The sequence below is a fragment of the Exilibacterium tricleocarpae genome, assembly GCF_007004655.1.
Lineage (GTDB): Bacteria > Pseudomonadota > Gammaproteobacteria > Pseudomonadales > Cellvibrionaceae > Exilibacterium > Exilibacterium tricleocarpae.
The window spans coordinates 72,987-130,657 of record NZ_ML660087.1 but is presented as its reverse complement, the minus strand read 5'-3'; the positions used below and the strand labels follow the sequence as shown (position 1 = coordinate 130,657).

General features: G+C 57.4%; 42 protein-coding genes (1 of these 42 only partly in view). 25 read left to right on the top strand and 17 right to left on the bottom strand.

Annotation, left to right across the window (positions count from 1 at the left end):
• Positions 1-677: the final stretch of an alpha-amylase family protein gene (locus FKG94_RS00500; protein ID WP_218943378.1), read on the top strand. Its footprint begins 721 nt before the window's first position; only the last 677 of its 1,398 coding nucleotides appear in the window; its start codon lies beyond the left edge, outside the window; the stop codon is at positions 675-677.
• Positions 678-900: 223 nt separating this feature from the next.
• On the opposite strand, the gene FKG94_RS00495 is transcribed toward FKG94_RS00500, so the two are convergent.
• From FKG94_RS00495 to FKG94_RS00485, 3 genes are all read right to left on the bottom strand, one after another.
• Positions 901-1,341: a hypothetical protein gene (locus tag FKG94_RS00495; protein WP_142902226.1), complete on the bottom strand. Its 441-nt coding sequence runs from the start codon at positions 1,339-1,341 to the stop codon at positions 901-903.
• Positions 1,342-1,426: 85 nt separating this feature from the next.
• The gene (locus tag FKG94_RS00490) at positions 1,427-3,637 is read right to left on the bottom strand and encodes a tetratricopeptide repeat protein (RefSeq protein ID WP_142902225.1); all 2,211 of its coding nucleotides are present in this window, start codon (positions 3,635-3,637) and stop codon (positions 1,427-1,429) included.
• Positions 3,638-3,813: 176 nt separating this feature from the next.
• Positions 3,814-5,121, bottom strand: coding sequence for a lytic murein transglycosylase (locus tag FKG94_RS00485; protein WP_142902224.1), 1,308 nt, complete (start codon positions 5,119-5,121; stop codon positions 3,814-3,816).
• 370 nt (positions 5,122-5,491) lie between these two features.
• Here FKG94_RS00485 and FKG94_RS00480 point away from each other — a divergent pair, with 370 nt between their 5' ends.
• The 4 genes from FKG94_RS00480 to FKG94_RS00465 all read left to right on the top strand — a co-directional run bounded on the left by FKG94_RS00480 (position 5,492) and on the right by FKG94_RS00465 (position 9,675).
• Positions 5,492-6,778: a multidrug effflux MFS transporter gene (locus FKG94_RS00480; RefSeq protein WP_142902223.1), complete on the top strand. Its 1,287-nt coding sequence runs from the start codon at positions 5,492-5,494 to the stop codon at positions 6,776-6,778.
• A 649-nt stretch (positions 6,779-7,427) separates the two neighbouring features.
• Positions 7,428-7,811, top strand: a complete 384-nt coding sequence (locus FKG94_RS00475) for a hypothetical protein (RefSeq protein WP_142902222.1) — start codon at positions 7,428-7,430, stop codon at positions 7,809-7,811.
• A 562-nt stretch (positions 7,812-8,373) separates the two neighbouring features.
• Positions 8,374-9,009 carry a transglutaminase-like cysteine peptidase gene (locus tag FKG94_RS00470; protein WP_142902221.1) on the top strand — a complete coding sequence of 212 codons (636 nt, stop codon included), beginning with the start codon at positions 8,374-8,376 and terminating at the stop codon, positions 9,007-9,009.
• A 381-nt stretch (positions 9,010-9,390) separates the two neighbouring features.
• The gene (locus FKG94_RS00465) at positions 9,391-9,675 is read left to right on the top strand and encodes a hypothetical protein (RefSeq protein ID WP_142902220.1); all 285 of its coding nucleotides are present in this window, start codon (positions 9,391-9,393) and stop codon (positions 9,673-9,675) included.
• Between the two features lie 121 nt (positions 9,676-9,796).
• Here FKG94_RS00465 and FKG94_RS00460 read toward each other — a convergent pair whose 3' ends face one another.
• From FKG94_RS00460 to FKG94_RS00450, 3 genes are all read right to left on the bottom strand, one after another.
• Positions 9,797-15,535 carry a two-partner secretion domain-containing protein gene (locus tag FKG94_RS00460; RefSeq protein WP_142902219.1) on the bottom strand — a complete coding sequence of 1,913 codons (5,739 nt, stop codon included), beginning with the start codon at positions 15,533-15,535 and terminating at the stop codon, positions 9,797-9,799.
• A 179-nt stretch (positions 15,536-15,714) separates the two neighbouring features.
• Positions 15,715-17,415 carry a ShlB/FhaC/HecB family hemolysin secretion/activation protein gene (locus FKG94_RS00455; RefSeq protein WP_179957416.1) on the bottom strand — a complete coding sequence of 567 codons (1,701 nt, stop codon included), beginning with the start codon at positions 17,413-17,415 and terminating at the stop codon, positions 15,715-15,717.
• A gap of 168 nt (positions 17,416-17,583) precedes the next feature.
• A complete protein-coding gene (locus FKG94_RS00450; protein WP_179957415.1) occupies positions 17,584-19,050 on the bottom strand; it encodes an ATP-binding protein in 1,467 nt (488 codons plus the stop codon).
• Between the two features lie 1,004 nt (positions 19,051-20,054).
• Here FKG94_RS00450 and FKG94_RS00445 point away from each other — a divergent pair.
• The 5 genes from FKG94_RS00445 (at position 20,055) to FKG94_RS00425 (ending at position 23,990) form a co-directional block, all read left to right on the top strand.
• On the top strand, positions 20,055-20,996 hold the full coding sequence (locus FKG94_RS00445) for an HD-GYP domain-containing protein (RefSeq protein ID WP_179957414.1): 942 nt from the start codon (positions 20,055-20,057) through the stop codon (positions 20,994-20,996).
• Positions 20,997-21,021: 25 nt separating this feature from the next.
• The gene (locus FKG94_RS00440; RefSeq protein WP_142902215.1) at positions 21,022-21,720 is read left to right on the top strand and encodes a response regulator transcription factor; all 699 of its coding nucleotides are present in this window, start codon (positions 21,022-21,024) and stop codon (positions 21,718-21,720) included.
• A gap of 328 nt (positions 21,721-22,048) precedes the next feature.
• Positions 22,049-22,369: a hypothetical protein gene (locus tag FKG94_RS00435; protein WP_142902214.1), complete on the top strand. Its 321-nt coding sequence runs from the start codon at positions 22,049-22,051 to the stop codon at positions 22,367-22,369.
• A gap of 113 nt (positions 22,370-22,482) precedes the next feature.
• Positions 22,483-23,382, top strand: coding sequence for an IS256 family transposase (locus FKG94_RS00430; RefSeq protein WP_142902213.1), 900 nt, complete (start codon positions 22,483-22,485; stop codon positions 23,380-23,382).
• Between the two features lie 230 nt (positions 23,383-23,612).
• Positions 23,613-23,990 carry a hypothetical protein gene (locus FKG94_RS00425; protein ID WP_142902212.1) on the top strand — a complete coding sequence of 126 codons (378 nt, stop codon included), beginning with the start codon at positions 23,613-23,615 and terminating at the stop codon, positions 23,988-23,990.
• Positions 23,991-24,268: 278 nt separating this feature from the next.
• On the opposite strand, the gene glcF is transcribed toward FKG94_RS00425, so the two are convergent.
• The 6 genes from glcF to FKG94_RS00395 all read right to left on the bottom strand — a co-directional run bounded on the left by glcF (position 24,269) and on the right by FKG94_RS00395 (position 33,159).
• Positions 24,269-25,489: a glycolate oxidase subunit GlcF gene (gene glcF, locus FKG94_RS00420; RefSeq protein WP_142902211.1), complete on the bottom strand. Its 1,221-nt coding sequence runs from the start codon at positions 25,487-25,489 to the stop codon at positions 24,269-24,271.
• Between the two features lie 91 nt (positions 25,490-25,580).
• A complete protein-coding gene (gene glcE / locus FKG94_RS00415; RefSeq protein WP_142902210.1) occupies positions 25,581-26,657 on the bottom strand; it encodes a glycolate oxidase subunit GlcE in 1,077 nt (358 codons plus the stop codon).
• Entirely contained in the window at positions 26,654-28,102 is a 1,449-nt protein-coding gene (locus FKG94_RS00410; protein WP_142902209.1) for an FAD-linked oxidase C-terminal domain-containing protein, read from the bottom strand. The genes glcE and FKG94_RS00410 overlap by 4 nt, the downstream gene beginning before the upstream one ends.
• An 18-nt stretch (positions 28,103-28,120) precedes the next feature.
• Positions 28,121-28,561: a hypothetical protein gene (locus FKG94_RS00405; protein ID WP_142902208.1), complete on the bottom strand. Its 441-nt coding sequence runs from the start codon at positions 28,559-28,561 to the stop codon at positions 28,121-28,123.
• Positions 28,562-28,650: 89 nt separating this feature from the next.
• Complete coding sequence (locus FKG94_RS00400; RefSeq protein ID WP_142902207.1) at positions 28,651-31,809, bottom strand: efflux RND transporter permease subunit; 3,159 nt, start codon at positions 31,807-31,809, stop codon at positions 28,651-28,653.
• A gap of 36 nt (positions 31,810-31,845) precedes the next feature.
• Positions 31,846-33,159, bottom strand: a complete 1,314-nt coding sequence (locus FKG94_RS00395) for an efflux RND transporter periplasmic adaptor subunit (protein ID WP_142902206.1) — start codon at positions 33,157-33,159, stop codon at positions 31,846-31,848.
• Between the two features lie 956 nt (positions 33,160-34,115).
• Here FKG94_RS00395 and FKG94_RS00390 point away from each other — a divergent pair.
• The gene (locus FKG94_RS00390) at positions 34,116-35,657 is read left to right on the top strand and encodes an AMP-binding protein (protein WP_142902205.1); all 1,542 of its coding nucleotides are present in this window, start codon (positions 34,116-34,118) and stop codon (positions 35,655-35,657) included.
• 82 nt (positions 35,658-35,739) lie between these two features.
• Here FKG94_RS00390 and FKG94_RS00385 read toward each other — a convergent pair whose 3' ends face one another.
• From FKG94_RS00385 to FKG94_RS00370, 4 genes are all read right to left on the bottom strand, one after another.
• Entirely contained in the window at positions 35,740-36,870 is a 1,131-nt protein-coding gene (locus tag FKG94_RS00385) for an SGNH/GDSL hydrolase family protein (RefSeq protein WP_142902204.1), read from the bottom strand.
• A 429-nt stretch (positions 36,871-37,299) separates the two neighbouring features.
• A complete protein-coding gene (locus tag FKG94_RS00380) occupies positions 37,300-37,914 on the bottom strand; it encodes a LysE family translocator (RefSeq protein WP_142902203.1) in 615 nt (204 codons plus the stop codon).
• Between the two features lie 89 nt (positions 37,915-38,003).
• Complete coding sequence (locus FKG94_RS00375; RefSeq protein WP_142902202.1) at positions 38,004-39,419, bottom strand: GTPase/DUF3482 domain-containing protein; 1,416 nt, start codon at positions 39,417-39,419, stop codon at positions 38,004-38,006.
• 2 nt (positions 39,420-39,421) lie between these two features.
• Positions 39,422-40,861, bottom strand: a complete 1,440-nt coding sequence (locus FKG94_RS00370; RefSeq protein WP_142902201.1) for a DUF2868 domain-containing protein — start codon at positions 40,859-40,861, stop codon at positions 39,422-39,424.
• Positions 40,862-41,136: 275 nt separating this feature from the next.
• On the opposite strand from FKG94_RS00370, the gene FKG94_RS00365 reads away from it, so the two are divergent.
• From FKG94_RS00365 to FKG94_RS00335, 7 genes are all read left to right on the top strand, one after another.
• Positions 41,137-41,904, top strand: coding sequence for a substrate-binding periplasmic protein (locus tag FKG94_RS00365; RefSeq protein WP_142902200.1), 768 nt, complete (start codon positions 41,137-41,139; stop codon positions 41,902-41,904).
• Between the two features lie 403 nt (positions 41,905-42,307).
• The gene (locus FKG94_RS00360; RefSeq protein ID WP_142902199.1) at positions 42,308-42,952 is read left to right on the top strand and encodes a TetR/AcrR family transcriptional regulator; all 645 of its coding nucleotides are present in this window, start codon (positions 42,308-42,310) and stop codon (positions 42,950-42,952) included.
• Position 42,953: 1 nt separating this feature from the next.
• Positions 42,954-43,283 carry a DMT family transporter gene (locus FKG94_RS00355; protein WP_142902198.1) on the top strand — a complete coding sequence of 110 codons (330 nt, stop codon included), beginning with the start codon at positions 42,954-42,956 and terminating at the stop codon, positions 43,281-43,283.
• Between the two features lie 28 nt (positions 43,284-43,311).
• Entirely contained in the window at positions 43,312-43,650 is a 339-nt protein-coding gene (locus tag FKG94_RS00350; protein WP_142902197.1) for a ClpX C4-type zinc finger protein, read from the top strand.
• 44 nt (positions 43,651-43,694) lie between these two features.
• Complete coding sequence (locus FKG94_RS00345) at positions 43,695-44,933, top strand: M28 family peptidase (RefSeq protein ID WP_142902196.1); 1,239 nt, start codon at positions 43,695-43,697, stop codon at positions 44,931-44,933.
• 218 nt (positions 44,934-45,151) lie between these two features.
• Positions 45,152-46,237: an efflux RND transporter periplasmic adaptor subunit gene (locus FKG94_RS00340; protein ID WP_142902195.1), complete on the top strand. Its 1,086-nt coding sequence runs from the start codon at positions 45,152-45,154 to the stop codon at positions 46,235-46,237.
• A 5-nt stretch (positions 46,238-46,242) separates the two neighbouring features.
• The gene (locus FKG94_RS00335) at positions 46,243-49,341 is read left to right on the top strand and encodes an efflux RND transporter permease subunit (protein WP_142902194.1); all 3,099 of its coding nucleotides are present in this window, start codon (positions 46,243-46,245) and stop codon (positions 49,339-49,341) included.
• Between the two features lie 66 nt (positions 49,342-49,407).
• On the opposite strand, the gene FKG94_RS00330 is transcribed toward FKG94_RS00335, so the two are convergent.
• Positions 49,408-50,304 (bottom strand): LysR family transcriptional regulator, encoded by an 897-nt coding sequence (locus FKG94_RS00330; RefSeq protein WP_142902193.1) that lies wholly within the window; start codon positions 50,302-50,304, stop codon positions 49,408-49,410.
• Between the two features lie 329 nt (positions 50,305-50,633).
• On the opposite strand from FKG94_RS00330, the gene FKG94_RS00325 reads away from it, so the two are divergent.
• From FKG94_RS00325 to FKG94_RS00295, 7 genes are all read left to right on the top strand, one after another.
• Positions 50,634-51,308: a histidine phosphatase family protein gene (locus FKG94_RS00325; protein WP_142902192.1), complete on the top strand. Its 675-nt coding sequence runs from the start codon at positions 50,634-50,636 to the stop codon at positions 51,306-51,308.
• Positions 51,309-51,351: 43 nt separating this feature from the next.
• The gene (locus FKG94_RS00320) at positions 51,352-52,569 is read left to right on the top strand and encodes an acyl-CoA dehydrogenase family protein (protein WP_142902191.1); all 1,218 of its coding nucleotides are present in this window, start codon (positions 51,352-51,354) and stop codon (positions 52,567-52,569) included.
• 38 nt (positions 52,570-52,607) lie between these two features.
• Positions 52,608-53,660: a phosphotransferase family protein gene (locus FKG94_RS00315; RefSeq protein ID WP_142902190.1), complete on the top strand. Its 1,053-nt coding sequence runs from the start codon at positions 52,608-52,610 to the stop codon at positions 53,658-53,660.
• A gap of 41 nt (positions 53,661-53,701) precedes the next feature.
• The gene (locus FKG94_RS00310) at positions 53,702-54,676 is read left to right on the top strand and encodes an NADPH:quinone oxidoreductase family protein (protein WP_142902189.1); all 975 of its coding nucleotides are present in this window, start codon (positions 53,702-53,704) and stop codon (positions 54,674-54,676) included.
• 124 nt (positions 54,677-54,800) lie between these two features.
• Positions 54,801-55,565 (top strand): SDR family oxidoreductase, encoded by a 765-nt coding sequence (locus FKG94_RS00305; protein ID WP_142902188.1) that lies wholly within the window; start codon positions 54,801-54,803, stop codon positions 55,563-55,565.
• A 546-nt stretch (positions 55,566-56,111) separates the two neighbouring features.
• Positions 56,112-56,885 (top strand): SDR family NAD(P)-dependent oxidoreductase, encoded by a 774-nt coding sequence (locus tag FKG94_RS00300; RefSeq protein WP_142902187.1) that lies wholly within the window; start codon positions 56,112-56,114, stop codon positions 56,883-56,885.
• A 287-nt stretch (positions 56,886-57,172) separates the two neighbouring features.
• Entirely contained in the window at positions 57,173-57,532 is a 360-nt protein-coding gene (locus FKG94_RS00295; protein WP_142902186.1) for a hypothetical protein, read from the top strand.
• Positions 57,533-57,671: the final 139 nt, after the last annotated feature.

The following is a 57,671-nucleotide window of genomic DNA, read 5'->3' as shown; positions in this document are numbered from 1 at the left end:
GGATGCATATCTTCGGTGAGGTGATTACCGGCGGCGGCACCGGCAGCAGTGACTATCAAAAGTTTCTGGGCCCCTACCTGCAGTACACTGACCACAGCGCCTACGACTTCCCGCTGTTAAACGCTATGGTCAACGCCTTCAAGCCGGGCGGCAGTCTCAGCGCGCTGGAAAACCCGTTTGCGTTTGGCAATGCCCTGGCCGGTACCCGCGCGGTAACCGTCGCTGTCACTCATGATATTCCACTCAACAACGGCTTTCGTTACCTGATCATGGACCCTACCGACGAACACCTGGCCACCGCCTACCTGACCGGCCGCGACGGTGGTGCACCGATGATTTTCAGCGACAAGACCGGCACGGATAACGGCCGCTGGGTGGATGACTACAAACAGGCTGATATCACCGCGATGATAGCGTTTCACAATCGTGTACAGGGACAGGGACAAGAGACGATCTACTACGACGATTGTGTGCTGGCATTTCGCCGCGGCAAAGAGGGTGTAGTCGGTATCAACAAGTGCGGCAACGAGCGCTGGATAGAACTGTATACTAACGAAAAATATTATTGGTTCCGTACTTATCGGGACGTATTTAGCGGCGATACGTTCAGTATCGACAGCAGCTCCGAATGGGTGCGCATACCGGGACGCTCAGCACGCATGTGGTACGCCGACTGACAGCTCAAGCGGGAGGGGCTCGCCCGCCTGCTTTATGGCAGGCCTGCTCGGCAGCCCCCGGCACAACCAAAACCAACGACACAGTCGGCCACAACCACTAAACCGATAAACCCCCTGCAACAGCGGCCGGACAACCCTCTCCAACTGATCGCAGGGCACTTTTTTTGTCGGCTTACCGGCCTATCGGCGACGGGCCTCCACAAAAGACATCCGTAGCCGAGACCTAGAGTATGACAATCATATGCGGGTCTAACACTTTGTCGCCTACGATCACATCATACTTGAACTTGATTTCTTGAATATTTTGCTGAAATTTTCTCTTAACCCTCTGTGGTATTACCAGATTGATAACAGCATCCCCGGTTTCGAATTTCTGCCGGTCAAAAGGCGTGTCTTCAGGAAAATTAATCGTGAACTCGGTGGGACCGACAAAAACCACACGCTGACCGACCTTTACGACCACCGTCTCAATATCGACTTGCGGCATCCCCTCTTTATCGAGCGATATTCTCACCGGTGCGGTGTCGGTACCCGCCAAGGTACCGCCAACCGGTGCATTGTTAGTACCTGACGAAGTGCCTTTCACTGTCGCGCAACCGGTCATCAACGTCAGTACCGACACACAGGCTAATAGTCCTATTCTCATTGTTTTACTCCTTATCATGGTTGGTAGATCCTGAGCGGATTGTATCAATTCAGTTAACAGTGGCAAGTCAATTGCCCCGTATCAATACCCTTTTGGTAATAAATCACAGGCCCTGCTCAGCCAGCAAAACTTCTTCGTAGCGCGGATGACCGCGCAACTCCTCGAGGTCGGGGTCCGCCTCCACCAGAGACTGCGAATAGCCGGCCCCCATCAGTTCTGCAAACGCCTCCAGCGCTTTGTCAAGATGATTCAAGGTAGACCAGAACTTTACTCGCGTATAAAGAATATCGACATCTTTTGGGCTCAGGGCCAACGCATTGTTCAAAAATTCTTCGGCCTTTTCCCGCTGGTCCATAAAAAGATAGCTGATGGCTAAATGTTGGTGCAGCTCGGCATCTTTTGCATTTACTGCCAGGCCGGACTGTGCCAGATCAATAGTCTTGGCATAATAACGCCTGGCTTCACTCTCGTAGCGCGGCATCTGGCGCAAGGTATCTCCCATATTGAGATACAACCGAAAGTCCTCCGGTGCGAGACGAATGGCTTCCCTAAACATCGCGGCCGCCTTTTCGTAGTCTCCGGCAAAATAGTACATGGTGCCGGTGTTGGAGTAGCCCCAGCTACTCGGCGACAAAGCCACGGAATGATCCAGGGCATCGGCAGCCGACTCATACTCACCCAAATAAAAATAGGCAACACCCAGGTTACTGTAGGCTACCGTGTTCTCGGGTGTAATTTGCAGGACCTTCCGGTAAGTGTCCACCGCCTCTCTCAACCTGCCCACATACATGTAAAAAGATGCCAGGTTCCGATAGGCCACCCAATAATCGGGATGCTCGGCGACAACCCGCTGCAGGAGTGCTTCCGCCAGCTCCGGGCGGTTCTGAACCCGATACACCTGCGCCAATGCGATAACCGCATCCGGGTTAGCCGAATCTATTTTGATAGCCTGCTCCAAAATCCCGACAGCTTCTTCTTCGCGACCGGTGTCTCTGTAGATAACGCCCAAAGATTCATAAACCTCAGACAGGGTATTATCCTGCCGCAACGCCAGTTGGCAGTATTCTTCAGCCTTGCCGGCCCAGTCGATGGTACGGGTCAGGAGATATTTACCCCAATAAGCCCGGCACAGCCCGGTATTGGCCAACGCGAAGTTGGCGTCGTGCACCAGTGCCGTAGACAACTGTTTTATAGCCGCATCAAAATTCTCATGTGATTCGGGCTCGCGCAAATACGCCAGGCCCTGCAGATAGTAATCATAAGCCGTCACATCTGCGGTCAGGTGTCGCGCGGCGGGCCGCAATGCCTCAAGTTTGAATTCTTCAGCCAGATAGCCGGCTATTTCCGCAACCACCCGGTCCTGTAGAATAAAAATATCTTTGTAGGCGCCGTCAAGCTTACCGCCCGCTATCTGCACATTGCCCTTGCGCCGAAACAACTGATAGGCGATGCGCAGGCGATCTCCGATTTTTTGTACGCTCCCCTCCAGGCGAATCGGGCCACGCACGCCTTTACCCGCCGCCAGGATATACACACTGCGGATATCCGCCAGTTGCGAGCGCAGCGCCTCGGTAACACCGGCGCTGAAGTAGTCGGCACCGCCCTCCTCTGCCATCAGATTGCGGAAGTCTGCGATTTCAACATAATTGGCGTTGTAACCAGGTACCAGCATACGGGGAGTAAAATAGACACCCACCGCCACCAGCGCCAGCACTGCAGCCGCCAGCGGATAGCGGTAAGCGGCAGCACGCTGGCGCAAAGTCCGCAGTAAATAATGAAGGTGCGTCGCCAGGGTAATACCTGCGGGTCGCACCAGATAGGCGTGAATTTTGCCATCGATATTTTTCAGCGACTGCGCCCCGAGAGACAGCACCGGCTCGGTAAGTGCGGCACTGACCGCGCGGTACACACTGGCGGAAATACACAGGCCATCGGCCACAGCAATGGGCTCCAGTCGGGCGGCAATGTTCACATCGTCACCAAACAGCGCACCGTCTTTCAGCGTCACCGCCCCCATATGAATGCCGATGCGCGACTGCAGGCGCGGCAGTCCGGCATCGGCCCTGCGATTGAAAGCAGCGAGGTCTTTCTGAATATCGATGCCGGCCTGCACGGCAGCGGCCGGTGTGTCGAAGCGAGCAAATACCGCATCGCCGACATACTCTATCACTATGCCCTGTTGACGCTCGATCTGGGCCAACAGTATGCGCCGATATTCACCCAACAAACCGATCGTCTGCGCCTCATTCTGGCCCATCAGGCGCGAATAGCCGACGATATCGGTGAACATTAATGTCAGTTGACGGCGTTCCATTTCCTTTAGTCACCCTCAATCAAAATGCAATGGGAGGCCTTACGCTTCTTTATTTTAACTAGTGTTTTGAGTGCAACTTTTTACAGGCAATGATCGACTTTAATTATCAACTTCGAATCTAACACGTTTGTGTATCATGCACGGAAAAAAGCACCCAAACAACATTTTATGGCGTTCTAATCCACAGCTTTCCTGTTCGCCGCTTCGCCATCGGCAGCCTCAACATCCATGTCCTCCGCGCCCGCGTCTTCTAAACCCTTATTCTCTAACCCCTTATTCTCTATATCCTTATTCTCTAAGCCCAAGGCCCGCAACACCTCGGGGTGCGGATAACCGTCGGCTAACATCCCGCGGTCGTGTTGGAACGCACGAATGGCAGCACGGGTAGCCGGGCCCAAAATACCGTCCGCTTTCCCGGGTTCAAGCCCCCGCTGCACCAGTTCGGTTTGCAAGCTCTGCACCGCCTGCCGGGGTAGTTGTGGAACATCAGCGGGAGGCGCGCGCCACAGACCGCCGGCGCCGGCGATGCGATCAGCCAGACGTCCTACAGCCAGCGCATAAAACTCTGACCGATTCCACCCCATAATCGTGTGGAAGTTGTCATACACCAGGAAGGCCGGTCCTCGACTGCCGGCGGGCAGCAGCAAAGCCGCCTGCATATCCACCGTCGCCAGCGGCTTGTTCAGCGCAGTGCGCACGCCCAAACGCCGCCAGTTTGCCAGCGGCTGCGGTTTATCGATACCGCTCATATGGTAAGGAAAATCTTCCGGCAAACGCACTTCCCGCCCCCAGCGCTCTTCCCGCTGCCAACCCAAATTGGCCAGATAGTTGCCCGCCGACGCCATAGCGTCCGGTATGCTGCCCCACAGGTCCCGTCTGCCATCATTATCACCATCGATCGCATAGCGCAAAAAAACTGACGGCATAAATTGCACATGGCCAAAAGCGCCAGCCCAGGAGCCGCGCATCTGCTGCGGTGTCACCTCATCGCGGTCGACGATCTCCAGCGCCGCCAGCAGTTCACCGGTAAAATAGCTGCTGCGACGCAGATCGCACGCCAGTGTGGCCAGTGAGTCCAGTACCGGCATGGACCCCAGAAAACTGCCGAAATTGGTCTCCAGTCCCCAAAAAGCGACCAGATAATGGGCCGGCACACCGGTATCGACGGCGATGCGGTTCAGTAGAGACCGGTGGCGCCGCAACTGCGCCCGCCCGCGCTGCACCCGGTCGGCGGTGACCCGTCGTGTCAGATAATCGGCGAAACTCTGGTTGAATTCAGGCTGGCGGCGATCCAGTTCGATGACTCGTTCAACCGGGCTTACCTGAGCCAACAGTTCCACCGTCCGCACCGACAGTCCCTGTGCCCGGGCCTGTTGCTGGAGGGACGATATACAAACTTCAAATGGCGTGCTGGCAGCAAACAGGGAAACAGGAAACAGCGCGCAAAACAGGACGCCGAAATACTTTCCACAACGGATACGCATGAATTTACCTTAGCCCCTCAAGTTAGCGTTAAAGATAATAACAGACAGTGACACCGCGGCTGAAGCTATACGCCGGCGCCGGACATCAACCGTATAGTGCAACCTTTAACAAAACGGGGCAATTGCCTGGGCCCCGCCGCAGGCATATTGGCAGGCAGTTCTGCCGGTTGACTCCGGAGACAGTTTTCGGCGTGGTTTTGGTCCGTTATCCGGCTTACACACCCCCTGGCGGCCGCGGCGGTGGTCGCGCGGGGCGATAAAACAGTAGCCGCCACTGCCGATGTCATGGAAAATACAGGTCCGCTCAGGCGAGTGCGGGCTTTGCTAGGGGCCGGTTCGACGCCCATTGATATCCGGTGGATTACTCTGCATGAAAACCAGGCCTGATCACAGTGAAGCACGCTGTCTGACCGAAACCAGCGACGGGCTTGAAGCCGCCGGCAGTTCTCATTCAAACACGGTTGCCGCCTGCAGTAAGGTGCGTGACTCCTGGTCATTTCTGCTGGTACTGGTACTGGTTACGGCACTGGGACCACTGGCGATGACGTCGTTTATCCCCGCAATTCCGGCGATACAGCGCGGTTTTGACGTGCCCCCGGCGGTGGCGCAATTGACGCTGTCGGTATCCATCTGGGCGATGGCAGTGTGTTCACTGTTTTACGGTACCCTCGCCGACAGTATCGGCCGCCGCTTCGTGTTGCTGTGGGGCGTTGCCATCGCTGTTATCGGCAGCGGCCTGTGTGCGCTGGCACCGAGTATCGAGTGGGTGATTGCCGGTAGGGCTCTGCAGGCGGCCGGCGCCACCTCAGGGTTTGTGCTGGCTCGGGTCATTGTGCGGGATGTCTATGGGGACGGTCGCGCTGCCAGCGTGCTCGGCTATATCACAGCCGCGATGACCCTGGCACCGATGTTTGGACCCCTCCTGGGCGGCTTTCTGATTGAGACCACCGGCTGGCGCAGTGTTTTTGCCTCTGTCGGCGGGATCGCCGCGCTGCTGTGGCTACTATTGGCGGTACAGTTGCCGGAAACGCGCCCGGCCTCGTTGCCACCGACATCGGCAGCACTGGATTTTCCGGTATTCCGCCAGTTGCTGGCCCTGAACCGCTATCGCCGCTACCTGCTGTTCGGCACTATGTCCCAGTGCACGTTTATGGCATTCCTGGCCGGCGCGCCCTATATCATCACCCATCACTTCGGCCTGCCGGCCACCGCTTATGGGTTCTATTTTATCGGCATCCCCATCGGCTTTGCCCTCGGCAGTTTTATGGCCGGTCGCTACGGTGATCGTATCGGCCGCGAACGCCTGTTGACACTGGGTGCCGCGGTATCGCTGCTGGCGTGCAGTGTGGCTGCCGCGATCAGTCATTCGACGCTGTTCACACCCTGGGGCCTGTTTCTGCCGGCAGCAGCGGTGGCAGTGGCTCAGGGCGCGGCCTTGCCCGGTGCCCAGATAGGCGTCCTGGCCGCCGCAGGCCAGCGCTCCGGTGCGGCATCGGGGCTGTTCAGCTTTTCCCAGTTGGCGGTCAGCGGCCTGGTCGCTCAACTGGTTGGACTGCTGATCGGCTTCGGTCCGATAACGGTAACGGCGGTGATGACCGCCACATCGGCGCTGGCCTGGGCGTCCCTGTTCATTCGCACCGGCGCAACCCGGACTTAGGTGATGAAAACTGCACCGCAGCAAAATCCCGGCCGTCACTTGGCGAACTGCAAATAAAGACAGCTAATTGCCACTCGAAAAAACAGCGGACAACTGGAAACCCTGGCAAGCCTGTACGGTTGTGCAAACGGCGTCGCTATACCTCCGACCTTTTCGCGTGCCGGCCACTGCCGTAACATCGCGGCCGCGGTGAAATCTGCAGCACTTCGTCGCCTGGGGGAAGCACTGTCATCACGAAGCGACTGTGATCCGGCGTTAGCGATGCCGGCGCCACCTTGTCACAACCAAAAGCGTTGGGCCACAACCTCTGTTTAGGCGACCTCAACACAGGGATATCCTCTCTTAGCCTTTTGGAAATTGCCGCTGAGACCAACTCGTTTTGTCCGTGCTATTGCCTCTGACGAAGCCGGCCTCGTGCTTAATGCTTGGGCTATCGATACTGTCAAACAGCAACCACAAAAGTGCCTGCAAACAGCTTGGAACCAACAAGCCAATACACGAGACCGCTCAAGCAGTACGCAAAGTACAAAGCCTTACATTATTCAGTGCATAAGCTTTGAATGTGGCGTCGACAGCCGTTACACTAAGCGCCAAATACTGTCCCCCAATCTTCATCATGATGTTACCAATCAGCAAGTCTCTCCTCGTTATGTTTGTCGCGTACAGCACTACACTAGGTGCCGAAGAAATTTACAAATGCAAGGTCCAATCGGCACAAAGCCTTCAAAACGATGGCCACCTGGATGCAGGTAACTTTGCCCGTCTGCATATCGGCAAGCTTTTCGCAGTCGAGACGCTAACGGGTAAAATGGATGGCGCACTGTCTAATCACAATACCGAGGGTCAACCGACCGTCGTGGATGCCGGCTCGAAAACACAATCCTACAAGGTCATTACAGTTTACGAACCGACAACTGCCGTGGACTATCTTTATATAGAAGTCTTTAATAGAAACCAACCAAAACCTTTTATGTTTCTCAAAGGAACGGACCTATTCGGCGGCACCTGCAAACTGGCTGCCGCGGTTGATTAATCCACCATCTTTAACAGACTGCAGTCAGCGGAAAAAGCGATGCAGGCTATCTGAAAAAAGCTATCTAAAAAGTTCCGCAGGCCTCGCAAGTCTTTGCAGCTCAAGGGCTACTGCTACCAAGCCCGGTTAGCCTCCCCCGAAGACCTCATAAGTCTCCCGCATACGACCGCGGACTCGATACCCTGATCCGGCGCAGGTCTCGATTCGAGTGTTGGTGCCTGTTCCAGAACACGGGCCTTGAAACAGATCATCTGTGTCGCTGCGCCCGCCGCGATAAACCCGCTTCCCGGTAACCAAAAACCACGGCGCCCCCTACCGGCCAACTCGATGGCATCAGTCACTGCTACCAGGTACTTCTTTTCCGCCCGCAGCCCGGGGGTTACAAACCTAGACATTGTAAGTGTTTCGTTCAAAGCACGCCTCATTAAGCTGGCAAGGAGTTAGAGAGGGTCACGACACTAAGTGGCTTTATTCATTGCCCAACAACCCTGGGACACACTGACGTTTCTTAGGGATATGGGCCGTAGGGGTATAAAGGGTGAGGGAAATACTGCATCGGTCAATGATTGCACTGCTGGTGGCCTGGACCCTGAGCGCGCCGGGTTGGACCCAGAGCATGGGTGCCAACCCCTGCGGTGACAACAACGCCAATCACCTGGCAGCCTGGCAGCACCTGCTCGCCGATCTGCAGAGCAACGCCGCCCTGTCAGAGCTGCAAAAAGTCACTGCTATTAATGACTTTTTCAATCGGGTCTGCTGGATCAGCGATACCGTCCACTGGGCCAGGGAGGACTACTGGGCTACACCGGTGGAGATGCTCTCCTCCAATGGCGGTGACTGCGAGGATTTCTCTATCGGCAAGTATTTCTCCCTGAAAGCTGCCGGTATCCCCCAAACCAAACTGCGCATCACCTACACCATCACGCCTAACAGTGCCCAAGGTCATATGGTGCTGTTCTACTATCCGCTGCCCGGGGCCGATCCTTTTGTGCTCGACAATATTGATAAGCGATTACTTCGCGCCTCCAACCGGGCCGATCTCACACCGGTATACAGCTTTAATGACACCAGCCTGCGACTCGAAAGCGCGGCAGAATCAACACGAATTTACGGCAATGTAACAGACCTTACACTTTGGACGGCCGTAACTGAGCGAATGGCCAAAGACTTCCCGCCAGCCGTTAACGGCGCCTTTTAGACACTCTTTATCAATACAAATCATACAATGTATTAGTGGTAATAGACGACAGATAGCGTATTGTGTATCCGGTAACCTATATTTTGCTATTTACTAACTTGGCTATTTGTGGTCTGGCGATAATCAGCTCGAAAATGCGGTTATTTGAGGTCCGGTTATCTTACATTTGATAACTTTAGTCGATAAAAAGTGATCTCATTTAGAGCGGTTTATTGAAGCGGTAGCGATAAAGAAGCGGTTAAAGAAGTTAAAGAAACAGCCAAAGCGCCTCGCTGGAAACACTGTAAATCCGTGAGCAATGCGGATTCTGAAAACACTATAGATGGAAATGCCACGGAAGCCATCCATTGACACTATCACTTTTATACTCTGTCTCTGCCTATGAAACCTTTATCAAAATGCATTAACTGCGGCAGTTCAAAGCTCGGCATCGAAGTCAATGAGCGTAAAGACGCGATCGCCATTGTCTGCCTGGGCAAGCTCTGTAACAACAGGGTCTGGATGGAGGAGCGGGATATTCCCAATCTCGATGTCTACCGCTGGTACCTGGGGGATTGTGACTATACGTTACTGCAGCCTCTGTACGAGCTTTGGGATTCACTGTCCCACCCGCACTCTTTCAAGCTGAAAACCAGACCCAAGATACACTTGCGCCGCACCGGGTAAGCGGGTGCGGCGTGCCGCCGTTTACTGACGCCGGCAGACACCGCACTCGAACAACGGCAGCCTTCAAAACGCTTCTATAGCCGGGAGCGGCGACACCGTCACCCCAACGCCCTTCCCACCCCTACTCCACGTCAATCACTATCGCCTTATAACCCTTGGCCATCAGCTCTCCAAGGCTCTCGACACTGCGCACAAAGACCACCTGCGACTGATCACCCGCGGCTGCCGGTGCGACGCGGGCGACGATCGCATCGATGGCGTCCTGCGACAACGTCGTGTTGTCCGCATTGGGTATCATCGGGGGTTGCTGCGGCAGATCGAAACTCTCCACGACTATCTGGTTGAGATTGACCTCACCGCTACCCACCATGACCTGACCATTCACGGCCAGAGTTCCTGTACCGCTGAGATCAATGCGCTGGGGGTTCCCCGTTACCGTACCGGTCGTGGCATCGACGACAAAGCGGCCATCGCTGAGTTCAATATCCACAGTCTGTGCGGTTATAAAACCGGAGTCGCCGGCACTGAGCGCCCCGGTGTAAGCCTGTTCAGCGGTGACTACTGCCGTTTGCCGGGCGGTCACATCGGCGTGCACATTCCCGGCTGCCACCTCCACATCGTCACCGCGGATAGCACCACTGAGAGTAGCCCCGGAGCTGGCCAGTACCTGGCCACCGGCCTCGATCGAACCGGTCATATTGCCATCAGCCGCACTCACAACATTGCCGGTCACAGCGGTAATGGCGACTGCCACATCCCCGGTCGCGCTGCTCTCGACATCCCCCCCGGCAACAATCGAACCGTCGAGATTGCCGCCGACGCTACTGGCCACACCGCCATCGGCGGTAATCACTATCGCGGCATCGCCACCGACCGCGCTCTCAACCTGCCCGCCTGCCAGCATCGAACCGTCAAAATTACCACCGACATTATTCACCACATTACCCGTAGTTGCGGTAATGGCGACCGAGGCGTCACCCTGGGCGGTACTGTCAACGCTGCCGCGTGCGACGATGGAACCTGTCACCGCGCCGCCAACCTCGGTTTTCACATCACCGCCGCTGACGATCTCGAGCAGTGCATCTCCCGCGACCCTGGTGTCTACATCACCCGCCGCCGTCATTGAACCTGAGGCACGACCGCCAATCACCGCCACAATATTACCGCCGCTGACGATCGGGCCCTCGGCATCGCCACCGACAATGCTGTTGACACTGCCGCCGGCGGTGAGTGTCTCATCGGTAAATACCTGGTTACCGGCAAGGAGGGCGTCGTAGGTGGACGCCAGCCTTACCGTGGCCGCGGAAAAGTCATCCGCCTGCACCGCCATCGAACCCAGTCTCACCGCCGCAGTGCCGGCATTCTGCATAAAAACATCGCCGTTCACGCTGCCGTTACCGTCACCGGCAACCAACACTATACTCTGCTCGCCATCGACAGTACCAAATACGTCACCGCTGAACCGGATATCGCCCGCCGCGGTCGCCGATACCCCGGTATCAAACCGGGTTGAAGCCTGAGTCAAGGTCACGGGACCGGCAAAGGTGAGGTCGCCGGCCCGATAGGTATCGCCGGCAAGTACCGTATCCCCCGCCGCAATCGAGACCACACCGAGTCGGCTTGACGCCCCGAGGGCCCCCAGGGTTACCGGTCCGGCTGCATTGACCTCGAAACCCTGTTCGCCCGCACTTGCAGCATCGATAGCGCCCGCGACAATCGTCGCAGCGGCGGTCGCGGTCAGGGCGGTATCTCCGGCGAGCAGCAGGGGTGCGTTGAACCTAAAACCCTCTCCCGCCGACGCCAGGCGCCCGCTCAGCGAGGAACCCGCGCCATTTAACGTCAAACCGCCAACAACCACGTCACCAAAAGAGAAGTTCAACGGCTGCTCGGCGGTCACCGTCTCTCGATAGGTGCCGTCCAACACAATCACCGTATTACCCGCCACCGCCGCGGCGACGGCAGTGGCGATGCTCATAGCATCACCGGTACTGGCGGTGCCCACCGTAAAATTACCGTTGGTCGCCGTCCCGGTCCAACCTTCGATATAACTGGAGTCCGGCGCGGCAAGCCCGGTGGCAAAATCGATAGCATCCTGCTGTGAGGTGCGGAAGAACGTGAAACTGTCACCACCGGGGCGGTGATCGGGATTCCTGACGACGTGGGAAAAGCCGGCCAGTTCAAGCGTCCCAAAATCGAGAGTGTCCGAGCTGTCCTGGCTAAACACACCGACGGCTTCAGCGAAGGTGCTGGTAGCGGCATCGATGCGGATGCCGGCCGTTTGTTGATCAAAAAAGCGGTTCGCCTGATACAGCGCCACACCGCCCCAGGCATTGCCGAGTGTGGTTACCCCTGCCAGACTGATGTCAGCACTGTCGGTAATCTGGATACCGGCGCCCGCCGTTTCGAGACTGCTGTCAGCCAGCGCGCGGCCATCGGCCGTTACCCGGGCAATAGTCGCGCCCTGCACACCATTTAGATCGAGTTCAGCGCGGCCGGAACCGCGAATGGTCACATCCGCGATAGCGAAGTCCGTCAACCGGCTGCCCGCCGCACCGGCATTGGCCGGATTCACCTTGATACCGTAGCGGCCACCGCTGTTGCCGGCCGGGCCATAGAGGGTGAAATCACTGAGGGTGACCGCATCGGCCGTAACGTAAACACCGTAGCCGTTAACCGCCGAGCCGTCGATGACGGTGCCCGCCTGACTCTGGCCCGTCAAAGTCAGGCCGGTGTCGATATTCAGGGTGCTGTCCAGCAGATACGTCCCGTCGCCGAGCAAAACCGTATCGCCGCTGGCGGCGAAACCGAGTCCCGTCTCAATATCATTGCCCGCGGTAATCACCACATAACCATCTCTGAGGTCGGCAAATCCGGCGTAAGCGCCCGCGCTGTCAGTGCCGTCGCCGACCTTGGCAGCCAGCGCAAGCAGTTGGTCGTTGCTCATATCGGCAACGGCAACACCGTCAAACCGATTTTCCTGCAGGGCAACAGTGGTACCTGCACCGGTGTAGAGACCGACGTGGGTGGTGTTAGCATCGAAGTCGTTGTCACTGATAGTGGCAGCAACGGTAGCACTGCCCGGCCCCAAACCGAGGCCTTCAAACAAACTGCCGGTAAAGCGGTTGCCGCTGACCACAGCCGCCTGCGGACCATCGATGGACATGCCGACAAAATTGCCATCGAAGTCATTGGCGAGAACCCGGGCGCCGGCGGCCCCGGGATTCAGATAAACACCCGTCGCCCAGCCGGCAAACCGGTTATTTACAATCGACAGACCACCCTGATCGCCACCGGAAGTGGTTAAGATGCCGCGGTAACCGTCACCATCGGCTGCACCGAAGCGGCTGAAAACCGAGTTTTGAATGGTGATGTCGGTAGCGCCGCTACCGATATAAATACCGGCGTTGGAGCCCTGCACCCGCCCGCCGTCCACCAGTGTCAACCCGTCAACAGTAGAACCGCCGGCGTTACCGGTGATAAAGATACTGCCCGTCAACACCGCTTCCTCGCCGCTGCGATTGCGGCCGTCGACACCGGCCTGGGGTCCGGCCAACAGAACTGTCTTGTCGAGCGTCAAGGTCTCGGCATAGGCTCCCGCCTGTACGTCCACCACACCGCCATTTACCACCGCATCTATACCCGCACCGATAGTTGCCAGGGGTTGGCGCCGATTGCCGAGACCGTTGCCCAAACCAAAATCGTCGCCCGCCGTAGCGGTAGACCCCGCCCACACCGTCACATGGGAGCGGTTGCCGATCGCCGGCGTATCGCCGAGAAAACCGCCGGCACCGTAGCGCCGGTCGAGTATCCACATACCGTCGTTGTCCGCCGACAGCGCCATTATATCCGCGCCGTATTGCGCCGCGTCGACAAACGGCGACGTGGTATAAGCACCATCACTGACAGAAAAGAAGACAATATCCCACTCGCTGCCCCGGTCACCTCTGCGGTTAGCGTCGATCGTCGCCAGATCGGTGCGCACCAGTATCGAGCCCTTGGTGTTCTCAATCAGGTTGCCGGTCACTGTGACGGCGGCGCCGCTGCCCAAATTGATACCGGTGCGAACATCCGAGATCACGTTATCGATGATGCGGATACCGGCCAGGTTAGCAGCGACGTTGATCGCGGTATTGTGATTGAGCGGATCGGACCAATCGACATCGGTGAAAGCATCGCTGAACGGACCGGTCACCGTCATCCCGGTAACGGTCACATCGTTGGCGGAAATAGAAAAACCGGTTTCCCGATCGAGGCCTGTCGTTAACGTGGCACCGGCCGCGCCGGCGACGGTGACGCCCGCCACGTGGACAGAGACATTTTCATCGTAGACACCCGCCGCAACGTTCACCAGCCCGTTGACATTCGCGATATCGACGCCATTTTGAATCAGCCCGGTGGCGGCCACGTTGACGACACTGGCCTCCCCGGCCAGGGTCTGATTGTCCCCCAACAAAATACCGGCATTGAGATTTACAGCCAGCTTGCCATCGCCGTTCTCATCCACCAGCGCCAGGTTGTTGCCGTTTACCTGCGCGGAGCTGTCGATGGTTGCCTCGATTGTGATGGACTCGGCCGCCTCGAGATGCACATTGGTGGTTGCCAGGTTGGCGACGATAGTGTCGGCGCCGAGCGTCGACTCACCGTCGCCGCCACTGGCAATTACCGTCAGGTTATCCGGATCGACGGACCAGGTGCCGGCAGCGCCCTGGGGCGCCAGGGTATCTACCGACAGGCCGGCGGCAATCGCCACACGCTTGCCGGAGGTTTCCACAAAACCACCGTCACCACCACCGGCACCGCCGCGCGCGGAGAAGTTGCCGTCATAGAAGCCGTCGTTGCCGGCGTAAGCCCGGATTGTGCCACCCGCACCGTAACCCAGAGCATCCGCCCTGATGTCTGCACCTGCGGCGGTGGTAATGGTTGTACCCCGAATATCCACAGACCCGCCCCCGGCTGCGCCGCTGGCATCGAGTGTGCCGGCGATCTGTATATCGCCGCCGTCCAGGATGATCTCACCGCCGACAACCTGAGCTGAGTTTGCAAGGGTAACGCCCGTCACATTGATCACGGAATCAAGCAGCCCGCCCGCCGCTTTCGCGCTGAGAGTGACGACGCCGCCCTGCGCCGCCACCTCCCCCAATTGTGCAACGGCCGCCTGTTCAGCGCCCACGCCGATCTCCACCAGTCGATCACCGGCGAGGTCCAGAGTAAAGGTCTCGCCCGCCGCCAAAGTCACGCTGCCGAGGCGGGCGTGAATCACCCCGCTGTTACTCACCGACGGTCCCACCAGGGCCGCCAGACCGCCTTCGCTAATGGTAATGTGCCCGTCGTTCGATACCGTCCCGCCACCACCGCCCTGCAACGCCAGGCGCGTGTCGCCCGCCATAAAGCGCTCTACATCGATATCCGCGGCGGCGGCCACCAGACCTGCAGTATCCACCCGCGCCCCGGCACCGAACATGACACCGTTTGGATTCAGCACCCAGACCTGGCCATTGGCGCTGAGCCCGCCGTTGATCTGGGTCGGATCGGTACTGCCGTTGACCCGGTTGACCGCTATCGCAGCGGCTCCCGGTTGAGAAAAATTGACCTGTGCCGCCGCACCGATATCGAAATTGCGCCAGTCGATCACCGCCCGCCGGGTGGATTGATTGATATCCAGACGCGCGCCGCTGCGGGAAATAGACACAGCGCCGCCCGCAACGCTGGCACCGCTCGGCAGGGTCTCGGGGTCCAGCGCAACAGCTCCGGCACTGAGCACCAGAGCCAGAGCACTGGTGCTCAGTGCCGCTGTGCGGGCAGTCAGGGTCGCCGGCTGTCCGGTAAAAACTGCTTTTTTGGTATGGAATTGGCTGTTCATATCGATTCCTGTGCGGGTCGGCGGCCAGCCCGGCAAAACGTCACTGGCGCCGGCTGTCGACTACAGTGCCCAATGGACAGGACCGCCAGACTACAGAAAAAGACCGGTCCCAAGCCCTCAGTGTATTGTTATGTTGAGCGCTACTGTTTTCGGGCACGCGTTATCAAAATACTTCAGCTTCAAAACGTGGAAGCCATGGAGAAAAACACACGTGGGTTTCGATCGCCTTCGGCCCCCACGTCTCGCGCAAACGGCTTGGCAACGAAGAAGTCGATGTTGAAGCGCTGCAGCAGCGTGGCGCGCGCACCAATACCCAGAGATTCAAATTTCTCCCGGCGTTGCTCGCCAGGCAGTACAGTGACCTGTTCAACCGTGGCGTTTTCATAGGCGCCGTAGAACACGGTGCTTTGCAGAAAAGAAAGCGCCGCGGGTATGCGCCACTGCAGCTCCATTTTCCCCGCCAGCCCCTTTTCTCCGGTAATCTCGGCGGGATCAAACGCCCGACCGTAATACCTGCCCCCAAAACCCAGTTCCTGGGATGCCAGCAGGTCTTCGTTGAAAGACGTCTGGCCGGCAAGCCCTACCAACAGCGCCAGCCCGTTACCGAGAGGCTGATGGCGGGTCACTTCAAAGTTGAGTCGCCGGTAGTCACTGCCGGCGTTGGCGCGGGAGAGGTTGGCATCACCAATTTTTGAACCGCCCAGGGCAGTGACGCCGTGGGTATAGGTCAGCTCAGCGGTGTTGTAACCCCCACCGCCGTCCAACTTGTTGGCAAACAGCCGGACGTTGATATTGCGCACATTGTCTTCAAACACCGGGTCGACCAGGATATTGTCGGAACCTATGTCGCTGCCGTAAAGACCGAGCGTGCCCATCAGATTGAACGCCCGCGAACGGATAAAGGGATAAGACAGCTCCAGCCGCACTGTTTTTGCTTCGCCCTCGGTATCGAGAGCCCCGATAGCCAGCTCCGGGCGCGTGCGCGAATGGCTGTAAGAGGTGAACAGTGAAAGCCCGTTGGCACTCAACGGCTGTTGGAAACTGATCGCACCATAGGCGAGTTCCGGATCGCCATCCGGCGTCATCACGCCGGTCAAACCCAGCCGCCCGGCCGTACCCAAGACATCATTGAGGTAGCCGACGGCCATCAGCTCCTCGCGGCCCAGGTAGCGACTGCCGAAGTTATCCGCCGCGATGTAGCCGTCGAATGCCTTGCGATCCACCACCAGGGTGAGACTGGCGGCGCCGGCGGTGCCTTCCGATGGCGTCAGCACGCTGCGCAGCGACAGGCCGGTTATGTCGCCGGCCAGCAACAGCTCGCGCTCGAGCACCGCGGCGGTGAGGGGCCGCGCCGCTGTCAGGCGTTGCGCGTGGCGCAATAACAGCGACAGGGCGCCGCCCGCATCGCCCTCGACTTCCACCTTGTCGATAAAACCCTCGACAATCTGCAGGCGTAACCGGCCATCACTAATGCGCTGAGCCGGCACCACCGCACGGGTCAGGATATACCCGGCATCGCGATAAGCTGCGGTTACCCGGGCTGCCAGTTCATAGACATCCGCAAGCGTGATATCCCGGTGGGTGTACTGATCCGCAAGCGCCTGTAACCGTCCCTCCGGCAGTGCCAGCTGCCAGTCGAACAACACACCGGTGATCTGAAATTTCTGTTGCCGGGCCCCCTTTGGTGCCGTTTGCGAAGGCGTCGACGGCACCACGACCGGCGTCTCCAGGTCCGGCGTATCGGCCCTGGGGCGCACCCGCTCGTCCACCCGACTGGGGTCGACACCGGCCTGTGCCGCGACGGTGCAAACCCAACCACCGTATAGTAATAAACCGAGTATCCCGCTTTTTATCAGTCTTGTTATTAGCTGCCACGACACTGTGATCTGCCCCGCTGTTACACGGCCGCTACATTAAGCAACCTGTGGATATAAGCGACAATCATAGCGGTTTTGATGACAACAGAACGGGAAGACAATGTCGTATTTTGTCACAGTATGTATAAATGTGACGTAATCGCTGGCGCAACAGGGTTGTCGTTAAAAATATCAGGCGCCGGGCAGCGGCACCACGATCACAGTTTTCAAGCCATGGGGTTCGATATTGCTCATGCCGAGCTTGCCGTTCATTTTGGTCACTATGTCCTGACACAGCGACAAGCCGATACCGGAGCCGATATCAGGGGGTTTGGTGGTAAAAAATGGCTCCATGACTCTCGCCAAGTCAGCTTCCGGAATACCCTGGCCGTTATCCGTAATAATGATCATGTACTGATCACCGACCACCTCCGACAACACGGCAATCTGCCGGTCTGTCTGATCAGGATCGGACGCCAGGGAGTGGATGGAGTTTTGCACAATATTGACGATCACCTGGGAGAAAAGCACGGTATTTCCATCGATGATGGCATTTGGCGATTTGGTCGCGTAGCTGAAGCTTATGTTGTTGCCACTGAGTTCCTGCGCCAAATACTGATGCACCCGGTACATCACCTGATTCGGGTTAAACAGCTCCGTCTGTATCTTCTGGTGCTCGGGTGAATGTAAAAGCCTCAAATTTCGTATTATTTGGTTGGTTCTCTCTATTTGATCGATGATTATTTTAGTATTCGCCAGTATCTCATCGGTGTTCGCCCCCTGCTCCTGCTCCGGAAAGTTGCGACAGAGGTCTTCGATCAGCGAGGCGGAAATCTGCATCACCGACATCGGCTGATTCACCTCATGGAAAATGGCCGACGCCGCTTTACCAATAACGGCGATCCGCTCGAGCCTGAGGTTTTTCTCCCGGATGATCATATTTTCCGTTTCATCTCGGCCGACCAGCAGGAACCGGACAGGGCGGTACTCCTGCATAGGTTGGATTTTCCAGCCCACAAACCTTTTTTTTCCGTCGAAAAACACTGTCGTCGTGCACTCCTGCTTGGCCCCGGTGGTTCTCGCCTCAGCCAAAAACGCCTCGAGGTCCTGCAACAAGTCCGATATCTTTCCGGAAATATCACACAGGCTATCGGCATCTCGCTGGCGGCCAAAGTCATCGAAAAACAACGTAAAGGAAATATTTCGGTAAGAAATAAAGCCGTCTTCACTGATGATAAATATAATTTCCGCCTGCGAATCCAGAATCGACCTGTATTCGTTTTTTTGCCTCTCTATTTCATCGGATAACCGGTATTTCTCCTGCTCCAGACTGTTGATATGAAAAACCACGGCCGGTAAAATTTGATCAATGGACTTGGGCAAAAAAAGCTCGTAATTTTCCGCACCACCGCAATCCCGGATCAATCCGAAAAAATACTTGACTATCTCAGACTTGAGCAGACAGAGAAAAAGATAGCCGGTGGAAAAAACCGCAACAGCAAGCAATAAGGGGTAGAGGTAGACTATATAGCTCTCTGCAGACCGGCCCCAGGAACCGGCCAGAAAAGATACACACAGGATAATGCCGGGAATCAAACTGGCAATCGAAAGCCAGGTGAATACGATTGTCTTTATCCTTGTTTGGTGCGAAATTGCCATAAACTCAAAATCTTGTTTTTTTGCCCAAAGACCCGCGTTCACCAAGAACACACTCCACTCCCACCTCGCCGGCCCCGATCGTCCCCAAAAACGCACCGGGGCAGATCGCCACCCGCTGTCCATGCCTGCTATACAGGCTAGACAGCCTCACACCCTTACCTACCGGCACAAAACGCCCCCCGCCGTGGCCGGCGAATTTTACCGGTTATATTGATCGGGCGGCTATCTATCTCTCGGGAATGCCGACTTATGGACTAATCCCACCAAAGCGGCGGTAGAAAATGTTTCAAAATGTATCAATTTGTAATTTCTGTCGCCAATTTCAACGAATTGCCGATATATATGTTATAAAGCCGAAAATATAGACTTGCAAGGACCACTTCACTATACATTCGCCAATTATGTGTGGCGGGTAATAGTCCGCAAACAGGCGATTAGGCGGCATATAGACCGCTGGAGATCAACTCCTTGTGAGCGCTTTTTGTACAACTCACACCGACGAGTGGTCCGGAATTTACTTACAGGCAGGGATGCTTATCTTAGGCCTAGCCAAACCTAACAGATACTGGGCAACACGGAGTTTTGAGGTAGCAAACGCGTGTTTCCGGTGTCCACAACAGATTCGCTCTACCTCGTCGTACCTGAAAGGCGACAGGATTTAAGGAAAAAACTGTTTCTAAGCGAGAGATGGAAACGCCTGTCGACCCTATACTGTGTCGGGTATCTGCTTATAGGTATTTTCGCTATGAACCAAGTTTTTTGTCCTATACGCAATATTTTTTCTTGTTTTAGTAATCAAACCTCGGATGCTTTCGAAATCTTTACTTAGTTTTTACTTTAATGTTTAATTATGCCAAGTGATCATGCTTTTTAAACTTTTCATAACTAAGGAATCTATACTCTGGCCAGTTCCCGTAGCTACAAAAAAGAAAAAGCGTACCTTGCACGACAGGATAAGAGTAAAGACCCTACACACGTTGCAGCGACTGCGACAATCATGGGCAATGGAAAAATTACGTAACCAAACGCTTGAAGTCGCTTACTCTCTACTGGAGGAGACGCAGTTTGGCAACCCGCTCCCAAGTGACAACACGCCCGTTAGGACCTGCATAGAAAACATATTGACCGACCCGGACACCCTGGACTTACTCGCCCGGATGGAGAAAAAAAGTCCGCATCTGAGACATCATGCACTTTCCTGCCTTGTGCTTTGCACCCGCTTCGGTCAGTATCTCGGCATTACCGGCCAGTCTCTGCACAACCTGGCACTCGGCGCTCTCCTGCACGATGTGGGGATATTGAACACAAGCTCAAATACATACGACAAGACAGCCTGTATAGCAGCGGGTGATAGGCGGCAGTCTGAAACGCACGTCCTGCACGGACCACGGATATTGGCTAACAATCCGAAATTCTGGGCGGCAATTGACGTGGCTAATGCGCACCACGAGAGTGTAAACGGCACCGGGTACCCGAGAAAATTGAAGGGAGAAGCGATTCCCTACAACGCTCGCATCGTCGCTATAGTGGAAGCCTATGACACCATGGTTTCCAGCCTGACCCACAACCGCGACACTGACTCGCCGGCCCAGGCGTTGTCCGTGCTCTATCGATGGATGGGAATCAAATTTGATCAAAGGCTGGTCGAGTCTTTTATCAGGTTTTTGGGCGTCTATCCCGTTGGCTCCGTCGTCGAACTGGATTCAGGGGAAGTGGGAATTGTTATCGAGACAAAAGCCTTTCACCTGATGATGCCGAAAATTGCGCTGGTATTAGATAACAAGGGCCATAAAATCGCGCCTGAAGTGATCGACCTATACCAGGAAAAAGTAGACCTGAAGGAGGGTAAGCACAGAATCATAAAAGCTTTACAAAATAATAAATACAACATAGATATTTCAAATATTATTAAAAAAAACAAATATCGCCGTGACAGACAACCTTAGCGTCTTATTAATGGGGTGAAACATTATGATGGCCAAGAAGTATTTAATCGTCGACGACGATGAGATGATTCTAAATCGATTATCTCTGTTTTTTGAAAAACACGGTATTGAAAGCTCGATAGCATCCAATGCTGCAGAAGCCAAAGATTTAATCGAAAAAAACAGCTTCGATCTTGTCACCGTAGATATCATTCTACCCGGCGAGAGCGGGATAGAATTGACCAAATGGATTAAATCGACCAAAGGCTTACCTGTCGTGCTGCTAACATCGCTGGACGATAGCATCGATGTTGTTTGCGGTCTGGAGATCGGTGCCGATGACTATATCAGCAAACCTTTCGACCCCCGGGTGCTGCTTGCCAGAACCAACGCCGTATTGCGACGTTACCAGGAAATCGGCGGCCAGGATATGCAACAAAAAAATATTTTCGACACCAATAAGAGATTACTTAAGCTGGAGGGCATCGAGTATTCATTGAGCTCGACGGAATTCGATTTTGTCAACATCCTGCTCAGCGAAAAGGGAAAAGCGGTTTCCAGAGAAGCACTCTATAGAAAGATGTTTGATAAAGACTGGCACCCTGAAGACCGGGCGATAGACAATATCGTAACCAGACTGAGAAAACGCATCGAAGAATCCCCTCAAGCACCCAAGTATGTCGTGACTGTGCGAAACAAGGGTTACCTGATTCCGGAAGGCGCGATCAATACCGTCAGGGGGTGACCCACAGCAGTCCTGCAAAAAAGCCCACTAGCACGAGGGCACACCTCGCCAACAAAGATACATATAGAGACAAATACAACCTTGGTAATGAGGTTAGATAACACAACCTACTATTCCGCGGTTTATGTTCGATGGAAAAGTGGTTATTGTGTTGCCATTCAGCCCGACATCTAAATTAATAACGTAAAAAAGGGGGCAGATCATGACTCGCTCGATAAGCTCGGCCGGGGGGTTAACTAACCGAGACAGTTCTACTGGGCAAGACAGATCGACTGGACAAGACAATTCGGCCGGCCAAGTTAGCTCGGCTAACAAAAAAGAAGGGTTAATGAAATATGAATCAGCGCAGAGTGAATTAACAGAAAGCGGATTAACGAGAGTTCCGTTAACGAGAGCTCCGTTAGAGAATACTCAAAGCAAAGACAATCAAAACACGTCATCGACCCGATGCTCTGCCGCGTCGCAAACCAAACAAACTAAAAGTGCAATCAAAGGACTGACGGGCGCTATCGACCATCCAGATACCGCCGCACTGCCAGCGGATACGCCTGTAAACGCCATCAGCTTGATGAACGAGTTAATTGCAGAAACGGCGCCGGATGTAAAATCGCTTATTGAGGAGCTGTTCCGGGAACAGCGCTGCAAATAAGCCAGTACCGATTCACAGGGCCCCCCTATGCCCATACTCGGCGGTGTCCCAATGAACCGCCTTTTTTCTTTTGCAACAGCGCCACCCAGGTCGCGCACATCGGGGGATAGTATATGGCGTTACCACTTGATTTCGACATTGCATTGATTGCTTTGAGTAAAGGCGGCGGCACTTCGAGTGAGGATAACGTCCTTAATACCTTAATACGGGAACTGGCCGAGGCCGCTATGGCCCCGGAAATAGACTGTCAGCCGAGCCCGCAACCAGCGCGAGAGCGTCCAAACGACACCATCACCGCCCCCGCCGCCCGGCAGAGGGCTATCGATCTGCAACAGTGGCAACAAAGGGCTTTACAGAGCCACTATCCCTTTGTCTGGTTCGCCACCACCGACTACCGGGTAAAAACCAACGGCACCTGTACGACCAAGTCGGTATGCATCGTGCTGGGCTTGAACCTCAGCGGTAAAAAAGAGGTCTTGGGCCTATATATAGTCAGCGGCAGCGAAGCGGGTTTCTGGCTTTCCCTGCTGCGAGACCTCAACACCCGTGGCGTTCAGGACATACTGATATCGGTCGTCGCCACCGACGGCAGCAACGGCTTTCTCGACGCCATCAGCCAGACATTTCCGCAGACCGATGTGCAGTTATGCGTAAACCACCAAATCAGGTATTCCCTGAGGCAGGTCGCCGACAAAAACCAACAGGCGGTTATGGCTGCCCTGTCATCAATCCACGATGCAGAAAACCGGGAATCCGCCGATGCCGCTCTAGCCGAACTGGAAGGTCGCTGGGGTCATCAATATCCAACCGTCACCCAGTCGTGGCGCAACAACTGGCAACACCTGTCCGCAAACTTCGACTATCCCGCCGCCATCCGCCGCGTCATCCACACCACCGATCCGATCGAGGTCGTGTGTCGACCTGTTAGAGCAATCACCACCGGTAAGGTCACTTTCGCCGATGAAAACAGCCTTATGAGCCTACTCTACACCGCTATCCAAAAGGGCCGATAGCGCCCCTGTAAAGCCTTTTGCCAGCGCGCCCCGACAGCGTTATCGAATCCCCTGACGAGGGCGAATCGCCCTGGTTTCGCTGTACCTCCGGTATAATTTGGCGAATACATTCAATTACATTTCGATACACACGGAAAACTTATATCTTTAGAATTTTGTGAACTGTGCACTTATACTTGCGGGCAAAATGTGAAGGCACTGCCATGTGCCGATGGTGGTAGGTTAATCATATGCAAGCACAAAAAACGGTGGCAATAACATCTCAGGACCGGTACTGGGAGCTATACCAGGCCATGTCTCCGGACGCTGCCCCGCACGAGATCGAAGATGTACCGTCTGGCGTCGATGATACTTTCGGCACCGGTTTTTCCGCTGTGTCGTACGACGCAAATGATACCGATGATCAAAGCCCAAATCGTGAAAAGGCTATCTACAACGAAGACAAAGCGTTTGACGATGACGACCAGGAAGAACAAGAAGAGCCAGGGGATAAACTTGAGAAAGGCGGGCCCGACGACAGCCTGAGTTCTTCTCTGCAATGGCTCGATGAGTGGGTCGAGGGAAGCCGGCATACAGAACAAGCTCAGAACGAGAAAAACCGGAACTGACACTAACGGCACTGACTGTTAAGTGAAAACAGTGCTGATGGATCGGCCTGTCTCTACTACTCTACCTGCCTCTACAACTAAATAGTGCTTTTAGAAGCGCGGGCTAGGCGTCCCCTCGATAAACCCGTCTATGGGGACTCCTCTAAAGCGCCGACTGTCGCTTAAAGCGCTTACTTTCGCTTAAAGCGCCTACTTTTGGTGGCGGTGGTCATCGCGACAGCATCACTGCTCGATCTGGCGCCGGCGCCGGCTAAATATCCTGGTTGAGACCCGGGCCTTTACGCCCCAAGCATTTCCTCCACCAGTTCGATCCAATGGCGCACAGGCACCGGAGATTGCGATGCCAGGTGCAGTTGACAACCCACATTCGCGGTCGCAATACAATCAGGATCGTCGAGAGTCAGCGCCTGCACTTTATTATCCAACAGGGTGCGACTGAGTGCCGGCTGCAGGATGGAGTAGGTCCCCGCCGAGCCGCAGCACAGATGATTATCCCGAGTGCGGGCCAGGTTTACCCCGATTTTACGCAAGACGGCCCCGATACTGTCGGGCAACTGTTGCCCGTGTTGCAGACTACAAGGGCAGTGCACCGCTACTTTTTTGCTGCCCGGGCGCAAAGCCAAACGGCTCAAGTCCTGAGCGTCCAGCACCTCACTCAGATCTTGGGTGAGCGCGCTGATACGACGGGCTTTCTCGGCATATTCGGGGTCTGTTTCGAGGAAGTGCCCATACTCCTTAATCGTGCTGCCACACCCGGAGGCGGTCATCACAATCGCCTCCGCCCCGGCGGCCACGGCGGGCCACCAGGCGTCGATATTGCGCCGCATAAAATCCAGCCCTTCGACCGGCTTTGACAAGTGATGGCTCAAGGCACCGCAGCAACCCGCCTCGGGTACTTCAATCAACGAAATGCCCAACTGGTCCAGCACACGGGCGGCGGCCCGATTGGTATTGGGAGTCGTCCCCGGTTGCACGCACCCGGCCAGCGCCAGCATAACCCGCTGGTGACGGCGCGCCGGCCAGGCAGTAACGGTGGTTCTGGGCGGCACCTTCTCCCGCAGCGACCGCGGCAGTAACGGCCGCAGCCACTGCCCCAATCGCAACAGCGCGGTAAAGCGATGGCGAAAGGGCAGGACCTGTCGCAAGCCCCAGCGCTGTAGTCGCTCCCAGGGAGGGCGCGCCTGTTGTTGTTCGATAAGCGTGCGACCGATGCCGGCCAGGCGATCGTACTCCACGCCCGAGGGACAGGTGGTCTCACAACTTCTGCATCCCAAACACCGATCCAGGTGCAGGCGTGTCTTATCAGTAGCTTCGCCCTGCTCCAGTAACTGCTTAATCAGATGAATGCGCCCTCTGGGGCCATCGCGCTCATCGCCCAACATCAAATACGTCGGACAGGTGGCCGTACAAAAACCGCAGTGCACGCAGCTTCGCAATAACGCCTGCGCCTCGCGAGCTGCCGCCTTGGATTCCAGTGAGTGATGCAACTTCGCATGCATGGTTGAGCGCCTTTGCTAAAGACTGGTTTTCGAGATCAAGGGTTCACCTTGGGGTTTCAAGGCCAGACATTCTATCGCCAACTAAAAAGACCTATAGCCAACTGTACAGCCGGCCCGGATTAAACAGCCCCCGGGGATCAAAAGCCGCCTTTACCTGTTTGTGAATGGTCTGCAACATCTCTGTTTGGGTATGAAAAACTTCACCGCTGCGATCACCGCCCCGAAACAGACTGACCTGGCCACCACCGGCAACTGCCGCAGCCTCCAACTCGCCGCGATCAAACTCAGGGTCGAGACCGTCCCCGCGTAACCAACGTTGTGCCCCACCCCAGTCGAGCAGCCAACTGGCCTGCGGCAAAAAGTGCGGCGCGCTGGGTTTTAACGAGAAGCGCCACAGCGGTGCCGGACCGGCAAAAAAGCTGAGCTGCTGCTCCCGCAACTGTTCCCAGAAGCGCCCGCCATCTCCATCGAGCCGCTCACCGGACCACTGAGCCGCGGCCGCCTCGACAGCCGCGCGCGCGCCCGCCAGGCGCACGTACAAATTACCGTCCAGCCAACAGGCAGCGGTCAACGGCTGCGACCGCCCGGCCAACCGGTTCATGATCAGGATTGCCTCGGCGGCATCGGTCTGTTGTACCAATGTCTGCGTCAGCGCCGGTTTCGGCATCACCTTCAAGCTGACTTCTGTCACCACGCCAAGCGTGCCCATGGCTCCCGCCTGCAGCCGCGACGCATCGTAGCCGGCCACATTCTTTATGACCTGGCCACCGAAACGCAGGTGCTCGCCCCTGCCGTTGATCAGTCGGATGCCCAGTAGCATATCCCGCACAGAGCCGCCCCAGGGCCGGCCCGGCCCGGACAGATTACAGGCCAGGGTACCGCCGATACTGGCGGCGCCATCGCAATCGGGCGGCTCGAACGACAGCATTTGATTGTGTTCGGCCAGCACGTCGTTAATTTCTGTGATTGGAGTACCGGCTCGGGCCGTCACCACCAACTCCACCGGTTGATAATCCACAATGCCGCTGTGGTCAGCCAGGTGCAACGGCGAACCGGAGGCTGTCCGCCCCAAGTGCGCTTTGCTGCCACGCCCGATAATATTGAGCGACGAGCCCTGCGCCAGAGCCGTTTTGACCTGCTCCACAAGTTGGCCGCTACTATCACTCACCGCAGTGACGCCCGGGCATCGAGGGCGCGATACTCCTGGCAGCGTTTCAGCACCGGAATGCCTTTGCCGGGATTGAGCGTGCCGCCGGCGTCGAAGGCAGACTTTATCGCGCGAAATTGCGCCAGCTCCACCTCGTCAAACTGCACGTGCATCTGCCGGATTTTTTCGATCCCGACACCGTGCTCACCGGTAATACACCCGCCCACCGCCACACAGAGTTCGAGAATCCTGCCGCCCAGTTCCTCGGTTTTTTCAAACTCTCCCGGCACGCTGGCATCGAACAGAATCAGCGGGTGCAGATTACCGTCGCCGGCGTGGAACACATTGGCCACCCGCAGACTATAGTGTTCGGCCAGGGTGTCGATCTCCGCCAGCACGCGGGCCAACTGGCTGCGCGGAATGGTGCCGTCCATACAATAGTAATCCGGTGCTATCCGACCCACGGCGGGAAAAGCCGATTTACGTCCTTTCCACAACAGGGCCCGCTCCGCCTCGTCGTGGGACACCCGGGTTGCCGTGGCACCGAGGCGCAGAAACAGGTGCTCGACCTGTTCAATGCCCTGCTGTACTTCTTCACGGGTACCATCGAGTTCGCACAACAGTAAAGCCTTGGCGTCGACCGGATAGCCGGCGCCGCAGAAAGCCTCCGCGGCTTTGATCGCATGGCTGTCCATCATCTCCAGACCAGCCGGCACTATACCGCGGGAGATCACCTCGCCCACCGCCGCGCCCGCTGTCTGCACCTGGTCGAACGCCGCCATCACCACCTGGGCCCGCTGCGGCACCGGCAGCAGCTTGACAGTAACCTCCGTCACTACGCCGAGCAGCCCCTCAGAACCGATCATCAACGCCAACAGATCACAGCCGGCAGTGTCCAGACCCTCGCTGCCGATCGTCACCTTTTCGCCGGCGACCGTAATCACCTCCAGTTTGAGGATATTGTGTACCGTGAGGCCGTATTTCAAACAGTGAACACCGCCGGCGTTCTCCGCGACATTGCCGCCGATGGTACAGGCAATCTGCGAGGAGGGATCGGGCGCATAGTACAGCCCGTGCTCGGCCGCAGCTTCGCTGATGGCGAGGTTGCGCACGCCCGGCTGCACCCGGGCGCTGCGCGCCAGGGGATCGATATCGACAATGCGCGTCAACCGCGCCAGCGACAATACAACACCGTCACTGACGGGCATGGCGCCGGCACTCAATCCGGTTCCGGCCCCCCGCGCCACCACCGGTATCCGGTGTCGGTGACAGACTCGCATCGCCTGTTGTATCTGATCGACAGTCTCCGGCACCACCACCAGTAACGGCGTTGCACAATACATGGGCAAGCCGTCGCACTCGTAGACCTTCTGGGTTTCGGCGTCCTCGATCACGTAGTGCGGATCAATAAACTCGCGCAGTTGTCGCGCCAATTCGGCTTTGCCAATGGGTTGCCTGTCTGCCATGGCCGGTTCCCGCCGAGACTACCGCAGCAACATATTGACACAGGTGACGACAATACCGCCGATATTGCCCGTCGCCGTCAAAAACGGGCACACCAGCAAATACTCGTTTCCATACTCTCCGGCCATCACGCTGTAATTGACTTTGTACAACTTGACTGCCGTCTCCTCCACCGAACAGATACCGTCATCGAACAGGAACTCTCTCACCAGGCTTTCACCCAGTAGATTGTCCCGTTCATTGGGCCAATGCCCACTGGAGTGCCCCTGGTAGTCAATGCTAAAACTGCGGCACCGATCCAGGGTAAAAAACTCCACCCCCGCACTGTGCGCATCGGCACGCTGTTGCCAGGCCGCCACCGCATCCAGTATCGTCTGGCTGCAGGTCGCGGCCACATCCAGCTCCTGCGCACTGTGGTAGGCCAGGGTGGCAAAATGATGACTATCGTCGTGAAACTTCATGGCTGCCCCTCGAGATTCCAGATGCCACACTATTACAGATAATCCCCGCAATCAATTCTCGGCAATTGCCGGCGCTACCGTAAAAAAGATCAGGCGCCATCGGCGGCCAGGGGTCTGCTGGGGGTCCGGGTGGTGAGTGCCGCCAACTGGCGGCACAGCACATAAAATACCGGCGTAAACAACAGGCCGAAAAAAGTTACCCCCAGCATCCCGCTGAACACCGCAACGCCCAGAGCCTGGCGCATCTCGGCCCCGGCTCCCGAGGCCAGCACCAGCGGCACCACACCGAGTATAAAGGCAAAGGAGGTCATCAGGATCGGCCGCAGGCGCAGTTTGGCGGCATCGATGGCGGCGTTCCAGCGGTCGCGTCCCTCGTCTTCCAACTGCTTGGCAAATTCCACAATCAAGATCGCATTTTTACTGGCCAACGCCACCAGCACCACAAAACCTATTTGCGTCAGGATATTGTTGTCCATACCCGCCAGCGCCACTCCGGTAATCGCCGACAGCAAACACATGGGTACGATCAGAATCACCGCCAGCGGCAGTGTCCAGCTCTCATACTGCGCTGCCAGCAGCAGGTAGACGAATACCACCGCCAGTATAAAGGCGATTGCAGCGGTGCCGCCGGCCTGTTTTTCCTGCAGGGCGATCTCGGTCCATTCGAACCCCATGCCGTTGGGCAGCACCTGGTCGGCCAGGCGCTCCATGGCGGCCAGGGCCTCACCGGTGCTGTAACCGGGCGCGGCATTGCCGAGCAGGCCCGCGGCCGGATACAGGTTGTAGCGCGGCACGCGCGAGGGGCCGGCAATGTCTTGCGGCACCGCCACCGAGCCGATCGGCACCATGTCGCCGCGCTCGTTGCGCACGCGGATGCGGGTGGCATCGTCCGGGGTCAGACGGTAGGGAGCATCGGCCTGGGCGGTCACGCGAAAAGTCCGGCCGAGAAAATTAAAGTCGTTGATAAACGACGAGCCGAGATAGACCTCCAGTGCTTCGAAAATATTGGCCACCGGCACCCCCAGTTGTTCAGCCTTCTCGCGGTTGATATCCAGGTATAACTGCGGTGTACCGGTTTCAAAAAAAGTAAAGGCGGAGGTCACGGCCGGGTCCTGGTTGGCGGCACCGGCGAGACTCCAGGTAGCTTCCTCCAGAGCCCGCAGTCCGCGCCCGCGCTGGTCTTGCACCATCATGCGAAAGCCGCCGGCATTGCCCATACCGCGTACCGGCGGCGGCGGAATGACAACGATAAAAGCCTCCTCGATGGCGGCCATGCGACGACCCATCTCGGCCAGCACATCGTTATAGTCGAGGCCAAGTTTTTCCCGTTCGTCAAAGTCTGCCAGCACCGGAAAGATAGCCGCGGCATTGGTGGCGTTGGTAAATGTGGCACCGGCAAAACCGGTAAAAGCCACCGTGTTGATCACCGCATCCATATCCATCAACTGCTCGGTCGCCTCCTTCACCACCGCATCGGTGCGCGACAGCGAAGCACCCGGCGGCAGTTGAATACTGACGATAAAATAGCCCTGATCCTGCGGCGGAATAAAACCGGTGGGCACGCGGCTAAACTGCCAGGCCGCCAGTAACATCAGGCCGATATAGACCAGCACCACCATACCGCTCTTTTTGACGAAGATACAAATGATATCCCCGTACTTCTTCGCCAGTTTATCCAGCATGGCGTTGAACAGATTGAAAAAAGCCTGTATCGGGCCGCCCCTGCCGCTGTGTTCATCGGGGCTGTGATCCTTTAACAGAATTGCCGACAGCGCCGGACTCAGGGTCAGCGAGGTAAAAACGGATATCACCGTGGCGACGGCGATAGTAACACCGAATTGCTGGTAGAACTGGCCGGATATCCCCTCGAGAAAGGTGGTGGGCAGGAACACTGCCACCAGCACCAGCCCCATGGATATCAGCGCGCCGCCCACTTCAGTCATAGTGCGCCTGGCAGCGGTCAGGGCGTCCAGCCCCTGGCGCATGTTGCGCTCCATATTCTCCACCACCACGATGGCGTCATCGACGACAATACCGATCGCCAGCACCAGGCCGAACATAGTGAGGTTATTGAGGGAGAAGCCCAGCGCCTGCATCACCGCAAAGGTGCCGATCAGGGATATCGGTATGGCCAGGATAGGAATAATGGCGGCACGCCAGGTTTGCAGAAACACAATGATAACCAGCACCACCAGTATCACCGCTTCGATCAGGGTGGCCACCACGGCATCGATGGATTTCTGCACGAACTCGGTGGGATTATAGGCGATCTCATAGGCCAGCCCCTGGGGAAAGTCCGCCGACAGCTCTTCCATGGTGGCGATAATGGTTTGCGCCGTTTCGATGGCATTGGTGCCGGGCCGCTGAAACACCGGCATAGCGACGGCGGGCTGAGTGCCCAGGTAGCCCTTGTTGACATAGGCCTGGGAGCCGAGCTCCACCCGGCCGATATCCCGCACCCGCACCACGCTGGTGTCGTCGGCTTTGACGATAACGTTTTCGAACTGCTGCGGGTCGATCAGGCGACCCTGGGTCTGTACACTGATTTCAAAAGCATTTTGCTGCGGCACCGGCGACTGGTTCAGGTTGCCGCTGGCAACCTGAATATTCTGCGCCCGCAGCGCCTGCACCACATCACCGGCACTCAGACCCAGGGACTGAATGCGATCCGGGTCCAGCCAGATACGCATGGAGTACTCGCTGGCACCGAACAACTGAATGTCGCCCACACCCTCAATGCGGCGCAGTCGGTCGCGCAATTGCAACACTGCATAGTTGCCGATATAGGTCTGGTCGTAGGTGCCGTCGGGCGAAAACATATTGATCACCATCATTAGATCCGGTGAGTTCTTTCGCGTCGTGATACCCAGCCTTCTGACCGGCTCCGGCAGGCGCGCCTCGGCGATCGCCACCCGGTTCTGCACCAGCACCTGCGCCTCGTCCAGGTCAGTGCCCAACTCAAAGGTAATGGTCAACGTCATCTGCCCGTCGCCGGTAGACTGCGACAGCATATACAACATATTTTCGACACCGTTGACTTCCTGTTCGATCGGTGTGGCCACCGTGTCCGACACTATTTCGGCATTGGCGCCGGGATAGGTGGCGGTGACCTGGATAGTCGGCGGCGCTACCTGGGGATACTGTTCGATAGGCAGTGAAAAATACGACAGGCCACCGATAATCATAATCAGAATCGACAACACCGAGGCAAAGATCGGCCGGTCGATAGAGAAATGGGAGAGCTTCATGTCTCAGGTTCCCTACTGTTCTTATTGCGACTGTTCTTACTGCGGTTGCGCAGCGGCTTCGCTTGCTGTTGCTGCTTCGCTTGTTGTTGCTTCGCTTGTTGTTGCTTCGTTTGTTGCTGTCGCTTCGTTTGTTGCTGCAGCAACTTCCGGCTGCGCAGCCTCAGCCGCCTCAATATCCACTGTCGGTGGCGCGGTCTCGGCACTGACGCCGGCCACTGCCAGCGCCGCCCCCGTGATTTCACCCTCGACCGGCACCACTGCCATACCGGGGCGGGCCCGCTGCAGGCCGTTAATCACCACCCGATCACTTTCATCCAGACCCCGGCGCACAACCCGCAGGCCGTCATCCTGCAGGGTGCCCGGTTCGATAAAGCGCATTTCGACCTTATCTTCCGCGCCCACCACCATCACGAAGCGGCGCGATTGATCGGTACCGATAACCTCGTCGGGTACCAGCAAGGCCTCATACTGGCCGCTGCCAAGCAGCCGGGCGCGGCCGAACAGGCCCGGATAAAGCACACCGTCGGGGTTGGGTATAATCGCGCGCCCCTCTATGGTGCCGGTGCTTGCATCGAGTTCGTTATCGACAAAGTCCATATAGCCCTTATGGTCATAGCTGTCTTCATCCTGCAAGCGCACATGCAACGGATTGGCATTGGTGGTAGAACTGGGGCGTTCACCGGCACGGTCCAGGCGAATATATTTCAGCAGATCGCTCTCACTGCCCTCGAAGTAAAAATGAATGGGGTCGAGGGAAACCACGGTCGTCAGCAGGCTGGCATCAGCGCTGCCACCGGTGATCAGGTTGCCGACATCGACAGCACTTCTGCTGACGCGGCCGTTGATGGGAGACTTGACTTCGGTAAACTCCAGGTTCAGTTCGGCTTCGTCGAGAGCCGCCTTGGTAACCGACCGCTCCTGGGCGCGGCGGTCCAGCACTTCCTGGGCAATAGCCCTTTTTTTCCTAAGGTCAACGGCGCGCTCATATTCTTTTACCGCCAGTTCGTACTGCGCCCTGGCTCGGTCCAGGTCTATTTTGAACGGCCGCGGATCGACTACGAACAGAACATCGCCCTCACCCACGATCTGGCCGTCAGCAAAATTAATCGACTCCAGATAGCCGCTGACCCGGGCGCGGACTTCAACCCGCTCGATGGCCTGGAAACGGCCCACATACTCATCCCAATCGGTAATCTTCTGTTGCAGCGGTGCCGCCACCACAACCTCGGGAGCGGGAAAAACCATAGTGTTGGCACTGCGATCCTGACAGGCGGCGACCGCTACCGCCAACAATGGCAACAGGAAAAGTCTGCGCCAGGTTAGCCGCTGGGTTTTTAATTGACTATGCATGACAAACTCCTTCGGAGTCGAGGGGGCGAATCGGGGGGACGCCGGTAGTATAAACCACATCGCGGCGCTTGCGCCAAACAATGACTATGAAACTTTCTATAGCAGTGAAAAGTCTGCACTCACGATCAACAAGTAGCTTCTTTTTTCTCCTTGTTAATCGTTTCAGAATTGCCGGGCAACACATTTATCGGCAGGCAACCGCGCAGTGATTTAAACGCAGTAGATAAGATGATCGAAACGGCAGCCGCTCAAGCTTGACAATGACGTTAACGCAAGCGTAACGTTCGCACGGCGGGCAAGCTGCGCAAACACAATGATTGGTTAGGCGCCACAGGCAAGATCCCCGGCGCAGGAAAACGGCTGCGTTGCGCCGCAGTTGCGCCACGGGTGGCGCACCCCAAATTGGTGCACCCGGCTGGGATTGATCTGCACCCCGCACGAACAGAGCAAAATGGGCGACGACCGGAATGGCACTGCTTTAAGCAAATTTGCGCAGTTTATCGACCTCCACACTATCCCTAACGATCTTGGTTAAGAATATCGGAAGTAGGTTTACCGTTGGGTGGGGCTTTCAGAAACTCTCGACAGCAGGGATGCTGTCGGGAAATCCCCAGGGATGGGTTCACGATGTGTTTCTGAAAGCCCCACCCAGCGGTAAACCGGCCAATTAGCGCACTTTTGCTTAAAGCAGTGCCATTCGCGACGACCGCAACCTGAGTACTGCCGGTTGAGGCCGGTTGTCCATCGGCGTCGTCACCCGTCAAGTCATATTGGCGACAACCCTTGGACCCGATCTGTTCGGCTTTTCACACATGTTCAGCAAACGCCAGCGGCGCGGCAATGCCGGCAACGCCAGCGGGTCACAACAGGCGCGGCGCCGAAAGCTTCTGCGGCCCGGCAAGAGATCGTGTTATATTCCGCCTGCGTAATCTGACTGTCATATTCGGGGGCGTTTCATGTCGGACAATCACAACCTGTTCCAGGCTTTCTTCCGTCAGTTTCTCGAAAACCGTCAACCCGAAAATCACAGCCCCGCGGACCGAAACCGAACGGCAATCCGCACGCTCGCGGGCACCGGGCCGTCATACCGCTACCGGGACCTGTACGAAGAATCCGGCCGCTGGGCCAATTTCCTGACCGCCGAGGGGCTCAAACCCGGTGACCGGGTCAGTGTCCAGATCGACAAATGCTCCCAGGGGATAACCTTGTATCTGGGTTGTCTGCGCGCGGGGCTTGTCTACCATCCACTCAACACCGCCTATCAGTACGGCGAACTCGAGTACTTTATCGACAACGCCCAACCCACCGCCGTCGTCTATTCGGCGCCCTATGCGAATAATCTGCACAGGCTGGCCGAGTCGCGGGGTATCAACTGCCGGCTACTGCTCGGCCCCGAGCACAGTGTCGATCTGCACAGTTATGAACCGGCATTTAAAACCGTGCCCACGGATGCCGGCGATATTGCCGCGCTGCTGTACTCCTCCGGCACCACCGGCCGCCCCAAGGGCATCATGCTGAGTCACGCCAATCTGGCTGCCAATGCCAGAGCGCTGGTGGCGGCCTGGGCGTTCAGCGACACCGATATACTGCTCCACGCTCTGCCGATGTTCCACGTGCACGGGTTGTTCGTCGCGCTTGGCTGCGCGCTTATGAGCGGGGCACAGTTGGTGTACCTGCCGAAATTCGATGTCGACCAGGTGCTAAAAGAGCTGCCGGCGGCCACCGTGATGATGGGCGTTCCCACTTACTACACCCGGCTGCTGGCCGAGCCCCGCTTGTCCCGTGCGCTTTGCCGCAATATGCGGTTGTTTGTGTCCGGTTCGGCGCCGCTGCTGGCGGAGACGTTCAAGGCGTTCGAAGCGCGCACGGGACACACCATCCTCGAGCGTTACGGGATGACCGAGACTAATATGAACACATCAAATCCCCTGCACGGCAAGCGCAAACCCGGCTCGGTAGGCCTGCCGTTACCCGGTGTCGAGGTGCGCATTGCGGGGCCGGATCGCCAGCCCCTGGCGGCGGGAGAGGTGGGTGATCTGCAGGTAAGAGGTCCCAATGTCTTTAAGGGGTATTGGCAGATGCCGGAGAAAACGCGGGAGGATTTTACCGCAGACGGTTTTTTTAATACCGGCGATATCGGCGTTATCGACACCGACGGTTATATCTCCATTGTCGGCCGTTCAAAAGATATGATTATCAGCGGTGGATTGAACGTCTACCCGAAAGAAGTGGAAACGGTGCTGGACAGTCTGGCAGCCATTCGGGAATCGGCGGTTATCGGTGTGCCGCACGCCGATTTCGGTGAGGCCGTGGTGGCTGTAGTGGTGCCGCAAGCGGCGGGCGCCGTCGATGAGCAAGCCGTCTTGGCTGCCATCAAAGGGCAGCTGGCGAATTTCAAACAACCGAAACGCGTGATTACCGTGACAGAACTGCCCAGAAACACCATGGGCAAAATACAGAAAAACCAACTCAGAGAAAACTACCGGGCGCTATTTTAACCATAGCGGCCACGACTGTCGGAAACAGCCGTGGCCGCCGCTGTGAGACCGGCGACAGCGGTTCTGTTATGGCGCGGACACGCTAGGGCGCAGACACCAGTTCGAACAAGTCCAGCCCGCCGAGGCGATGCACATTTCGGGTGGGGTGGAATTCGTCATAGAAATACCAGCGGTCTATCACTGCCGGGCCGCAACCGAGCGGGTTAAAGCCCGGGGCCTCGAGACCGAAAAACCAGAAAGTGGTGGTCAACAGACAGGCGTCTTCGATATTGTCGAAATCGCCGGCGCCGATGGCTTTATCTCTCAGGCCATCGACATCATATTCCAGCACGTTGATCCCGCTGGTATATCTGATGATATCGATCTTGTAGCTCAACAGCGCATTGAATCCGGCGGACAGCGCACTGGCAAAAGCCGGATAACGCCGGGCAATATACCTCTCTCTGGGTGAAGTCGCCGCCTGTTCGATAACTGCGGCAATCACACTGGTCTCAGGTATTACGCCGGTATCGGCGTTGTTGAGCACCACTATGTGTCGGGCACCGGCATCAATCAGCGTGGTGACGGCATCGCCAATGGCGATCACTGCGCCTTTGATAGCCGTTTTGGCAATCAAACCATGAGCCAACCTGTCAAACGGGTCGATCGGTTGCGAATCCGGCCCCAACAACAGTTCAACACCGGCGGGATCGAGCTTGCCCCGCGCCGCCCGCACGTCGTTGCCGGCAAAACCGACGATATACAAGGCATCGGGATCGAGCCGGTGACCGGTGGCAGCACCGCTGTGGGGCTCGATAACGCCCTGGCTGACCAGCAGGGCCGCCAACTGATCGTCCAGGTTGACGGTTTTCCAAAAACCCTGGTCGCCGGGAAGGTTATCCGCATTGGCGTCGATGGCACTGGCGCCGACCACGGCAAAGTTGGTTCCCTGCACACCGAGCGGTGAGAACTTTGCCGGCTCCAGGGTCGGATCGGCCAGCAAACCCGCCTGCGTCAGTGCGCCGGCCAGCACCTCTACGGCAACCGCACCATTGGTGAATCGCGCCGGCGTGGTGCAGGCCTCGTCCGGCACGCCCTGGGCTTCACAGAGATAGAAGCGAAGATTGCCGTTGTCCGAAAGACTGTCACCCAAGACATACATCTTACTAAAAGGAACCGCACTCACCTGCTGCGACGCGATGGCAATTACCAGCATCATCAGATATTTTTTCATTGCTTTCTCCTGCTTATGTAAAAAATTAAAACGTTTTAAAGATCGTTTTATTAACACGATCTAATCCTTGTTACGGCCAAATCAATGGACGCTTCTTCACAACTATTAAGGTCTGGACACCTCCATTATTGTCTGCATTTGAAAACTGTGGCGGGCTGTATCCTGTTGCTGAATACAGAATTAATATATCTCTGTTAAAGGTACGAGCCAGGGAAGTGCCATCCGGCACGCGCCGCGCCGGTGCCGGGTATTTTTAAGCCTTCCGCTGGTGAGACCTCTGCAATCCGCCAATGCCTGCTGCTACCCCCCTCTTCTGGCACAAGTTTTTGGTGTAGGGCTGAAAAACACCCGGCACCGACACGTCGCTGGTTTTGCAGATGACTGCAAGCATGGATGTGAATGGTAGCAGTAACACCGACAACGGATCGACTAACGTTCCATAGCCGCTACTCTGACACCGAGAAAAATCAGCACAGTACCGAACACCCGGTTGACCAACTGCTGCGACCGTTCAATAAACTGCCGGATAGCCGGGTGATCCAGGGTATAAACGAAAAACAACCAGAAAGCGGCACTGACCAGTATGCTGCTCAAAATCAGTATCACGGTAGTGCTCGCCGGTGTCTCGGGTGTGATCACCATGGTAAACACACCGAGATAAAAAAAAGTGCCTTTCGGGTTGAGAACATTGTTGACCAATCCCTGTACATACCAGGGGTTGCTGCGGCGCAGGCCGGCGTCGGCCCGCGCCTCGAGTCCGGTGGTGCCAGCCCGGAAACTCATGATACCGAGGTAGATAAGATATGCAGCGCCGGCATACTTGAGTAGCGTGAAGGCGAGGATACTTTTCGATATCAGCCAGCCGATACCCAGCACGCAATAGGTAATGTGCACCAGATTGCCCGTCAACACACCCAGTGAGGTCTGCAAACCGGCACCGCGGCCACCCCACAGCGTGTTGCGCATGACGATGACCATATCCGGCCCCGGGCTGATCATCACCAGAAACGTTATGCCGACAATGACAATAAGTTGATCAACCATACGCACAACCTCCTTATAGTAAGTGGAGGGACGCCTGCAACCTAGCAACTTAAACGATCCTGCAACAAGCCGGAACGGCAGCGCATCTGCTAAGTTGCAGGCGTCCCCCTAACAATCAACGTCGCGATCCAGTCGGCCTGCTGTCGAACAAACCGGTGCCGACTGCGATCGCCTTCATCGCCGGGTTGATCGAGCTGCGACCACTGCGGATGATTGCGCAGCGTATTGAGACGCTGCGACCAGTCATCGGGCAGTGCCGAAGCCACGGTGAGCGGCACCACTATCTTCTCCTGCGCCGCATGCCCGCGGTGCGACAGTGTCGCCAGCAACCGAAGCTGGCGCAACAACACCAGGGTCACAGTGGCATCGTCAACACAATACCAGCGTTGACCCTTAAATTTGGCCAGCAGATCGCCGCCAAACCGCCGGGCACCGGACCAGGTCGCCCCGATAAGCGCGCCGGCGGCACTGGCGGTGCCCAGGCTGAGACCGGCGACCAGCAGATCGATACCCGCCCCTACCACCGCGCCTTTGGCGGCTGCCGAACCGGCATCCATACCAAACTCTTTCAAGGTGGCCGCCTCGAATAAGTCCCGATTCCAACTGCCGTTGGCCACCGGTAGCGGATGGTGTTCCAGGTCCTGGTCAGTAAACTCAAAAATAGCCAGCACCGTTGCCAGGCACCGACGCTCGGCCGCCCGCACCTGTGTTTGCATATCCGCCTGTGCCGCCCGGCGGTCGCCATCGCGCGGTTGCGGTCGCCGGTAACTGGCGATATCGACGATTAACTCCGCCACCTGCTGCACCGCCGCCTGGCGCAGCGACAGCCAGCGCCGTTGCCGGTAGTCGATCAGTCGCTGAATAGCGTCGTAACGGCACTCCACCACACTTTGCAGCTTTTGGTACAGACGTTTCTCCGCCTCAAAATCGAAAGCCACGGTATCGAACTCCACCAGCGCATGGAGATTGAAGTCGGCCATGGCGCCGCGCCACCGATCGAGGTTTGCCCCCTCGGCGCGGATAAAGTTCAGCACGGGAATAATGGGCCGGGCGACCATGCTGAGCACGGCAATTTCATCGCGGTACTTGCCCAACACAGGCTCGCGTACATCCACTACGTATAACAGCACATCGCTGGCCAGCGCCTGGCGCAACACCTTGATTTCCTGATCGAATTCCACGTGTTCGCCACTGTGGCGCAGAAACTGCGCCAGGCGGTCGCGACCGGTGGGCATGGCTGCGCCGTCGTCCGCCCGCAGCGCCTGCAAGACCTGCAACAGCGCTATCGAGTCTTCCAACCCGGGCGTATCGAACAGTTGCAAAACAGCAGCAGCCTCGGCCATTACCGTGGCGGTTTCCACATGGCGGGTGGTGCCGGCAGCATCCGCTACCTGACCGAAGTGACTGCTGCGCAACAGGGTTCTGATCAGGGAAGTTTTGCCGGTGTTGGTGTGCCCGACAATGGCCAGGGCGAGGGGCGGGCCGAGCGGTTTGTGGTTTTCCATCTTCACACCCCGCGACTGTCCGCGACCGCGCCGTCCGTGACAATATCATCCATCACGATAAGCTGATCGGCCGGCACACCACAGGTCTGTGCCAGCGACATCCAACCGTTCAGGCGTTCAGTAGATATATCGCCGGCGCCCGCCGGTCGCAACAGGGCCAGCCACCGCTGCGCAGCAGGGCGGTTGGTGTAGAGATTGTCCAGCGTGCGTCGCAACCCGCGATCTGCCGGCCGGGCGAGGGAGACAGCCGCTACCAGGGGCTGGTCCGACTGGCCTTCAAGTCGAGCCAGCGCTGCCGCCAGGGTTGTGGAACCGGTGACCTGACCGAGATCGTCCCGCGCGCTGACCCCGGGCGGCGGCCAGCGGGTTGCCGCCGCCAATTCCACGCCCACCCAGCAAGCCGCCAGTGGCGGGGTGCGATGCGCCGGCGGCCGGCGAACCGGCGCCGCACCGCTACCGGCTGCGCTGTCCGGATCAACCACTTGCCAGGCGCGCGACTCGGGTATCAGCGCCCGGTGCAGTTTGATGTAATAAGGCAGGGTCAGATCGAGTTGATAGCGCCGCCGCGCCAACGCCAGCATCAAGCGTGAAAACCCGAGTAACACCAGCCGCGGTAACACACCGTAGACCAGCAGACCGCCGAGCAGAAAAAACGCCCAGGCCCGGCGCGCCGCCTCGGGTGCCAGCGGCCGGTTGCCGTGCTGGCTCGACTGCACCAGTTCCAGATCGGGCACGCTGAAACCCAGCCCCGCCAGCGGCGCGGCAAGCCAACCGGTGACGGTAATAAAGACATCATCGGCAAGAATAGTGGTGGCCCAGATAAAATCGTACTGGCGTGTCATCAACAGCAGCAACAACACGGCAAACCCCACCGCCAGATAGATCATCCACAAACCGTGGGACAAACCCGCAAACCACCAGCGGCCGGCGGCACCGCGCAGACATGCCAGCCACCAGCCGCGGTCGGCGGCAGCCCGCAGCCGATCACTGCCAGTGATGCGCGACTCCAGCCAATGCCAGGCGCCACTGAGCAGCCCATTGGCCGGAGCAGAGGCGCCGGGTAATGAGGTTCCCATTAATATCGCTCCTGCCAACCACAGCACCAGCGACAGGAAATTAAACCCCAACAACACCAGCAGCAACCAGTAAATATTGAGTGTGCCGGCACTGGCGCCGAGCGCCTGCTGCACCGCCAGCGCACCGGCAAAGGCTGCGAATATCACCAGCACCAGGGTGAAGCGCCGGCACCACTGTGGCGCGTGAGCGACACGGGAACCCAGCCCCTGCTGTTGAACCACCCGGCGGGCCCGCGCCACCAGCAGCGACGGCAACGCATCGGCGCCGGGCTCGGCCACCGCATCCGGCTCCACTGCCAGGGCTCCGGCCTCCTCCATGTAGCGCACCTGTTCAACCAGTAACTTGTCCTTAAAGGAGAGTTGCACTATTTATTCGCCCACCTGTTATTTGCCCGCCTGTCTACCCACTGTTTCCGCTGCCAGCGCCCTACCCACTGCCTGCGCCCTGGTGAGAAACAGTTGTGAAAAGAGGCGCTACAAGATAGCATCAGCCACCTGGGGAAAGCCAGCCCAACCCCGGCAGCCGCGTGATTCAACCCACGCAGTGACGACGTTCACATGTGCGCGCAATCACCCTGCAATCAAGCCTGTATTATGCTTTACTTAATCGAGAGGTCGGATGGTAGAGAACGGGGCCCGGTTTGATTAACTACTTCTGCATCGCAGCGCTGTTATTGTCTTCGGCCACCTATTCCTCGGCCACCTACGCCACCAACCCGTTGACGATCGTAACGGAAGACTGGCCGCCATTTCAGTTTGCCGAGGGGGAGCGCATAACCGGCATGGCGACGGAAGTGGTCGAGGCCGTGCTGCAGGAAGCACAATTGCAGGGCGAGATCGCCATGTACCCCTGGGCCAGAGCCTACAACCTGGCGTTGCGGGATAAAAACACCGCCATCTACTCGCTGGCGAGAACCAACGAGCGGGAGCATCACTTTCTTTGGATCGGCGAAGTGGCGCCCTACAAAATCCATCTCTGGAAACTGCGCAAACGCAGAGACATCGTCATCAATACCCTCGAAGATGCCAAACGCTACAAGATGGGCGGCGTATACAAAGACGTAAAGACCGAATACCTGATTGCCAACCACGGTTTCAGGACCGGCCAGCATATCTATATCGTCCACCAGGACATGTTGAACCTGAAAATGCTGCTGGGGGGAAGAATCGACTATTTTCCCCACGGCGAAGTCGACATGAAAGCGAAACTGCGCCAACTCGGCGTCAGCCTGGATGAGGTGGAACAGGTGTACACCTTCAACGAGGGCCCTCTGTCCAAAGACCTCTACCTGGCACTGAACATCGAGTCGGACCAGGCTCTGGCCAAAAAGCTGACCCGAGCACTCGAGAAGGTCAGGCAAAATGGTACCTACGAGCGTATTCGTAAAAAGTACCTGAAAGAGGAATAACCGCCCGCCGCATCCGCCTCCCTCATGCTCCGCACGACAGATTACCCCCAACCAGCGCCGCAATAATGGCGTCACCACTTCAACCACCCACTACATCCGTTACATCTCTCCCGCGCCAGGACAGCACTCGCGCGGCAGGGTCTGTTGACCGGGATATGCCCAATACCCGGCTGCGTTTCCCGTACGACCTTATCACCTCGATGCGCTGTTAGCGCGATCTGTTCCACACAATGGCGTGTGGAACAGTGCCGCACTGGCGCGGCCCCACAGCTCGATACGGCTTGGGCGTATCGCGGACCACGGTGATAGATATCCAAAACTGCTCCAGTGGACCAGCCGGCGGACTTGGCTTATTCACAGGTAGCCATTGTTTATCCATTTGATTTTAGGTCCATGACCTATTATGATTGATGACGTGTTTAAACAAGACATGGCGACAGTGAAGATCAACTCCACAAAAAGAACCAAGGGCGAAGCACGGCGACAGGCGATCGAGGCCGAAGCGCGGCAAGTATTACTCAGCGAAGGTTACGCCTGTTTGTCTCTGCGGACGATTGCCTCGAGTCTCGGCATGTCAGTGGGGAACCTGCAATATTATTTTCCAACAAAGGATGATCTGGTTGAGGCGATCATCACACGGGAAATCGAAACATCCCTGTCGGTTCTCTGGGAAATCCCCTGGGACCCCGCCACCCCCGATCTCTGCACCCGCGCGGCAGTTAGCGCGCTGCTGCATCACCATGCCAGTGATGCCGGGCAGTTTTATGCGATTGCCGAGTTTCTGGCTTTGCATGATCCGCGGTATGCGCTGCTGAAAACAAAAGGATATGCCTTTGTGTTTAGCTATATCGAACAACTGGTGGGGCTGATGGCACCTCACCTTGAAACGGACCGGCGTGCACGTCTGGCACAGGTTCTCGTTGCCTTAATCGACGGTGCTTCATTACAGGTCCAGTTCGCACACGCCAGCTCGCTTGGAGATGGTGTTGATGCACTTGCCAACGACATAGCATTTGCCGTCGAACAACTCCTTGAGAATTGGAGCTGACATGCACTGGCTTTATCTGGCTATTGCCATCGTCGCCGAAGTCGCAGGGAGTATAGCACTCAAGCAATCCGATGCCTTCACCCGGGTGGGACCCTCAGCGCTCACGGTTGCCGCGGTCGTAACCGCGCTGTTTTTCCTGGCGCTGGCGCTGCGGACGATACCGCTTGGGGTGGCATATGCCATCTGGGCCGGGGCCGGAATTGTCCTGATTTCAATCGTTGGTGTGGTGGTTTTTCGTCAAAGCCTCGACCTTCCCGCCATGATCGGGATCGCCCTGATCGTTTCCGGCATGATCGTTATCAATATGCTTTCGAGCTCGACAACCCACTAATCGCCCTCTGGCCGAAAGGAGACAACCGATGCTCACCTGCTCGTTTTGTGGATCGAAGGCTGACACGGTTGCTGCCTTGCTTGCAGGGCCCAATGTCAACATCTGCGACCAATGCATCAGAATCGGTGAACGTGTAATCAAAACCCGAGACGCCCTGGAACAGCCACCCCCCGGCCTTGCCCAATGGGCCAAAACCGATAACGAGGTTCTGCTTTGCGAGATCGCAGCCACATCGGAGCTTGTTGACACTATGAGGGATACCCTGCAAACCCAAATTCTGGAATTGCGCCGCCGTGGAATTGGCTGGACCGTCATCGGCACCGCGCTTGGCGTATCTCACCAAGTCGCTCAAGAGCGGTTTGGATAGTAGCCAAAAGCTCTCATACCCCAACCGAAACCAAGAGTCATGCAATGAATATACTCGAACCGCAGCTAAACACCCGGTATTGCGACCTGGTCGCCGCCCATCTGAAATATCTCACCGTCGACACCCGGGATCGCAGTGTCGGTTGCCAGGGTAACCACGAGGCAACCCGGTACGTCGCGGAGTTTTTCTCAGCCCATAAGTGGCGCACGGAGGTTCCAAGTTTTAGAGCGTTGGACTGGCATACCGATGGTGCAACACTGACGGCCGTTGATGGGACAGAGTTTCACGTTTTCGCAAGCCCTTACGCACGCGGGTGCGATGTACACGCGCCGTTGACAGCGGTCTCTACCGTTGAGGCGTTAGAGAAAGCGGACACCGCCAATAAGCTTCTTTTACTCCACGGACCTATCGCCGCCACTCCGTTGATGCCAAAAAACTTTCCGTTCTACAGCGTCGAAGAGCATCAAAAAATCATCGCACTACTGGAAAAAAGCGACGCTGTTGGAATCATTTGCGCCACCACCCGCGACAGCGTCGCCGCCGGAGGTGTCTACCCCGCGCCCATGATCGAGGACGGAGACTTTATTATCCCATCGGTGTTCACGAGTCAGGAAGAGGGTGAACGTCTCCTGCAGTGTGTCGGACAGAACCTCACCCTGATCTCGCAGAGCCGGCAAATACCAACCAGGGCTGCCAATGTCATCGGCCGAATCAACGAGGGTGCCTTGCAACGCATTGTCGTCACCGCCCATATCGATGCAAAGAAGGGCGTACCCGGGGCCTTGGACAACGGCACGGGCATCGCCACCTTACTGTTGCTGAGTGAGCTGCTCGCCGACTATAAAGGCAGTTTTTGCATCGAGCTTGTAGCCCTGAACGGCGAGGATCACTACGCCGTTCCAGGGCAGGTCGCCTACATGACCACCAATCGCAACACATTCGATGCTGTTGCACTAAATATAAACGTTGACGGAGTCGGCTATATAGAGGGTGAAACGGCATTCAGTCTGTTCGACTTACCCGCCGATATGGAACAGAGCGCCGAAATCGAACTCCTGAGCCAACCCGGCGCTTGTAAAGGTATCCTATGGCCGCAGGGTGATCACAGCATGTTTGTGCAATCGGGGTGTCCGGCGCTCGCTGTCACATCGAACTGGTTATTGGAAAACATGGCCGTGCAAACCATCACGCATACAAACAGTGACAATATCAGTCTTGTCGCCCCCGACAAAGTGGTGTCCTGCGCGATCTCTCTCAAACGGTTCATCGAAGCCATTTCGTAAGTCCTTTTTCCACTAACTGCCGCCTGCCCACGGTAAAAACAGTGGCAGGAAAACTGCGGAACCTTTTTAGGCTGAAAACCTTTAAAAGATGGCAAAGTCACAAGTGGTCACAGGCTCCTGCGCAAGAGGCAAAAATCCAAGCCCCGCCGCTGCGGCGGTCGAGGGCGCAAGGAATCGTCAATGTTCACTAAGCCGGTCCGATCTCGCGAGTTGATTTCATGACTCAGATAATCAAAACGACAGTTGCAAGCGTGCTTATCCTCCTGCTGCCTGCGTGCTACAAAACCGACACCGGTAATCCCGAGCCGGCACCGCGCCGGACAGTGGCGGTCACTGAGGTTCAACCGACAAACGCCTATACCGCCCGCGTTTTCGCCGGTGTCGTTCAAGCCTCCGAACGCGTGCGCCTCGCTTTCGCCCAACCGGGCCCTATCGATGCAATGCACGCTGACATTGGCGGCGAGGTTGAAGCGGGAATGGAACTCGCCGCACTTGAGATGCAGCCATTCGAGCGTCGCAGGGAGCAGGCAGCGGCTGGTCTCAGGCGGGCGACCGCGACCTTCGGGGAAGTTCAGCAGCGCCATACTGCACAGGCGCAATTGGTCGAGCGTGGCGTTTTTCCAAGGCTTCAATTTGCCAGTACAGCGTCGCAACTCGAGGCGGCGCGCGCGGACGTGGAAGCAGCACAGTCCGGACTTGAACTCGCCGAGCGCGCCATCCGGGAGGCCCGCATTATGGCGCCGATAAGTGGGACAGTTGCGCTGCGTGCCGTCGAACCGGGTGAGTTCGTGCAACCGGGCCAAACCATATTCGAGATCGACGGTGACGGTGCGCTGGAGGTCGTCGTTAAGGTTCCGGCGGCAGTGGCGGCGCAATTGTCGCCGAACACGAGGGTAACACTGGAAAACGGTGCGATCACGGCCGATGGAGCTTTACTTCGTATTGGCGAGCGACAGCGTGCCGGTGGACTGGTGACCGTCGAAGTGCTTATCGGCGGGTCCGCCACCGGCTTTGCTCCGGGTTCCGCGATTGAGGCACGCTTCACAACGACGCCACAGGCGCAGGGCACCGTCGACATTCCGCTCGCCGCTTTCCTGCCAAGTGACAGGGTCGACGAAGGCGCCATCTTCGTTCTCGACGCAAAGACAAACCGGGTCAAACGTTTGGATGTCGTCGTTACACCTGCCGGCGGGGACGTGCTTGAAACCCGTTCAATCGCACCGGGCACCTTGATCGTTTCAGCCGGCGTCAGGTTTCTGAATGACGGCGACCTCGTGCGGCGCCTGCCTGCGACCGCGGAGTAGAACCGATGCGTATTGCGGCGGCGGCGCTAAATCACAACAGGTTTACCCTCTTCTGCGTTTTGGCCGTGGTTTTGGGCGGGTTATTGGTACTGCGCAGCTATCCATCACAAGAAGAGCCGACCATCCCCGTCAAGCAGGCGGTTGTCTACGCCGAAAACCACAGCCTTGCGCTATTGGAAACAGAAAACCTTATTGCACAACCACTGGAAGCCATTGTCGAACAACTGCCGGAGATCGCAAACATCTACACAACAGTGCGTGCCGGCACAGCGCAGCTGCGTGTTGAACTGGCTGACAACCATCCGGACACCGACGCCGCCTGGGCGCGACTGAGAACGCGGCTCGCAGACGCTGAATTGCCAGACGGGTCAGTCGGACCTTTCGTAGACGATGACTTCGGCAGGGTCGCCGTTGCGACTTACGCGATCGTTCCCGGTGAGGGGTACAACTGGGGCGATACACGGCTGGCGGTCCGGGAGGTGGTCGATGACCTGAACACACTGGAAGACGTCGGTCGTATCACCGTCACCGGCCTGCAGCCCGAGCGGATTGTGATCACGCTATCCCGGGAAGCCATAGCGGCTCTCGGCCTTTCAGTCGCTCAAATCGCGGACCTTGTGAATGCCGACACCGCAACGGGGCCGGCGGGGTTCTTGCCTGCCGGCGGGCAACGGATCGAGATCGAAGCCGACGGGCGCCTACAGGACTTGGACGATCTGCGCAATCTCCGCCTGCCGCTGGCCGGCGCGGGTGCCGTGGCGTTGCGGGATATCGCCGGCGTGCGCCGTGAAACTGTCGAACCACTCGACACGGCCGTGCGCCTGGATGGTCAACCGGCGGTCGTCATCGGCGTTGAAATGCAGCCGGGTACGAACGTCCAGCTATTTGGCGACCGGCTGCGGGACCGAATGCGCAACCTGGCCGCTCAACTGCCGGTCGGCTTCGACCTCGCCGAGGTCAGTTTTCAGGCGGACGTAGTGACCGACGTCATCGACGGCATGCAACGGACGCTCTACCTGACTGTCGCTGTGGTCCTGATTGTGACGATTGTTTTTCTGGGTTGGCGAACCGGATTGGTCGTCGGTCTGTCAATCCCGATTACGATGCTTGGGGCGCTGTTGTTGATGCGACCGCTGGGACTGGACCTCAACCAGGTCACCATCGCCTCCTTTATCATTGCCTTGGGCATTCTGGTCGACAATGCCACGGTGATCGCAGAGGATATATCGCGCCGTGTCAGCGGCGGCGAAGCCGGCAACCAAGCAGCCGCCGCGGCGTCCCGTACGCTCGGAACACCGTTGCTCATCTCGACCCTGGCGACCGCATTGGCGTTCGCGCCACCGATTTTCGCCGACAGTCTTTCAGCGCAATACATGCTCGGCTTGGCTTTTGTCATGGCGATCGTGTTGCTGATTTCCTGGGTCGTCGCCGTTGCGGTCACGCCACTGCTGATACAAATCCTGATTACCCGGCGTCACACACCAGAGGATGCCGGCCCCGGGAAAGTGGCGTCAACGCGCCCGGAACCATGGTTTTTACGCGGTTACCGCCGGACTCTCAAATTGATCCTGCGGGTGCGCATTCCTTTCGCGGGCGCGATGATCGGTGTCCTAATCGGTGCACTCATAGCAGCCGGCAACATCCCATTCAGCTTCCTGCCGCCCTCTGATCGTGACCAGTTTCAGATACCCTTCGAAATCGCACCCGGAGCACCACCGGAGGCGACGCTCCAGGCAGTGCAGGCGCTGTCGGCTTTTCTAAACGACAGAGACTACAACCCCGACATCGTCAACCATGTTGCGTACATCGGTGCGGGCGGGCCGCGCTTCATTCTGGGCCTTAACCCACCCACCGCAGCGCCGCACCGTGCATTTTTTGTCGTCAACACAGGCGACGGCGCCGATATTGATAGCATCATCACCCGTGTTCGCCACCACATAGAAACCACCATGCCGGAGGTCGAAGCATGGCCCAAGCGGTTCTCGCTGGGTGAGACCGATGCCGGCACTGCGGTACTGCGAATTTCCGGGCGAGACGCCGACACCTTACGCGCGCACGGCGAAGCGTTGCATGAAGCTATGACGCAGATTCCGGGAACGCTCGAGGTCCATCACGACTGGGAAACGGTGATCCCACGACTGCGCGCCGATGTGGACGAGGCGCGGCTGTTGGCCAGCGGTCTGACCCACGATCAAATCTCCCGGACGTTAGAAGGCGCCGTGCGCGGCGCTCCAATCACGGTCTACCGGGAGCACGGGGCGCAACTACCCGTAGTGCTTCGCACCCCGGAGCATGAAAGGTCCAATATCGAGGCGCTCGGGTCGCTGAATATCTCCGCCCGTGACGGTCAATCGATCCCGCTTGCGACCGTGGCGGACTTCGCTTTGGTCGGCGAACTGAGCGTGATTCACAGGCGCAACCACAAGCGGACGATAACCGTTTCCGGCCGCCATCCCGACATCACGGCTCAGGAATTGGTTAACCGCCTACAGCTGTCAATCGACAATCTCTTGCTCGAGGACGGCTACACCCTCGAGCTTGGCGGCGAAATCGAGGAGTCGGCAGAATCTTCGGCTGCCATCACCGAATACCTGCCCCACTGCCTGATCGCGATTCTCGGGCTGTTCCTGCTGCAATTCAATTCGGTTCGCCGCACCGCGATCATCGCTGCGTCAGTGCCATTCTGTCTTGTCGGCGTCAGTATGGCATTGTTGCTGACAGGTATGCCCTTTGACTTCATGTCATTTCTCGGCATTTTCGCGCTGGTCGGCACTATTGTGTCCAATGCGATCCTGGTCATTGAGCGGGTTGACCAGCTTCGCACCGATGGCGTAGCACCCTACCGGGCACTGGTTGACGGCGCCACGCAACGGCTGCGCCCGATCGTGCTGACGCAGCTCACCACGATCTTCGGATTGATCCCCCTAATGCTGGCCGCCGAACCCCTGTGGCGATCGTTCAATGTCGTGGTCGTGGGTGGACTCATTGCAGGGACGCTGATAAGCCTTGGGCTGGTGCCGGTGCTTTATGCACTGTTGTTTCGGATCGAACCGCCTGCAGCGGACACAGACCCCACCGTTACAACTCGCCTTCGTGCAGTCTGAGGTGACCTGACTGCCCGGGGATAGGCGTCATTAATTGCAGGTGCAAACGATTGGCCGTGCCGGCCGTCAATAGGTCTGGGCCAGTACCCGCGGAAAGATATCCCGCATCCAGCGGTTGGCCTGGTCGCCGTCGGCGCTTTTGTGCCAATACAAATGCCACTCCATGGTCTGCAGCTCAAACGGTAACTCCACCGCCTTGAGATCCAGGATCTGCCCCAGCGCCCGCGGCGCCGTCCAGGCCAGGTTGGTGCGTTGCACGATCCGCGGGGCGATCATATAGTGCTGCAGCCGCAGGTGGATATCGCGGCGCTTGCCAATTTTGTTGAGCGCCATATCCACATGTCCGATGCCCTTGCGGCGACTGGAGATATGCACGTGCCCCAGCGCCAGGTACTGTTCAAGCGTCAGTGCTTCGGCAACCTCGGGATGGTCGGCACGCACCAGGCAGACATACTCCTCCTGTGACAGCGGCGCATGGCACAGATCCGTGGCGTTGGCCAGTGGTACATCGACGACAAAGTCCACCGCGCCGGAGGCCAGCTCCTTGGCCACCTCCTCGCGTGCCACCTGGTAGCTGCTCAGGGTGATACCCGGGGCGGCCTGCTGCACGTGCTCCAGCAACGGCGGCAACATCAACGCCTCGGCCAGGTCGTTCATACTGAACCGAAACTCCTTCTCCGCCTGCTGGGGTTCGAACTTGCCGCCCTCGTGCACACTGGCGCCAAGCAGTTGCAGTGCCTCGCGCACCCGCCCGACAATATTCTCAGCCACCGGGGTGGGCATCATGCCCTGGGGCGTGCGCACAAACAGTTGGTCGTTGAGGGTTTTGCGCAGGCGGTTGAGCGCGTTGCTGACCGCCGGCTGGGTGATGCAGAGCACCTCGGCGGCCCGGGTCAGATTGCGCTCCGTATAGATAGCGTCAAACACGACAAACAGGTTTAAATCCACTTGGCTCAAACGCATAGGGCTTTCTATACCTACCTTCTATAATTATCTCTTGTCTAATCGCTCTCTTATCTAATCGCTGTTCTAACGATTACTGATACTCGATTACTGATACTCGATGACTTATTCCGACAGCCGTCTCAATCTCACTACCGCCCTGCCCGGTCTGGAATTTTGTGGCGCATGGCATCCCAAGCTTGTGCTGTGCGCCCTTATGCTGCAGCCGCCGGACATATAAATAACATGAATAACAAAATATTAAAATAATAAACTTTATTAATGTCGCCCGGACTACTATTCTGATGTCCCCTGCGACGCGACGTTTCTCAATCTTTAGTGAATAGTGCATGTCCGAATTTTTCCTGGTCCGCCATGGCCAAGCCTCTTTCGGGGCTGAAAACTATGACAAGTTGTCTCCCCTCGGTCATCAACAGGCGCGCTGGCTGGGGGATTACTTTGCCGCTCGCGACATTCACTTCGAGCGGGTGCTGATCGGCGACCTGGTGCGCCATCGGGAGACCGCACAGAGCCTGTGCGAGGCGCTGCCGGCGGTACCGGAGTTTGACATTCACACCGGGCTGAACGAATTCGACTTCTACCGCATCAGTGTCGCCTACCTGGCCATCCACCCGGAACAGCAACCCCCGGCCGGCGCCAGCGCGAGGGAGTTTTACGGTGTCTTGAAACGCGCCATGCAGGCCTGGCGCCGGGGCGAGTTGGAGGGCGAGCTGCCGGAGACCTGGGCCCAGTTCGAGCAGCGTGTCGGCGCGGCCCTGAGCTATATCTGCGAGACCAAAACCTCGCGGCCGACGCTGGTGGTCAGCTCCGGCGGCGCCATGGCCATGCTGTTGCGACACGTACTCGATTTTGACGGGGAAAATGTTATCAACCTGAATATGCAGATGAAGAATACCGGCGTCAGCCACTTTTACTACAGCGACACCGCCGTGCGCCTGAGCAGCTTCAACAACGTGCCACACTTGGATATCGACGGCCGCAGCGACTCCATTACTTTCAGCTAAGGCACCGGCCCCCGCCGGGGGCGACAAATCACAGGAGAGCCCCATGAACTTTGAATACTCGGATAAGACCCAGGAACTGATCGCCCGCCTCGAACGCTTTATGGACACCCATGTCTATCCGGTGGAAAAGGACTATCACCAGGCGCTGAAAGACGCCGACAACCCCTGGACCACCCCGGCCATCATGGAAGACCTGAAAACCAAGGCCCGCGCCGAAGGTCTTTGGAATCTGTTTATGCCGGACGAATACGGCCCCTGGGGTGCCGGGCTCACCAACCTGGAGTACGCCCCGCTGTGCGAGATCATGGGCCGCGCCGGCTGGGCGGCGGAGGCCTTCAACTGCAGCGCGCCGGACACCGGCAATATGGAAGTGCTGGCCAAGTATGGTTCCGACGCGCAGAAAGAACAGTGGCTCAAGCCACTGCTGGCCGGGGAAATCCGCTCCGCCTTTGCCATGACCGAGCCGGCGGTAGCCTCCTCGGACGCCACCAATATCGAGACCTCTATCGTCCGCGACGGCGACGACTATGTGATCAACGGCCGCAAGTGGTATATCAGTGGCGCCATGAACGAGCGCTGCAAAATCATGATCGTGATGGGCAAAACCGACCCCGAGGCGCCGCGGCATCTGCAACAGTCGCAAATCCTGGTACCCATGGACGCCCCCGGCGTGCAGGTCATTCGCCCGATGTCGGTACTGGGCTACCTGGACGAGCCGGTGGGCCATGCCGAACTGGTCTTCGAAAACGTGCGAGTGCCGGCGGGCAACCTGATTCTCGGCGAGGGCCGCGGCTTCGAAATCGCCCAGGGCCGCCTCGGGCCCGGCCGCATTCACCACTGCATGCGCCTGGTCGGCTGCGCCCAACGAGCCCTGGAACTGGCCTGCAAAAGAGTCGACAGCCGTATTGCCTTCGGCCAGCCCCTGAGCAAAAACCAGTCGGTACGGGAAGATATTGCCCAGAGTTTTTGTGATATCGAACAGGCGCGCTTGTTGACGTTGAAAGCGGCTGACAAAATGGACCGCTACGGTAACAAGGTCTCCCGGGATTTGATCGCGGCGATCAAAATTGTCGCGCCCACTATGGCGCAGCAGGTGATCGATCGCGCGATTCAAATACACGGCGCCGGCGGCCTCAGCGACGACTTCGTGCTGGCGGAAGCCTTTATGTACGCCCGCACAGTGCGCCTGGCGGACGGCCCCGATCAGGTGCATATGATGCAACTGGGCCGCAACTTGATCAAAGACGCCAACGCCGGGTAAAAGAACGTCCGGTAGCAGGTTAACTAAAGAGAGCGCTTATGTCCGACAGAGTTGACACCCTGGATGAGAAAAAACTGGCCGCTTACCTGGAGGCGCAGGCGCTGGTCGGCCAGGCAGGCGCCTTTAAAGGCCCGCTGACAGCCACCAAATTCGCCGGCGGCCAATCCAACCCCACCTTCAAAATAGAGGCGCAGTCCGGCGTTTACGTGCTGCGGCGCCAACCGCCGGGTAAACTGCTGAAATCGGCCCACGCGGTGGACCGCGAATATCGGGTGCTGCACGCCTTGCGGGATACCGAGGTACCCGTCGCCCGGGTCTACCACCTGTGCGAGGACCGGGACATACTCGGCAGTATGTTTTACCTGATGGAGTATGTGGAGGGCCGCGTGCTTTGGGATGCCGCGCTGCCGGAGGTGAGCGGCAACACCGAACGCAGCGCCATGTACGAAGAGATGAACCGGGTGCTGGCGGCGCTGCACAGCGTCGATATCGAGGCGGTGGGCCTGTCCGACTACGGTCGCCCGGGCAACTACTTCGAGCGGCAACTGGGTCGATGGACCAAGCAATACCGGGCTTCGGAACTGCAAAAAATCGACGCGATGGAGACCCTGATCAGTTGGCTGGAACAACACCTGCCGGCCGATGACGGTCGCATCTCCCTGGTGCACGGCGACTACCGCCTGGACAATGTGATGTTCCACCCGCGCGAGCCGCGCATCCTGGCGGTGTTGGACTGGGAGCTGTCGACTCTCGGTCATCCCTACGCGGACCTGGCCTACCAGTGCATGCAACTGCGCCTGCCCGGTGGGGTCGGCCACTCCCGCGGGCTGCTTGGCGTCGACCGGGCCAAGCTCGGTATTCCCGCTGAAAAAGACTATGTGGCGCGCTACTGCGAGCGCATGGGCCTGGACAGCATACCCAACTGGGCTTTTTATCTCGCCTTCAGCTTTTTCCGCCTCGGCGCCATCGCCCAGGGCGTGGCCAAACGCGCCCACGACGGCAATGCCTCGAGTAAAGAGGCGATGAAAGTCGGTGCCATGGTGGAGCCGCTGGCACAGTTTGCGCTCGATACCATAGAAAAAGAAGGTTGACCGCGGGCCCGCCCACAGCGCCCGCCTCTGGAGAGAAATAAATGAAAGCTATTGTCTGCGAAAAATTTGCCCCCCTCGATGAACTGCAATACAAGGAGATCGACGCACCGGTTGCCGGTCCGGGCATGGTGGTGCTCGACGTCAAAGCCGCCGGTGTCAACTACCCGGACGGCCTGATGGTGCAGGGTCTGTACCAGATGAAACCGCCGTTTCCGTTCGTGCCCGGCTCCGAAGTGGCGGGTGTGGTCAGCGCCGTCGGTGAAGGCGTGACCCGGGTCAAAACCGGCGACCGTGTCATCGGTTTTACCGGCCTCGGCGGCTATGCGGAACAGGTCGCCTGTGCCGCCAACAATATCCTGCCCCTGCCCGACAGTATTCCGGATGAGGAGGCGGCATCGCTAACCACCGCCCACGCCACCGCCCACCACGCGTTGAAACAGCGTGCCAATATCCAGCCCGGTGAAACCCTGGTGGTAACCGGCGCCGCCGGCGGCACCGGCCTGGCGGCGGTACAGATCGGCAAAGCCATGGGTGCCAAGGTCATTGCGGTGTGCTCCACCCAGGAGAAACTCGACGTGGCCCGCGACAACGGCGCCGATGTACTGATCAACTACACCGAACAGGACTTGAAAACCGAACTCAAGCAGCTCAACGACGGCAAGGGCGTCGATGTGGTGTACGAGTGTGTCGGCGGCGACACCTTCGACGCCTGTACCCGTTGCATGGCCTGGAACGGACGCCTGTTGATCATCGGCTTTGCGTCCGGGCGCATTCCCGAATTCCCCGTCAATCTGGCGCTGGTCAAAGGCTATTCCGTAGTGGGTGTTTTCTGGGGATCGTTTACGGCTCATCAACCCGCCGACTTTGCCGAGAATATGCGCGAGCTGATTCAGTGGTATGAAGAGGGCAAGGTCAAGGTGGTGGTGGATGAAGTCGTGCCGCTGGAAAACACCAAAGACGCCCTGGAGAAAGTGATGGGTCGACGGGTGAAAGGCAAGATGACGTTGAAACCCTAGGGCCTGTTAACACTAATTGAGTTAGCTCTGCTGGGCCTGAACAGGCCCTAGCTTACCCAATACAGCTTACGACAGACCGGGATAACGCCGCGCTGTTAGAACCATCCTCCCAAAGGTATTACGTATGACGACGACATTATTCGATTTAACCGGCCGCATCGCCCTGGTAACGGGTGCCAGCCGCGGCATCGGCGAGGAGATCGCCAAACTGCTGGCCGAACAGGGCGCCCATGTGATTGTCACCAGCCGCAAAGTGGCAGGCTGCGAGGCGGTGGTCGACACCATTCGCGCCGCCGGCGGCAGCGCCGAGGCGCTGGCCTGCCATGTGGGCAATATGGAGGATATTGAAAAGACATTTACCTACATCCGCAATCAGTTCGGCAAATTGGATATTCTCGTCAACAATGCCGCCACCAATCCCTTTTTCGGCAACGTCCTGGATACCGATCTGGGCGCCTACCAGAAAACGGTTGATGTGAATATTCGCGGTTATTTCTTTATGTCGATCGAAGCCGGCAAGTTGATGCGTGACAACAACAAAGGCGTTATCGTCAACACCGCGTCGATCAATGGCCTGCAGCCGGGGCCGGGCCAGGGTATTTACTCGATTACCAAAGCGGCTGTCATCAATATGACGAAAGTCTTTGCCAAAGAGTGCGCGCAGTTCGGCATTCGCTGCAATGCGCTGTTGCCGGGGTTGACCAAAACCCAGTTTGCCGGCGCGCTGTTCGAGCACGAGGAAATCTACAAGGCCGCGCTGCAGACGATTCCCATGCATCGCCACGCCGAGCCCAATGAGATGGCCGGCACGGTGCTGTACCTGGTATCCGACGCCAGCTCTTACACCAACGGCGAGTGTATTGTGGTCGATGGCGGGATGACGGTTTGAGTTGATTGACGTTGGTCTGGGGCAGGTTCGGGCCAAATGGTCAACCTGGGATAGGGTTTGTGCTAAACGACCAAACCGGTGCTTCGACCAGGAAATATTTTCACTTCGGCGGCACTTAGGCCTCGATCCGGTTAAGGGCACAAACCCGTTTTGGGTGAAAAGATTTACTGGTCAGAGTACCAGGGCAGGGTTTGTGCCAAACGACCCGGTCTGTCTCCGGGCTACTGCTGCTGAGACACGCATGAACCCTTCCATGGGGCTTTTTTCGGCATCCATGCCTCACAAAGTCTCAGCAGCAGTAGCCCGGAGACAGACCTACCACCAGTGTCCTTAATCGATTTTGACGGTGCTGCGTTGGTTAAAGCCTTGCTGGGGTAGTCGTTTCGAGACGCTGTGAAACAGGGATGCCAAACAGCCGAAAGTGGGAGCTTCATCTAAAGCATCTGCTTTTGGTAGGCAGCGGTTTACGGGTGTCTCGGCTTGGTCAACCCGGCAATCCTCTGAACAAGAATCCAAACTACCTAAACTATGTGCGCGAGATCACCTATGACACTAGCAGACTACTCAGACAAAGTGGTACTCATCACCGGAGCCGCCAGCGGTTTCGGTAAGTTACTGGCAGAGAGAGTCGCCGAGGCCGGCGCCAGGCTCGCCCTCGGCGACCTCAATGAAGACGGCCTCAACGAAATTGCCGAGACACTGCGCAAGCGCGGTGCACCAGTAGTGACCCGACGTTGCGATGTGTCCAAAGAAAGCGACTGCAAAGCACTGGTGGAGGCTGCCGTCGACGAGTTCGGCCGCCTGGATATCGCCGTCAACAACGCCGGTATTTCCCAGGACATGATACCGTTGATCGATACTGACGAGGCGCTATTGGACCGGCAGCACAATGTCAACGTAAAAGGTGTGCTGTTCGGTATGAAGCATCAGATTCGCCAGATGTTGACCCAGGACGGTGGTGTTATTCTCAATACCAGTTCCATGGCCGGCGTCGGCGGCGCACCTTATATCGGCGCCTATGCCGCTTCCAAACACGCGGTTATCGGTCTCACCAAAACCGCGGCGGTAGAGTACGGTAAGAAAAACATCCGCGTCAACGCTGTGTGCCCATTTTTTACCATGACACCGATGTTTATCGACAGCGGCAAGGGGCATATGGACAACGATACGGCGTTTAAGGCGCTGGCCCAAAGTTCACCGATGAAACGTTTGGCGCAACCGGAGGAAGTCGTCAGTGTAATGCTGATGTTGTGCGCGCCGGAAAATACGTTTATGAACGGCCAGGCGATTGCAGTAGACGGCGGCATGTCGGCTGTTTGAAGAAATAATATGACCCCACTCTGGGAGGATGACACCACTATCAGACGGCGCCTCCTCCGGCGGCACGGTGCGGGGACAGGTTTTACCTGTCCCCTTCGAGCGGGACCACCCCACTCTCAAACGGCACCGCTTCCCGCGGCACGGTGCGGGGACGTAACTTTAGTTGCGTCCCCTTAGAATGGTGCCACTCCCCTACCTCAAGGCCCCTCTGCCCGCGGCACGGTGCCGCTCGAACAGACAGTGACTTGGGATCAATACTATGAAAACGTACTAATAGAAAAACAGCTATGTCATTTCAAGAGGTTGAATCAACCATTGTTCGTATATTTTTAGAGGCTATTAATAATGAGTTTTTCAGAGGAGATTCTATTGAAGATAGTTTCTGGTTAAATCATTATGATGGACTATCGATCAATCAACGTTCTTACCTGTGGTGGGTGAGGATACTTAGGTATGAGCACATGGTTCATGGATTGTTTGATCAAGAATCTTTAGAGAGAGAAGTGTTGTTTTTACATCGAGCTATATCTGAAAAAGATAAGGAAAGTGATAAAATATTTAAGTGTCTAGTTGATAACCTTAAAAGAACTCCTCTTCAGAATATTGAAATATCGCAATTTATAGAAGCTAAGCTTCAAGCGCTATAGGCAGCTCTAGCCTTAGAATCGCGGATATAGTTATCAATGATATCGAAAAGCTTGCTTCCGGTGCGGGGTCGGGGGGGGGGGGGGGGGGTTGGGTGGGGGGGGGGGGGTATATATTAATGAACAACCAACACCCCCCCAA

What these genes read in the sequence shown, in the direction of transcription:
- FKG94_RS00495 (WP_142902226.1), bottom strand. Translation starts at nt 1,341, where the DNA reads ATGATAAGGAGTAAAACAATGAGAATAGGACTATTAGCCTGTGTGTCG.
- FKG94_RS00490 (WP_142902225.1), bottom strand. Translation starts at nt 3,637, where the DNA reads ATGGAACGCCGTCAACTGACATTAATGTTCACCGATATCGTCGGCTAT.
- FKG94_RS00485 (WP_142902224.1), bottom strand. Translation starts at nt 5,121, where the DNA reads ATGCGTATCCGTTGTGGAAAGTATTTCGGCGTCCTGTTTTGCGCGCTG.
- FKG94_RS00480 (WP_142902223.1), top strand. Translation starts at nt 5,492, where the DNA reads ATGAAAACCAGGCCTGATCACAGTGAAGCACGCTGTCTGACCGAAACC.
- FKG94_RS00475 (WP_142902222.1), top strand. Translation starts at nt 7,428, where the DNA reads ATGTTTGTCGCGTACAGCACTACACTAGGTGCCGAAGAAATTTACAAA.
- FKG94_RS00470 (WP_142902221.1), top strand. Translation starts at nt 8,374, where the DNA reads ATGATTGCACTGCTGGTGGCCTGGACCCTGAGCGCGCCGGGTTGGACC.
- FKG94_RS00465 (WP_142902220.1), top strand. Translation starts at nt 9,391, where the DNA reads ATGAAACCTTTATCAAAATGCATTAACTGCGGCAGTTCAAAGCTCGGC.
- FKG94_RS00460 (WP_142902219.1), bottom strand. Translation starts at nt 15,535, where the DNA reads ATGAACAGCCAATTCCATACCAAAAAAGCAGTTTTTACCGGACAGCCG.
- FKG94_RS00450 (WP_179957415.1), bottom strand. Translation starts at nt 19,050, where the DNA reads ATGGCAATTTCGCACCAAACAAGGATAAAGACAATCGTATTCACCTGG.
- FKG94_RS00445 (WP_179957414.1), top strand. Translation starts at nt 20,055, where the DNA reads ATGGAAAAATTACGTAACCAAACGCTTGAAGTCGCTTACTCTCTACTG.
- FKG94_RS00440 (WP_142902215.1), top strand. Translation starts at nt 21,022, where the DNA reads ATGATGGCCAAGAAGTATTTAATCGTCGACGACGATGAGATGATTCTA.
- FKG94_RS00435 (WP_142902214.1), top strand. Translation starts at nt 22,049, where the DNA reads ATGAAATATGAATCAGCGCAGAGTGAATTAACAGAAAGCGGATTAACG.
- FKG94_RS00430 (WP_142902213.1), top strand. Translation starts at nt 22,483, where the DNA reads ATGGCGTTACCACTTGATTTCGACATTGCATTGATTGCTTTGAGTAAA.
- FKG94_RS00425 (WP_142902212.1), top strand. Translation starts at nt 23,613, where the DNA reads ATGCAAGCACAAAAAACGGTGGCAATAACATCTCAGGACCGGTACTGG.
- glcF (WP_142902211.1), bottom strand. Translation starts at nt 25,489, where the DNA reads ATGCATGCGAAGTTGCATCACTCACTGGAATCCAAGGCGGCAGCTCGC.
- FKG94_RS00410 (WP_142902209.1), bottom strand. Translation starts at nt 28,102, where the DNA reads ATGGCAGACAGGCAACCCATTGGCAAAGCCGAATTGGCGCGACAACTG.
- FKG94_RS00405 (WP_142902208.1), bottom strand. Translation starts at nt 28,561, where the DNA reads ATGAAGTTTCACGACGATAGTCATCATTTTGCCACCCTGGCCTACCAC.
- FKG94_RS00400 (WP_142902207.1), bottom strand. Translation starts at nt 31,809, where the DNA reads ATGAAGCTCTCCCATTTCTCTATCGACCGGCCGATCTTTGCCTCGGTG.
- FKG94_RS00395 (WP_142902206.1), bottom strand. Translation starts at nt 33,159, where the DNA reads ATGCATAGTCAATTAAAAACCCAGCGGCTAACCTGGCGCAGACTTTTC.
- FKG94_RS00390 (WP_142902205.1), top strand. Translation starts at nt 34,116, where the DNA reads ATGTCGGACAATCACAACCTGTTCCAGGCTTTCTTCCGTCAGTTTCTC.
- FKG94_RS00385 (WP_142902204.1), bottom strand. Translation starts at nt 36,870, where the DNA reads ATGAAAAAATATCTGATGATGCTGGTAATTGCCATCGCGTCGCAGCAG.
- FKG94_RS00380 (WP_142902203.1), bottom strand. Translation starts at nt 37,914, where the DNA reads ATGGTTGATCAACTTATTGTCATTGTCGGCATAACGTTTCTGGTGATG.
- FKG94_RS00375 (WP_142902202.1), bottom strand. Translation starts at nt 39,419, where the DNA reads ATGGAAAACCACAAACCGCTCGGCCCGCCCCTCGCCCTGGCCATTGTC.
- FKG94_RS00360 (WP_142902199.1), top strand. Translation starts at nt 42,308, where the DNA reads ATGATTGATGACGTGTTTAAACAAGACATGGCGACAGTGAAGATCAAC.
- FKG94_RS00355 (WP_142902198.1), top strand. Translation starts at nt 42,954, where the DNA reads ATGCACTGGCTTTATCTGGCTATTGCCATCGTCGCCGAAGTCGCAGGG.
- FKG94_RS00350 (WP_142902197.1), top strand. Translation starts at nt 43,312, where the DNA reads ATGCTCACCTGCTCGTTTTGTGGATCGAAGGCTGACACGGTTGCTGCC.
- FKG94_RS00345 (WP_142902196.1), top strand. Translation starts at nt 43,695, where the DNA reads ATGAATATACTCGAACCGCAGCTAAACACCCGGTATTGCGACCTGGTC.
- FKG94_RS00340 (WP_142902195.1), top strand. Translation starts at nt 45,152, where the DNA reads ATGACTCAGATAATCAAAACGACAGTTGCAAGCGTGCTTATCCTCCTG.
- FKG94_RS00335 (WP_142902194.1), top strand. Translation starts at nt 46,243, where the DNA reads ATGCGTATTGCGGCGGCGGCGCTAAATCACAACAGGTTTACCCTCTTC.
- FKG94_RS00330 (WP_142902193.1), bottom strand. Translation starts at nt 50,304, where the DNA reads ATGCGTTTGAGCCAAGTGGATTTAAACCTGTTTGTCGTGTTTGACGCT.
- FKG94_RS00325 (WP_142902192.1), top strand. Translation starts at nt 50,634, where the DNA reads ATGTCCGAATTTTTCCTGGTCCGCCATGGCCAAGCCTCTTTCGGGGCT.
- FKG94_RS00320 (WP_142902191.1), top strand. Translation starts at nt 51,352, where the DNA reads ATGAACTTTGAATACTCGGATAAGACCCAGGAACTGATCGCCCGCCTC.
- FKG94_RS00315 (WP_142902190.1), top strand. Translation starts at nt 52,608, where the DNA reads ATGTCCGACAGAGTTGACACCCTGGATGAGAAAAAACTGGCCGCTTAC.
- FKG94_RS00310 (WP_142902189.1), top strand. Translation starts at nt 53,702, where the DNA reads ATGAAAGCTATTGTCTGCGAAAAATTTGCCCCCCTCGATGAACTGCAA.
- FKG94_RS00305 (WP_142902188.1), top strand. Translation starts at nt 54,801, where the DNA reads ATGACGACGACATTATTCGATTTAACCGGCCGCATCGCCCTGGTAACG.
- FKG94_RS00300 (WP_142902187.1), top strand. Translation starts at nt 56,112, where the DNA reads ATGACACTAGCAGACTACTCAGACAAAGTGGTACTCATCACCGGAGCC.
- FKG94_RS00295 (WP_142902186.1), top strand. Translation starts at nt 57,173, where the DNA reads ATGTCATTTCAAGAGGTTGAATCAACCATTGTTCGTATATTTTTAGAG.